The organism is Brevibacillus centrosporus, assembly GCF_003710815.1.
Classification (GTDB): Bacteria; Bacillota; Bacilli; order Brevibacillales; family Brevibacillaceae; genus Brevibacillus; species Brevibacillus centrosporus.
The window spans coordinates 1-42,193 of the sequence record NZ_RHHP01000059.1 but is presented as its reverse complement, the minus strand read 5'-3'; the positions used below and the strand labels follow the sequence as shown (position 1 = coordinate 42,193).

The window sequence follows — 42,193 nt, the reverse complement described above, 5'->3', positions numbered from 1 at the left end:
TGCAGATCCAGTTTTGAAGGTACGAGCGTACATAAAGAAGAACCGTGCAGAAATGACTGCACGGTTTTTTTGTTTGTTTTTTTTGTCCCTAATTCTCCGTATAAGCTAGCTTTAATGAAAACGAGAGGAGGGCATTTAGCACCATGTCTATACATCCGTTGCGGCTATTGGCCTTGCTATTACTGGCATCGTGCATAGGATTAGGTGCCTATATGGTTGTGAAGCCACAAGCGGTGACGTATATACAGTTGCGGTCAACAGTAGAGAAAGAAAGCGGTCAGCTGCTAGAAGCAGCGGATATCGAGCCTTTGGTAGTAAACATGGGTGGCCTATTTCAGGACCAAAACAAGTCGATCCCAGGGTTGCTTCACTGGACCGAGTCTCCAAATTTTTTAGGGAAGGCATTGACCAGAAAGGTGCAAGGCGGACGGCCATTGCTTGCAAGTGATTTAGAGCAGCCTACTCTGATGAAGGGAGGAACTACGACGAAGCTAAACCCATCCATGACTGGAATGAGCATTCCCGTCGATAACGTCGCAGGCATTTCGCCTCATTTGACCGCCGGTGAGCGAGTTCATGTCTTTGCCTCCTTTGAGGACGATGATGGCGCGCATTCAGGATTGCTTTTGCAATATATGCCGGTCATTGCCGTTCAACGAGAAATGGAAGGGGAAGAGCCCAATCTAGTAGCTGTAAGCCTCTCTCTGTCACAGAATGAAGCCGTTTTGTTAACACATGCACTGCATTATGGAAAAATTCGATTGGGCCTGGCTCCAGGGGTGGACGGTCAGAAAGCAGGGATTGGCAATGCCGCCTTTGCAGCGGATTTAATGAAAACACAGAAGCGTTGGGGACAACAGGAGGAGGAAAAAGAGTGAAGAAGTGCTTACTGATCGTAGATGATGATATTGAATCCGTAATGGTGTTACAGCAACGGTTGGCTGCGAGTCAGCGACTGGTGGTTGGCGGCCATGCGACATCCGTGGAGGAGGCCTGGCAAATGCTCCAGACAGCGCGCCCTGATGTCGTGCTGTTAGGAGGAATTCGAGACACGGAGAGGGGAGTGCTAAGTCAGCAATTTCGATTGGCATATCCACATTTATCCTTTATCGCAGCGTGTTCCACTCAAGAGCTCGTGTGGGAGCCGTTTTTCCGAAACTTAGGCATCTGGGTAATAGCAAAGCCCGTGCTTGCTGATCAACTAGAAGCTCTCGCCATGATGACACCAGGAGGTGCAGGAGGAGAGTCAGTCATTGTTCAAACTCAGAAACCGGTGCAGCCTGCAATCACAGAACTTCCGTTGCAGCCTGCAACAGCCCTGCCATTACGAGCAACGCCAAAGCATTTAATTACGGTGTACGGGCCAAAAGGTGGAGTGGGAAAAACTTTTATTTCGCGTGAGCTCGCCATTTTTTTCTCCATGCAGAAACAAGAAGGTCAGTCGCTGCGAGTACTGGCAGTTGATTTTAATTTAGACCTGGGAACGTTTGCAACAGCGCTAAACCTGCCGCGGACTCCGAATATATTTACATGGGTACAGGATATGGACGTGCAGCTGCAGGAAGTAGTGAAACGCCATGGACGTGACCCGAATACGGTCCGGCTGGAAGAGTGGCAGGATTATGTATCAGCACTTCCGTTATCCCCCCAAGACATATCCAAGTACATCGTACGTCACAACGAGTCAGGGCTGGATGTACTGACTTCTCCTCGAGATATACGCCATAGCTTTGAAATCAAGGACTACCACCTCTATCTTATTTTGGAGACGCTCAAGCACAGCGACTATGACGTGATCCTCATTGATACAGCGCCAGATACGACAGACGCCACGATACAAGCTTTATTCTTTGCAGAACAAGTCGTTATGGTAGGAAATCCGGTTGTAGACTCTATCGAAAATATTCAACGCCTCTTGAAATTGTTAAGAGAAGCGGAATACCCGGAAGAACGCATCCAAATGTGCATGAATCGATTGCAACGGAAAGAGATGTTTACCCTAGATGAAATCAGAGCTTACTTTCAACTACATCCCAGTAGAAGGATTTACTCCATACCGGACGATGCCGAAGTAAAAAAATCGATTAACAGCGGGATCCCTGTCATGCTCCACCCGGGGCGTTCTGCTGCAAAGGAAGCCATCGAAACATTGGGGAGGGCACTGCTTCCGATTGATGCAGGCATGGAAAAGCAGCCTAAACAGGCAAAAGCAAAAGAGCGGTCATCCCTTTTTCGATGGTTATGGAGCTAAGGAGGAGATTGGATGTTCGACAAAAAACAATTGCTTGGAATTCCCAATCAGGGGCGTGGGATGCAGGATTTGCGAACAGCCGGGAAAGAAGCCGCACGATATCCACATACATTGAACGAAAAAATACAAGCCAATCACGCTGTAGAGAATCATAGCCGAATCGCTCCTGAAGCAGAGGTAGCGATTCGGACTCAGCTGGTGGAGAAGTATGGGAAACGTTTGTGGGAAGAGAAGGGCTCCCAGAGCTTCCATAGAGAGCTGACGGCTGACATTCAGATGCTTCTGGAGGCACAAACCCCAATTTCTACGCAACAGATTGAAGCTGAAGTAAGGCGGTTGCTGCATTCTCTGACGGGATGGGGACCCTTGGATCAGTTGCTTGAAGATGCAGATATTACCGAGATCCTGTTTCATAAATACAACTATCTCGTGGTGGAAAGAAAAAGCACGGGGCGATTGGAAGTGCCTGAGATCCCCGTCTTTCGGGACGAAGAGGAAATGCTGCGGCTATTGGAGCAGATCGCGGCGACAATGGGCAGAGAGTTTAATGAGACGAAAGCCGAATTGCACACCCAGCTGCCAGATGGCTCACGTGTGACAGCTACCCATCGCTCGATCTCCCCAGACGGTCACATGCTCACGATCCGCAAACATAGAGAGTTGCTTAGTGAAGCTGATTATTTACGCTATGGATCGATTTGTGAGCCCATGCTTTTGTTTCTGAAACGCGCTGTTGGGCTATCGCGTGCATCAGGAATGGTAAGTGGGGGTACCGGCTCCGGAAAGACCCACCTGCTCAATTTGATCTCGCAATTTGTCCCTGCTTCTCTCAGCATCATCACGATTGAGGACGTACTGGAAATGAAGCTGCAGCATCCTTATGTCCGCCGCTTTTTAGCCAAGCCAGCCAATTACGAAGGCAAAGGGGGATTCACGATAAAGGATTGTGTTCGTTTATCCTTGCGCATGCGCCCGGATGTCATCATGGTCGGAGAAGCCCGTGGGGGAGAAATTGTCGATATGCTTTGGGCGATGAATACGGATCACCCTGGGAGCTGGAGTACAGCGCATGCCAACTCGCCTCGAGCCTTGGTCGATTCCACACTGCCCATTTTATTCGGAAAAGCGGACGAGCTATACAGTACGGAAGAGCGAAATCTGATGATCGGCTCAGCTCTGGACCTGATCGTGCAAGTGAAGAGATTTGAGGAAGACGGGAGCAGAAAAGTTGTGGCGATTACAGAGGTTGTAGGTACTGGTCAATCTCATGAAGAGTGGATTAAACGCGCGTGTAATATTAAACAGGTATTACCAGACCGAGTCTATTTACAGGATATTTTTGTGTTTGAGTCAACGGGAGTTCGTAATGGAAAAGTAACGGGCCACTTTCGCTGGACCGGTTATCGTCCGGAAAAGCTGATTAAGCATTGGATTGAACGAGGGATGACAAGAGAAGAAATCGATCGGGTCTTTTTTACAGAACCGATTTCAATCTAGGAGGACGTGTATGGGAGATGTAAGCTGGCCTATTGCATCAGGAATCGGCATGGGACTATTCCTCATACTTGCTCCACACAATTGGTTTGTGCGGGAGCCTGCCGGAAAGCACGCGATCATCGATCAGATGCAACGGGATCGGCAAACGGTTTGGAACCGGTTGGAGGAAAGACTACTCCACTCAAGGTCTGGCTGGGGGGTTAATCTGTATATTACCTCTTCTTTTCTTTTCGGTCTGCTGTCGTTTGTACTTACGATGCAAATTTTACAATCATGGCTGTTTGCCTTACCCGCTTGGTTGGCAGGAGTCCTTTTTACCGAGCGGATTGTTGCCATTTTGGGAGCGCGGAGAAAGGATCAGTTTGAAGCAGGAAACGTTAAGGCCATACGACTTATGGCAAGTTCATTGCGGACTTCGCCTTCGTACTTGCACGCCTTTGAACAAGTTGCGAACAGCTCTTTTCTTGAGGCAAGCGTGACAGCGGAATATCACCGCATTGTGGAATTACTGCGTGCGCAAATTCCTTTAGAGCGTGTCATGAGCTCCTTTTATGAAAGAACGGGCTCAGCCGATGTGAAGTACTTGGCTACCATTGTGCAGATTCAGAGGGAGATGGGGGGAGATATGGCCAAGACGCTGGATCTGGCTGCCTCGACTATATTGCGTCGGAGACAATCGCTACGCAGGCAAAAAGCTGCGATGGCGCAAATAATTTCGCAGGTGAATTTGCTCAGTGTCATGCCGTTTGTATTCATAACCGCGCTCTTTGCGAATAATCCTCACCACTTTGATTCTTTGACAGCTACGCTAGGAGGTCGTTTCATGATCCTAGCGTCTTTCGCATGCATTCTCCTAGGTGGCGAGGCCATACGTTATGTAGCGTCAAAAAGTGTGCACAGAGGAGGCTAAAATGGAAATCATTTGTGCGCTTATCAGTTTAGCGCTTTTTTTGTATGGCCTGCCTGCATGTTTGGGGAGGGAAGGAGGGATGATTCTCTCCCTGTTTGGCAGGATTGAACAAGAACAGCAAGCTCAGCTGAATCATGCCTTTCAACGCGGGCAAGACAAATGGAGGCTCCTAAGGTACTTGGAGAGGCATGACGGCATGTTGTCTAAGCTATGTGGTTGGATGGGAATTGACAGGAAAAAGACAGAAGAGATGCTTCTGAGGCTTCGTACAAGAGTGAGTTTAGCGGAAATTGTGCTGGTTCGTGCTATTTGCCTGGTATTGATAGTTTTTGCCTTTCTGTACCTGATGGTAAGGCTTTTTCAAGGACACGGATTTGGAATGGTGAGCAGCTTGCCACTGGTGCTTTGCTTGACCTTGTACCTGCTGCCTACCTGGCTGTTGGACTGGGCAGACAAACGCGCCAAAGGAGAAATTCGCGAGCAGGTACCAGTCTTTTTTAGTATTGTACTTGCCTTGGTTGAAGCGGGAATGCCCATTCAAATGGCTGTAAAAGAAACTGCCCAAAGATTTGATGCAAGACTGGGGTATGAACTGACACGCTTGGAGAAGGAAGAAAAACGTCTGGGGACGTGGAGAAAGGGACTAGAGGAGCTGGCCTTTCGTTGGGAGGTAGACGCGCTGACCACGATTGCGCTGGAGATCAATGAAGCGATGAGCAAAGGGGTAAGCATTGGCAGCATGCTAGCCGTACAGGTTGAGGAACAATTGAGGCAGCTCGAGGACGAAGCATCGACGAGCATGAATCGCTTGAATATTAGGCTGCTGCCGTTAGTGATCATTCTGATGGGGGTGCCGCTGTTGTTCCTGGTGATGGGGCCAGTTCTGATCGGAATTGAGGATCGACTGTAAATATTTTTGCGAAGGACTGCTGTCTTTTGACAGAGTGTAGGAAGAGCGATATCCAAAAGGAGTGAGCACAAATGTCCTTCATGAAAAAGTATGCACAGCGTTTTTGGCACGAAGAGGATGGCGTCACGATAGTAGAGATGGTCATCATCGTTGCCGTCATTCTCATTTTGATTATTCCTACCCTGGCTTCTCTCGGTGAAGCAGAGGACGCAAAGCTGGCAGAGCTTCAAGAGAAAATCAGCAAATGAGTGACATTGTTCTGTTAGGACTGCTGGTGGTAGCCGCTTGCTGTGACTGGCGACAGCGCAAGGTTCCCAACGAGCTTACCCTTCCGCTTTTGGCGCTTGGTTTGTGCTACCAGTGGCAGGCCGGAACGATCTGGCAAGCATGGAGCGGGGTAGCAGGGGCGTTTATCCTTACCGTAGGGCCCGTCGCTTTTAGGGGAATGGGGATGGGGGATCAAAAGCTGCTGATGGCTGTGGGGGCTTGGAGCAACTGGACGGAAGTATATCCTTTGTTTGTACACTCCCTCCTTCTTTGTTTGCTGGCGGTATTGCTTTTGCCTAGAACCTGGTCACGTTTGCGGGAAAATCTGCAAAAGCTCTCCGTCGGTTGGCTAGCACATCGGCAGCTTTGGTTACCGGAAGCTGGACGAGCCTCCATCACCTTTCCGTACGCTGTATTTCTACTCGGTGCTTTTTGTATCCAACCTTTTGTATGTAGTACCGGACTGGCTCCATGAGGAAGAATTTGCATCAGAGGCTGCACACCTTGATTCATGATGAACGCGGCAGTCAATTGCTGGAGTTTATTTTAGTTTTCCCTTTGGTCTGGCTGCTGATTGTTTTCAGCTTCGATCAATTCAGTATTTTGTACAACAAGCAGAAAGCCTTAGCGGCTGCTTACGAGGCAGGGCGGATTGCAGCTGTTCAGCCCAATTACGGACTAGCTGCTTATTATGCTAAAGAGCGGGGGGAAGCAGAGCTCAAAGAGGGTGTGGGCGTAGCCGATCACGATATTCAGCTAAAGATCAGAGGGGGAGGCTGGAAAAAAGGAAACCACATCTCCGCAATAGCTTCGATGACTTTCTATTTGCTGGCGACCGGAAAAAAGTATGAATTGACGGAGAGCTACTCCATGATGATTGAAAATGCGGAGGACAAGAAATGAGGCGTCTGAGTCAAGTCCGTTCCAAGCTGGCTGATGAACGTGGCGCTACCTTGCTGACGATGATCTTCTTTCTCTTTTGCCTGGGAGGCTTGCTTTCTCTGGTATTGTTTCAGGAGCAGACGCATTTTCTGAAAATGAACGTCCAGCAAACAGCTGACCTCATCTCCAAAGGTGCACGTGCTGCAGGAAAGTGGGAGTACGTCGATGCGGAGGGGAACAGACAAACACGATTGTTTGCTACAAAGGAAGAGGCCATCCGATCGGAAGCGGAAATTATCAGGGGAGCCAGAGAAGAGGCTGAAATTCTTTGGAATGATAACCGCGCTTCACTAGAGCGGGGAAAATTGGATGACGCGCACGTGTTCATCAGAAAGGCGAAAAGCAGCATTTGTACAAGCAGGGTATATACTACATTTGGATTGGGGTGGAGACTCGTCTGCCGTCTTTCACGGAAGATCATCAGGTAAAGCTGGAACGTGTCTCGCAATCTGGAACGTACGACTAATGACATGAAACAATTGATGAGTGCTGTTATTTTTGTCCTAAACCCACATGGTAATTTTGAAGTATCTACCAAAAAATGGGGGATAGGAGTGAATGTGCAATGCCATCAAAAGTAGTAGAACGGTACAAAAGGATCCTCAGTGGAGAACAAAAACGTTTTTCTCCATACGAATTTGAAGATATACAGTACCGGAAGCAAAAGGTTCAGCTGATTGTTCGATACGCGATCGAAAATGTAAAGCAATGGACACCAGAGCAGGCCCGACAGCAATTGAGTATTCAGGATGTGAAAGAGCTCAAGCTGCATCTAGTGCGAGAGTATATCGAACCTCCGATTGAGGCCAAGTCTGAGGACGTCTATTACATGGTCGACTTCGCCTATCCTTACTTGCCGCGTCCATCTGAGGAACAGCGAGTGCTGTGGGTGTATCAAGAGGTGCTGTCAGGAATTCGCCGTCATTTCCCACCGCTCTATTTTCAAAGCATCAAAGGCGAGGAGCGTGCAAAGATCTGCGTTGATTACATGTGCAGCCATCTCATGAAGCTGCCCGATGTTAGCCATTTGCCTCGAATATTTGGAAAAACAGAGAGGGCCTACAGCCTTTTGAAAAAATATAAGCTGAAAATACTCGTAGATACGTTGTACTTCTCGCCGTTTGATATGGTGACAGAGATGTACCCACATTTGAATGTTCCAGCACTTTGGGAAGAGTTTTAAGAAGATCTTTACCGATCTACTTCCCGTAGTAGCGACCGTCTTTACTTAGAGGTGCTAAAAAAGTTTGCGTGACCCCTCTGTCTTTTTTTACGGTAGTAATAGTTTCATTGGCTTATAAGCACATGAAACGGCCGTACTCTAAAGGTGAGAGAAGGAGGCGTTGCGCATGGCAACAGTAGAGGCTCACCAACCTCGTTCCGCTGCAACAGTGGAGCAGCTTCTTGGGCGGACGGTCCGCTACCAGAAGCACAAGCCAGGCAGACATCTTTCAGTGGAAAGGCTGCCAAAGGAAAGCTTTCAGATCGAGACGATTCATCGATTTGGGAGCAGAGTAGTACTCAATGACGGGCTGATTGTTATGGAGGATGCTCCTACCGTCATGGAGCGCAGGGGAAGGATCGGCCTTCTCCTGAAAACGGGTGAGGAGCTTTACTTCACGGTAGAGTAGTCTCCCGCAATCGCCTTGCACGGTTGCGTGTGAGGCGATTATCTCTATAAGAAAACAGGAAAATATATACAAAAAAGATTTGACGAGTGACGAAAGATGTAGCAAAATGTCTAGTAAAAAAACAAAAATGTAAAAATTTGGGGGTATTTTGTCGTGTTGGCAAATAGTGCAATCGAATTAGTCAACCGCTGCTACGAGGAAACTTTCAGCTTGGTATCTTTGGAAGAGTTAAAGGAATCTTTTATCGTTTACGTCTTTGGAGACTATCAGGATGAGTTCTTGAAGGAGTACGATTTAGAGGATTTTTACGAGCATTTGGATTACCTTCAATTGACGAACTGCCGGAGAGATTTTGACAAGGCAGTAGAGGAATGGTTTGTAGTCCAATATGGCCCCGTGGCAGAGGATGTGAACTACCACGATATTTTATTTACCCTTGTAAAAGAAGCGGTGGTGCAATATCAGTCACAAAACCGGATCGCACTCATTCGCGACGTAACGAAGCTGCTAACGATTCCAAATGGCTTTATCGCTCGCTGGCAAAATGGCCTGCTGCGGGATCGATCGTTGCCGACCTACTTTAAATATTTGATGAAGCTAGGCATTCGCTCTCATGAAGATATTGAAACGTTGGTAGATATGTGGTTGGTTGAATACCCGAATGCCTTTGATAAAAAGCAGCAGCAGTTATTTGCAAATCCACCAAGACGGGGAAGACCCAATAACGTCGAGCTAGCCTTGCTTATAGAAATGGCTTACGAGTTTAAGCCTGAAATGACCCCGCAGGAGCGGGAGAGATTGCGAAAAATCTACTACTATCATCGTAAATCACTGACTATTCGAGAAATGGTCGTGAAGTTTAAAAATTATATAAGCAGTAAAACAAAGTCCGACGACGATACGCAGGTAGGATAACATGTTTCACCAAATGAATCGTTTTGTCACACGGTTTCGTGACCTGGAGCAACAGGCGCTCTCACATACTCCAGAGGAAGAGAGACAGTGGAGAACATTAAAGGACAAGCTTTCCTCCCCCCAAACAGGCGAAGATCATCAGAGCGTATTGAGTCGCCGATGCATCGCAGTTACCAGTTTATATGCTCAGGCAGGGGCGAGCTTCCTCTCCTCCAATGTCGCATATATCTGGGCGGGAAATAGAATTCCGGTCACATTCAGTGAGTTGCCCAGCACCATCTCTTACTTCTATTTTGCACTCGATTATGAACGCAGGTTAAACCGAAAGGCAAACCCATATACATCCGCACCCATGCTCCTCATACAGAACGATTTTCTACGCATCCAGATCGAACCTCCTTTCCAGAAAAAAATGACTCCCCCAATAGACGCAGCTCATTGGTTGCTACGGACGTGCAAGGACAGTCCCGTTGTTATGATTGATGTTTCCTCCCATTGGAAAGAAAAAGCGGCCCAACAAATATTTGAACTGGTCGATGAGATCTGGGTCGTGTTTGATACTGATCTTGCCCGCCTTACCCGATTGTTTCTGGTTGAGCCGGCACCTTCATGGTGGATGACCGAAAAAAGAAAAATCAAGCTGATCGCAAACAAATGGAACCAGCAGCTTTCTCGGACCAGTGTCATGAAAAGAATTAGTGGAACCTTGTCCCTTTGGGATCAGGAAAGTGGTCCAGTAGAGGTAGAGTATGTACTTCCACTCATGAATGGCGAAAAAGTGGGAGATGCACATGTGAAGGCATCTTTGCTGCTAGAACAATTTCCAGAAGAAGAGCATGCGTTTTCTCCCTTGATCCACACGTACAAAGGAAGGGTCCTATGAAAAAGCAAACCCTGTTTCTGATATGTCTGATTTCCTTTCTATTGGCAGGCTCCTCTTTTTACGCAGCTACGAAATACATTGATGCGATGGCTGCCGAGCGATTATTTGCCCCAGTCGTCAAGGTGGCACAAGGGAAGGAAATTTCTCCGTTTGAACCTATTACTCGGGAAGATGTCGTGCTTGTTTCAGAAGAAATAGATGAGATCCTGCCAGATTCTGCTCGAGATATTGAGAGTGTACTCGGAAAAAGAAGTGTCCAGAGCATCTTTGAGGGAGAGCAGCTGCTTATGAGCAAGCTGACGGAAACTCAGCTGCTCCCGGACAAAGGTCAGGCGAGATACGAATTTCCTTTGACGGCTATCGAACCGTTAACTGAGCTGCGCAAGGGTGATCATGTGAAGATTTGGGTCAAGTACAAGCCCCTTACTGAATTGCAGGGGATGCCTGAACCAGCTCAGTTTCGTCAAACGAACGATACAGCAGAGTTGTTGTTTGAAAGTCAACTTGCTAGCGTGAGGGACAGCAACGGGATCGAAATCTACACGCTGAAACCAAGTGGGCTTCCCTCGCCAGATCATATGGATGCGGTGTTTAACGGCTCACGGGAAAAGCCGCTGCAAAACGGAGAAAAGCGGTATCGGGACTACCGCGTGCAGCCTACTGCATTACCGGCCTTTGTTGGATTCAATCTAACGGATCAACAGTACATCATACTCTCGGAAGCCATGTCATATGGAATGCTTCAAGTAGGACATATCATGGTGACAAAGGAGCAAGCTTCATGAAAATTATCGTTTGTTACCCCATGAAGTCGTTGGCTAAAACTTATATGCCTGAGACTAGTGAAGTGCTCGTTGCGGAGACTCCTGTAGAGTTTTTTCGTTACGTGCAGCTATATCAGCCGGATGCAGCTGTCCTGTTTTCGGAGATGTTTTCTTCGCCCGTTTGGGAATGGCTCCCACGTGCGAAGGAAGCTCTTCCAGAAGGAACACCTTTGATTGTTGTCCCACTTTATCGTGATGAGGCCCTGATTGGAAGGGTAACAGAAGAAATAGGCTTAACAGGTGTGTATGCCCTATCCGCTAAATTATCGCAGGAAGAGATACGGGATCAAATCAGCCACATCCTCGGTTTCGTGAAGGGGATCCAGCCGACTCGAGCAGGGGAGGGCAAGGGAGTCGTCTATTCCCTGATGAGCTACGGATCTTCAGGAATCACCACCTTCTGCATTAACTATCCGCTGGTATTGGCTAGACAGAATCCTGAGAAACGAATTGCTGTTCTGGATATGAACGAAGCTAAACCAGATCTGACGCGCTTCTTTAAGCTGCAAAAGCATCAATTGGCACTCTTTCGACCTGATTTTTTGGATATGAGCACCGCTAAAAAACGGAATTGGAGAAAAGTATGCAAGCAAAGTGTTCATGTGCCAAACCTGTATTATGCACACGCAGCAAACAAGTGGAGAAGCTCTGAAATCGCCAATATGATGGCTGCATTCCGCGATCAATTTGACTTTGTTTATGTCGATTGGGGATACTGCTTCCCGGAATCTGAGGCATTGCAGCACATGCTGTATTCAGCTGACCGCAACCTGCTGTTTGTTCGGGCAGACCCATTCAGCATCGAGAATGCGAGAGAGTGGATTCGAGTATGGAGCCAGAGAGGAGTCACTTGCGAAGTGCTGCTCAGTCATATGGATAAAGGGGAGCCGTTTCGAATCGGGGAAGACATTTCCGTCTATGGCGTTGTTCCGCGCATTTCAGAAGGCCGTTTGATGCAATCCCATCGCAGTAGCAGTGTGCTTGTTGAAGAGTTCTTTCCGCCGAAGCCGTATATGCTTAGTCTCAAGCAGATAGCAGAAGCGGAATATTACGAGAAAAGTGCGGTGTTGAGCTGATGCGAGCAACTGAGCAAACCTGGACAGCCAGCCGCTTACGAGATGTGGAAGACCTGAAACAGGCCTCCAGGGACTACCTGAATCATTTTGGAAACACCCGAGAAGAAAAGCTGGAAATGCAAAAAATATTATCTTCCGCAGAGCAAGGAAATCGGGATAGCCACAATCATATTATTTTGCGACTGCAGCATTTCTTTGAGGAAGTGATGAAGCGACCCGTTACAGAAGAAATCCTGCCTCACGTCAATGGATATGAGGGACTTGCTTTCGCCACTTATGGATGGGGAATTCTCGATGCTGTCCTTCATTTATCTCCGTGGGTAGAGGAGGTTCGTATTTCTGCGAACCGAAAAGTAGCGTACATCGAGCACGGAGTGAAAAAATCTATTGCCTACATTCCTTCTTGGAGAGAGGTAGAGACACTTCAGCAAAAGCTAACCAACACAGCTGGTCTGTCCTTTAATGAGAAAAAGCCTCGGCTGAGCGGGTACCTGGATTCTATCAAGGCTAGGCTCACGATGTTTACTTTTCCCTATTCTCGCGTGCCCACGATTCTGGTTAGGAGGTTTACAACACCGACCTTTTCACTAGGCAGTCTACGGGCGCAGCCACAGCCTACCTTCGATGAGAAAGTGCAGATGTTGATTGAACAACAGGTGTACGGACGGGGGAATGTGCTGGTGATCGGTCCGATGGCTGCTGGAAAGACAACCTTGATGCTGTGTATGTTGAAGCTAAAGGATCCAAATACGGAATACGTGACGATATTCGAGAGTGAGCATGAGATGAGATTCGGGGATGTCTGGCCTGGTGAAGTCATTGAACTGCAAAACGTAGAGGAAATTGGGATCGAGCTGTCACACTGCTTCAAAGACATGTACCGGTCGACAGCTAATACAATCCTTATTGGTGAGATCAGGGAGCCTATCGAAGCCTATCACTTCATAAATGCAGGAGTGAGAGGAACGGATGCTACGATCGGGGCTATGCATGAAAGATTCCCTCATAAAGCATTGCAGGATTTGACCGATCTGGTTTATCAGTACGGAGGTCGAAGCATCGAGCTTACTCAGGAGCGGATAAGCAGGGCAGTTAATTTTGTCAATTCTCTTACCTACCGGAATAGTGGGCATCGGTTCATTGACGCCGTCCACGTCACTGAGTGGGATGAAACGTTTAATCGATTGGAATCCATCCCGCTTGTCTGGCGAAATATGCAGACGGGAGAGTACGAATGGACAGGGAAACAAATAGCACCACACTTGGTCGAATACATGTGTCACGTTGGGAAAGCAGACATGAATGTATTAAAGGATCTGCGGTTAACTGACATAGGTAGGCAGCTATGAAATACGTATTACTGGTCCCCATGCTCCTATGCATTTTTAGCGGCTTTTTGTTCATGGGTCTCTACCTGTACAAAGGATGGTCTGCTCCGAAGGTGTTTTTTCCCCGAACCATTGAGGTGTGGCGAGAAAGGTTTCTGAAAGATGCATTACGGCGAAGGCTATACACCCGTTACGACAGATGGTGCCAAATGGCTGGCGGAAATCCTGAAGCTCATTTACTGGTTTCACTGATAGGAGCAGTATCAGGCTTCGTATCGGGGGTCCTGATTGGAAATGTAATCGTATCTCTTTCCTTGTTTTTACTCCTGCTTATGCTGCCAACCTTATTGCTGTACGCTCGCTATACGGTGCGCATCAACAAAAAGATCAGCTCATTCTGTCGTTTCGTAGAGTTGTTCTCCCGTTACTATAACAGTCGCAAAAATATCGTTTTAACCTTCCGCGAGATTATTGATGAATGTCCAAAGGAGCTGCTGCCGGACTTGCTGCTGGTCAACAACAGCCTGGCAGATGGGGGTGACCCGGTGGCCGCAGTGGAACAATTTGCAGAGAGATTGGATCACCCTTGGGCGTTTGATTTTGCCATGTATGTCACAAGCGGCCTGGAAGGAGAGACAGAAGATATTCAAGCTCCTCTCAATCGACTTACCAACGAGATGTTTGTACAGCAGGACGAGAAGGAAGAACGAGACAGTGAAATCCATTCAATATGGATCAGCCTGCTGATTGTCATTGCCATCTGCATTTGTCTGATTCCATACAACCAGAGCTTGTTGAAGGACTCTTATCGTCTCTATTTTTACACACCTGACGGGCAAGCAATATTGGCACTTGGCGTTACGGTATGGGCATTTTCAATCGTGCTGGCTTTCATCTGGGGAAGGAGGTATCGCTGATGCCGATCGTAGTGATGTACACCTATTTGGGTCTGGGCTCGCTGTTCGTCTTTACGGCCTTTCTATTAATAGGGAAGTATCTATTCAGCATGCAACGCCCCAAGCTCTTTGTTTCGAATATTTGGTGGAGGAAATGGGAGCAGACACTGCAATCAGAAGAGGATGAGGGGTGGCAACAGCTATTGGATCGTGCGGGGAGACCGTTTGGCTGGGGAAAAGCAGAATGGGTCTTTTTCCAGCTGGTCAGTGGAAGCTCTGTCTGTTTTCTAGTTGTGTTGTGGGCGGTCGTGAGCGGGTTTGAATCATTCCCCGTGTTGTCAATGTGTTTGGCTTCTGCCGGGAGTTTCATGCTGCCGTACATAGGCTTAAAAATGTGGGCCGGGCATAGAGAGGATATGCTTAGCACGGATATCGCACGATTTATTAATCGCTATGTCACTTTGTTGGAAAATCAGGTCCCCATTTATAGTGCAATGGTCAAAGCTGCACGACCAACCAGAAAATTAAAAGAGTACCTCCCAACGCTCTCCGAGTGGAATAAGGATCCGGACGAAGCACTGGAAAGCTTCAAAAGAAAAATGGGCGTGGACGACGGCATCATTCTCGTATCTAGTATGCGGACAGTAGAAAAATTGACGGAAGGGCAAATCAGCGTGACCATGCAGCGCATGGAATGGGCAGTCGATCACCGCCGAATGTTTCGCCATCGGAAAAAAATCAAGTCATTGGGAATCGGCTACAGCATCATCGTCTATCCAGCGTTTTACATGGGGCTGTTGGTTGCTATGTTTCCTTGGTACAAGCTGCTTACAGAAATATTGGACAAATATTTAACCTGAGTGGGGGAGCCTCATGACAAAGCTGCTGTCCATCATGATGTGTATTGTATTCACCCTGGGTATCATCGTTTCGAGTCTCTCCGAAATAAATGAGTCGATCGTCAAAGATGGTGGATTGCGAGATCGCGCAGTCAGCTGGATTGATCAGGCAATTCCTTGATGTCTCCCAGTTTGATCCACATAAATAGAAGGGTCAGCGCATCAATTCCTCAACTAAAAAATCAAAGGAGAGTGTCCTACATGTCAAAAATGTTCTTCATCTTTTTAGCCTGCGTAATGGTACTTGGGATTGGCGTAAGCTCATACGGCAATGAACTGAGCCCAGCGGCAAATGAATCCGCTGAGAGCATCAATAACTCAATCGGTTCCCTCAATTACGATACGAAAAATGAAAATATCCATTTCCGGACGCAAAACGGAACGTCCTACACATCCAACTAATGCTCGCCCAGCACGTTTTTCTCATCATTTTAATCATGGTAGGCAGTCTTTGCTCCGTCTTATGGAGCTTGCAGCCAGAGGAGCAGTTGCGTCAAACGCAAGAAGTGCGCATACACAGAGCGGCTACGGTTATCTTTCATTGAAGAAAGGCGGAGCAAGCGAGGACAATGGTCAAATTGAAAGTATTTATAATCAGCCTGGCAGTCATGCTTGCCATTCTGTCAGCTCTGGGGGCCTACCACATGTATGCGATGGAGAGGGCGATTGCCCGCAGCATCTATGCCGATATGCTGGATGACATGCAGGATATTGGGTATCTGGACCCTGCGTTGGCCGAGTATTACTCGCAAGAGATGGCGGAGCTGGGGTGGGATGTGTCAGGTGACGTCTTCGCGGGCAGTGGCCCTCGTGCGGAGAACCAGCGGGCGCGAAAGGAACGACAGGAGGCTGTCACACTTGCCATCACCGTTACTCCTTCCAAGGTCGCACAATGGCTGAACCGATTTGTAGAGGGAGAGGTGACGTTTACCTTCATAGGCACCCGTCCTTCTGAATATTTTGACCCGGGGTGGTAGATCTTGAACAAGCTGATTGCCACATTGGTTTTACTCGTACTGGTATTACCTTTAACAGTCAATCTCCTGCTTACGGGACCAGACAATTTGATGGATGCTTGCACCGCGTTTTTCGGTGAACTGCTTGGAAGTGTGAGCCGGTTTGGTACAAGCTGATGGGACAATTGTTTGCAGTTCTTTTAAATGTGATGGTGCTGCTGCTTGTCCCATTGGGGATTATGCAGGTTCATACGGTTGTTCAGGCGAAGAATGAGCTTCTGGAGGTAAGTGCAGCGGCCGCTAAATATGTGAGCAATCATGGCGGAACGGATGATGCGACTATCCACCAAGCGGTTCAGGCATTCATTTCGAGAGAGTTATCCGAAAAGAAGCTGTCACGCTCGGGAAGTGACCTTGCCGTAACTATTACTCGGACATATTCGGCTGACCCTACTGTTTGGAGTCATGAAGACGAATTTGAGCTGCGGCTGGAAGCTCCATATCCGCGATTAACCGAGCTGTTTCCATTGCCGGCTGAGCGCATGCAGGTAACACGGCAAGGCACAGTAAACGTCATGGATTACGATTTATAAACCAATCAATCAAAACCGAATAAGGAGGTTCTTTGTACGGGTATCAACGTCTTGTCCATTTCGTCTATTCTCTTCTTTCTGCTAGTAGGGCTGTTTGTTGTAGATGCTGACTTGGCGATGCAGAAAAAAACAGAAGTAAAGATGCTGCTGGAGCTGGCCAACCATCATGCGACGTTTGCCGTGGATCCGGTCTTGAAGACAGAGGGAGTGATCGACCTTTTGGAGGATGAGGCGATGGATCGGTTTGAGGAAAGAATGAACCAAAATGGTGGATACCATCGTGAGCTGCAGACATTTGTGCCTGCGAACAACAGTGTAACGACAGATTCCCTCGTCTTTACACGCTATAACATCGATTTTCGGGCATGGCGGCAGGATCTGGATATTTACTTGCGCTATAACGGAAAATCTCTCTCGCAGGACCGTCTCGTACCTGGAGCGAGTCGGCCAGAAGGGGGGAGACTGCATATCACTGTGGTGACGGAAGAGGGAGAGGAATTGCGTCTTGCGCCAAAAACGATGGTGGGTCCATCCCATGTCGTAATTGCCTTTGTAGACGAAAGCCCCTTTCTTCCCCTACTCCCAGGTCACTCGTTTCCCGTAGTTTCCGTGGAAGAATTGAAACATTAGTCTGAGTTATTTACAAATTATGAATTTCTTTGGTACTATGTAGGAAAGTGCTTAGCCAGCTTGCGAGTGTGAGGAAGTAGCTCTCCGAACGTCCCGTTTGCCGGATCGATAAGCACAAAAGGCGAGGTTTTCAAATTGTTTGACAAAGATACCATTTATATCGTTGGCGATGCGCAGTCTTCTTCTAACAATCCGATTACCCAACAGTTCAGTGCCTTTTTTATTGGGCTGGTCGTAGATACGTCGAACGACAAGATTGTAGAGGCTGCTTGCTCTTCTACTGTACAGCTGACGTCAGACTTTGCTAGGTCTATTTTTATTGGACATTCGATTTTTGACTCAGATGCAATAGGAGAGGAGATTCGCTATCGGTATTTTGGATCTTCTCAAAAAACGTTGATGGCAGCGTTTAAAGACGCACAGAAGAAATACAAACAAGCTATTGCCGTGAGAACAAAACCGGAGGAGCGGTAAATAGTACATAGCTGCTTTATTTATTCGTATGCGAGGCATACACGTAAGTAAAACCCAGCAAATGCCAGAGCTTTGTGCATTTGCTGGGTTTTTTTCATTCTTACCTCTGTAGATCTGAAAATAAAAAATATTCAATTCTACCAGGGGAGCGCCAAAAACTTTGCCAACTCCGTGCAGTGTTCCATGCCTCATCAGAACCGATTGATCAAGAAGGAGGAGATTCCTTGCTATCATTTGTTATTCGCAGATTTATCTCCATGATCGTTACCTTGTGGCTCATCATTACACTGACCTTTTTCCTCATGCATGCGGTACCCGGCTCTCCTTTTGAGAAGGATGGCAAGGGATTGAATGAAGCGGTAGCGGCCAACCTGAACGCTTACTACAACTTGGATAAGCCATTGATTGTTCAATATGGGCTGTACCTCAAACAGCTTGTCCAATTCGATCTGGGGCCATCGATTGCCAACAGCTCGGATACCGTAAACAAAATGATTGCTCGCGGCTTTCCTGTATCGTTCCAGCTTGGGATTGTCTCGGTGCTGTTTGCGATTGTGACAGGGATTGCTTTGGGCGTAGTAGCAGCCTTGAGGCATAACCGTCTCATCGACTACATCGCGATGATCATCGCAGTGGTGGGTATATCCATACCGAGCTTTGTTGTTGCTTCGCTTCTAATTAAATATTTGGCTGTTGAATGGAAGCTGCTTCCGACTGCAACCTGGGGGACCTGGCAGCACGTCATCATGCCGGCACTGGCTTTGGCGTTTGGCCCGATTGCCATCATCGCCCGCCTCACTCGTACCAACATGCTGGAAGTGCTGACGCAGGAGTACATTGAAACGGCCCGCGCGAAAGGTCTATCACCAGCGACGATCGTGATCAAGCATGCGCTGCGCAATGCTGTATTGCCAGTCGTCACGCTGCTCGGAGCATTGATCGCCAATGTACTGACAGGAAGCTTCGTTATCGAAAAGATTTTCGCGATTCCAGGAATGGGCAAGTACTTCGTTGCCGGGATCAATAACCGCGATTATTCGGTTATTATGGGGACCACCGTATTCTACAGTGCCCTTCTCATCTTCATGATGTTTGTTGTAGACGTGTTGTACGGAATCATTGATCCGCGGATCAAGTTCCATGGAAAGGAGAGCAAAGGATGATTGTTTCTGATGACTTGTTTATCCCGATGCGAAAAGACAGCTCTAATGCGGAAGCAATTGTACGACCTCAACTGACCTATTGGCAGGGAGCTTGGATTCGTCTGCGGGGCAACAAACTGGCTCTGATGGGGCTAGTAATTATTATTCTGCTCGTTGGGATGGCGATTGTCGGTCCCATGATTTCGGGTCACGACTACGCCAAGCAGTCAATCATTTCGAAAAATAAAGCACCATCTGATGCGAACTGGTTCGGCACAGATGAATTTGGCCGAGATGTGTTTACACGTGTATGGTATGGGGCCAGAATCTCCTTGTTTGTTGGTCTGATGGCTGCCCTGATCGATTTCTTTATCGGGGTTCTGTACGGTGGAATCGCCGGTTACCTCGGTGGGCGCGTCGACAATATGATGATGCGTTTCGTGGATATTTTGTACGGTCTTCCTTACTTGCTTGTTGTCATCCTGCTGATGGTCGTAATGGGTCCGGGGTTGATGACGATTATCGTCGCTTTGAGTGCAACCGGATGGATCGGTATGGCACGTACGATTCGCGGCCAGGTGCTGCAAATGAAAAATTCGGAGTATGTTCTGGCTGCGAAAACCATGGGCGCAAAGCCGTTCTACATCATTCGCAAGCACTTGCTGCCAAATACAATCGGGATCATCATCGTTTACGTGACGCTCTCTGTCCCTAGTGCTATTTTCTCGGAGGCCTTCCTGAGCTTCCTCGGTCTGGGCGTCCAGGCTCCTCAAGCGAGCTGGGGGGTAATGGCCAACGATGGATTGTCGACGTTGTTATCCGGGCATTGGTGGAGACTCTTTTTCCCAGCTTTCTTCATTTCCTTGACGATGCTAGCTTTCAACGTGCTCGGTGATGGTTTGCGGGATGCGTTTGATCCGAAGTCGAGGAGGTAGTCAGCATGGAACAAAGGGAGACTTTACTGGAAGTAAGCGGGCTAAAAGTAACCTTTCGAGCGCATGGTGGTGAAATCAGTGCGGTGAGGGATGTCAACTTTTCCTTGAAAAAGGGAGAGACGCTGGCGATCGTAGGGGAGTCCGGCTGTGGAAAGAGCGTAACCGCAAAAAGCATTATGAGACTGGTGCCTGAACATATCGGCAAAATCGCAGGGGGAAGTATCCTTTTCAAAGGAAAAGACTTGGCGAAGCTGCCTGAGAAAGAAATGCAGGGCATTCGCGGATCGGAAATCTCGATGATTTTCCAGGATGCGATGACTTCGCTGAACCCGACGATTACCATCGGGGAGCAGATCATGGAGGGGATCATTCGCCATCAAAAGGTCCCGCGCTCCGAAGCGAAAAGACAAGCGATTGAAATTCTCCAGCTCGTGGGCATTGCCAATCCAGAGAGCCGCTTAAAGCAATACCTGCACCAATTCAGCGGAGGGATGAGACAGCGGATCATGATTGCGATTGCTCTCGTGTGCAATCCCTCTATCCTGATTGCTGATGAGCCGACTACCGCATTGGACGTGACGATCCAAGCGCAGATCATCGACTTGTTCAAAAGCATTCAGCAGAAAACAGGCGTATCGATCATCATCATCACGCACGACTTGGGAGTAGTAGCCAAAATCGCCGACCGAGTAAACGTCATGTACGCAGGGAAGGTAGTGGAATCAGGCCCTGTGAGTGACATTTTCTATAATCCTCAACACCCTTATACAAAAGGCTTGCTGGCATCCATGCCCCGTCTGGATGCGGATCGCAACATTCCGCTCAGTCCAATACCGGGTACACCGCCTGATTTGTTCTCGCCGCCACTCGGCTGTGCGTTTGCAGAACGCTGCAATCACGCACTGGAGGTTTGTCGGAATTACCAGCCGGAGGAAACAAAGGTACACAACGCCCACGCTGTCTCCTGTTGGCTGCAGGATCCGCGGGCGAAAAAGCTGCTGGCATCCACGCAGGCGCCTACTGGTACCTGATCGTTTCTCTGTTTTCGCCTGAGGCTCGTTAGGCTGATCATTCTTCGGTGTAAAAGAGGGTGTCGCCCGTCGACGCATCCTTTTACGACATATAAAAAAAGTATAAGGGGGAAGAAGAACAGTGAAAAAAATATCGACCATTGTGCTGTCTGCATCGTTGGCCGCTTCCATGCTGATTGCAGGATGTTCCAGCCAGCCTGCGAACACAGCAACACCAGCACCTGCAGCGAATTCCAACGAGCAAGCTCCTACACCACAGGATCAAGCGGCGAAGCTCCTGCTCTTGAACAACATCAAGGAGCCTACTTCCTTGGATCCGCCAATCGGTTTTGACGAACCATCCTACAACATTTTGAACAACCTGATGGAAGGCTTGACCCGTCTAGATGCAGATGGAAAAGTTCAGCCAGCAGCAGCTTCTGAGTGGAAAATCTCTCCGGACGGAAAAGTGTACACGTTTACGCTGCGTGACAACAAATGGACAAACGGAGATCCGGTAAAAGCACAAGACTTTGAATATGCTTGGAAACGACTGCTCGATCCAAAGATTGCTTCCTCAGCAGCTCCTCTCGCTTACATGATTGAAGGAGCAGAGGCATTCAACAGCGGAAAAGGCCCAGCAGATGGCGTAAAAGTAAAAGCGCTGGATGACAAAACATTGGAAGTAACTTTGGCACAGCCAGCTTCCTGGACGCTTCTGCTCGTATCCAACCCGGCCTTCTTCCCTGTAAACCAAGCAGTTGATCAAAAGGATCCAAAATGGGCTGCAGAAGCGTCTACCTTCGTTGGTAACGGACCATTCAAGCTGAAAGAATGGGCACATGACAGCGAATTGAAAATTGAGAAAAACGAGAACTACTGGGATGCGGCAAACGTAACCTTGGCTGGTGCCGTTTGGAAAATGATCGATGATGAAAATACCGAGTACCAAATGTTCACCAATGAGGAGCTGCACAGAACGACAACTGTTCCCTCCGATATGGCAGACCAATTATTCAAAGAGGGCAAAGTATTGGTGCAAGATGGAGCGGGAACCGAGTTCTACCGCTTTAACGTGACCAAAGAGCCATTTGACAACAAAAATATTCGCAAAGCGTTCAGCATGGCGATCGACCGTCAAACACTCGTCGACCTCGTCCTGATGCGTCAGCAAAAACCAGGAAATGCGTTCGTTTCCTTCGGCTTGCCAGATGCAAACGGAACAGGCTCTTTCCGCGAAGTTGGCGGAGATTTGATCAAGTACGATCCGGCAGAAGCGAAAAAACTGCTGGAGCAAGGCATGAAAGAAAAAGGGTATACCACTCTGCCAGAAGTAACCCTGACTTACCGCAGCGGAACCAACTATGAGAAAACCGCTCAAGCTCTGCAAGAAATGTTCAAGCAAAACCTGGGTGTCGATGTGAAGCTGCAAAAGGTAGAAGGAAAAGTTCTGACCGATATGCAAAAGCAGCTGCAATTCCAGCTTGCTCGTTCTTCCTGGTTGCCTGACTTCGGTGATGCCATCAACTTCCTGGACATTTTCCAATCGAAGAGCCCAAGCAACCGTACCGGCTGGAACAACCCTCAATACGACAAGTTGATCCAAGACGCGTACAAAGAAGCCGACGATGCAAAACGTCTGCAAATGCTGCATGACGCAGAAAAAATCCTGATGGATGAAGCGCCGATTGCACCATTGTACTTCTATAACACATCTCTCCTCCAAAGCGACAAAGTGAGCGGTATCGTGAGCACATCGCTGAGCTATACCGACTTGAGAAAGGTTGTTGTGAAGTAATAAGCAATTGCTGGGAGAAGTCATTTCAGAGCAGATTGGAATGACTCTCCCCCTTTTTTGCCGATTGTTTTAATGGTGCTATAATAATTTATGATTTAATCAAACAAACATAAGAAAACAACAAGTCATAGCACAAGAGAAGATGGAGGAAAACATGATCATTCAAGCCATCGAAGTAAAAAGAATTTCTGTTCCGTTGAAAAAGCCATTTAAAACAGCATTGCGTACGGTTGAGAGCCTGGAGTCCGTTCTCGTCAAAATTACTTGCGACAATGGCATGGTAGGATGGGGAGAGGCTTCCGCGACAGTGGTGATTACCGGCGACAGCATTGAGAGCATCGAATCGGCGATCTTGAACACCATGAGGCCGCAGCTGATCGGACTGAATCTGCTCTCCTACGAGCAAGTCTTCCATACGCTTCACCAATCCATGGTGGGAAACAGCAGTGCAAAAGCAGCAGTCGATATTGCTTTGTACGATTTGATTTCGCAGCGTGCCGGTATGCCACTGTACCAGTTCCTCGGTGGGTACCGCAATGAATTGGAGACGGACTACACCGTAAGTGTAAACTCGCCAAAGGAAATGGGCGAAGATGCGGCCGCTTATTTGAAGGATGGCTTTAATGTCCTGAAAATCAAGGTAGGAAAGGACGACATCGAGGAAGACATCTTGCGCATCCAGGAAATTCGTAAATCTGTAGGCAAAGAAGTGAAGATTCGTCTTGATGCCAACCAGGGATGGAATGTAAAAGAGGCTGTACGTTCAATCCGCAAAATGGAAGACATGGGCCTGGATATCGAATTGATCGAACAGCCAGTAAAAGCTCATGATCTGGAAGGCCTGAAAGTAGTGACCGACTCGGTAGACACGCCTATTATGGCTGACGAAAGCGTGTTCTCTCCTGCACAAGCATTGCAGGTTCTGCGCAGCCATGCAGCAGATCTGATCAATATCAAGCTGATGAAAGCAGGCGGCATTTTCAAAGCACAGTTGATCAACCAAATGGCAGAAGAACACGGTATTCCATGCATGGTTGGCAGCATGATCGAATCTCGTCTGTCCGTATCGGCAGCCGCGCACTTTGCTGCTAGTAAGAAAAACATTACACGCTATGACTTTGATGCTCCACTGATGCTCCTTCATGACGCAATCGTCGGTGGGGTTGAATACGAAGGAAGACGCATGATCATGCCAGAGGCACCTGGACTGGGAATTCAAGCGGTCAAATTGTGGGAAGGGGAGAAGTAAGATGAAGTCCGCCCTTGTAGCTGTTTCGGTAGCGACTGTTTGGACCAAGCCAGAATCTCCACGAGACATCGATCGTGCGGCGCTCGCTGCACCCGTAGATCCTCGTGGCTGGCTTACCTCTCTTACCATCGAAGACAAACTGGGCTTTTACGACGATAACATGATTCAAACCCAGGCTCTTTACGGTACACGTGTGGAAGTAGAAGAAGAACTAGGGGATTGGTCCAAGGTCCTCATTCCCGACCAGTTTTCCAAAAAAAGCACGATTGGTTACCCTGGGTGGATTCCCACAAACCAATTGGCGCCGTGGTCTGAAGCGTTTGAGGGGAAGGATGGCCAAAAGCTGGCACTGGTGACTTCCTCCATGGCTCAACTGTACACGAAAGACAGACAGGAAGATGTGGAGCTTGCCTATTTGACCAGATTGCCGCTTTTGTCCGAGACAGAAGACGGCGTCATCGTGGCGACACCTACTGGAGAAGGCTTTCTGCGTGCCGAGGACGTAAAAATTGTTCGGGCTAACGAAAATATCGAGGTAGCGGGCAACCGAGGAGAAGCGATTGTGGAAAACGGCAAACGTTTCCTGGGCCTGCCATACCTATGGGGCGGCATGTCTTCGTACGGATATGACTGCTCCGGCTTTGCCTACAACATGCACCGCTCTATCGGGATTCAGATTCCTCGCGATGCCTCTGACCAAGCTACACAGGGCAAACTGGTGGAAAAAGAAGACCTGCTTCCTGGTGATTTGCTCTTCTTTGCTTTCGAGGAAGGGAAAGGCAGAGTCCATCACGTCGGGATTTACATGGGCAATCAGGAAATGATTCATTCTCCTGACACACGGGGTGCGATCGAGATCGTCAAGCTCGATGACACTTACCGGTTGATAAAAGAGCACTGCGTGTCGAGAAGATACTGGTAAACGGATGACAGGGGGAGGAGTGGCCAGATGCAAAAAAAGAAGCTGGTCCAGGTAAAAAACCTAACGAAAACCTTCGAAGTGGGTAAAGGGGCGTCTCTCAAGGCAGCTGATGGTGTGTCCTTTGATATTTACGAGGGTGAAACCTTTGGTCTTGTAGGCGAGTCGGGCTGCGGTAAGTCTACGACAGGTCGCACGATTATCAGCCTGTACAACCCGACGTCAGGAGAAGTAATCTTTGACGGCCAAAACGTGCATAAAGCATCCTCCAGTGCACGCAGCAAGCTTACACGTGATATGCAGATGATTTTCCAGGATCCCTACGCCTCCTTAAATCCGCGGATGAACATCTCGGAGATTATTGGAGAAGGTCTGCAGCTAAATGGGCTGTACAAAGGAAAAGAACGTGCAAAACGGGTCATCGAGCTCTTAGAGATGGTCGGTCTGCAAAAAGAGCACGCCAATCGTTTCCCGCATGAGTTCAGCGGCGGTCAGCGTCAACGGATTGGGATTGCTCGTGCGCTTGCTGTAAATCCGCGGTTTGTCATTGCAGATGAACCGATATCGGCACTCGATGTGTCCGTGCAAGCACAGGTCGTCAATTTGATGAAGAACCTGCAGCGGGAGCAAAACCTCACGTACCTGTTTATTGCGCACGATCTCGCGATGGTAAAGCACATTAGCGATCGGATCGGCGTGATGTACCTGGGGAATCTGGTGGAAATGACAGAGAGCGAAAAGCTGTATGAATCACCGAAGCATCCCTATACCCAAGCATTGTTATCGGCCATTCCCGTCCCTGATCCTGACTTGGAAAAAAGTCGCGAACGTACCATTATCGAGGGCGACGTACCAAGTCCGATCAATCCACCGAGCGGGTGTGTATTCCGGACGCGTTGCCCGGTTGCCAAAGAAGTTTGCGCGCAACATAAACCGACCTGGCAAGAGGTAGACCACGGCCATTATGTAGCCTGTCACTTGTACCAATAATCGACTGACTTTTCTCCATCATTCGACACAATTTACAAAAAACCATCCCTGACTGCGGGGGTGGTTTTTTGTTAGAGAACGCAAGGGAATGTCCTCCTTTTTGTGGAAGCGCTACCATCAGGTATTTGTGTAAAGTGCTGTTAATATTCTGTAAACACGCAGGAATTGGACGACTTTTGTCGAAATACCGATACTATAAACATCTGGTAACAACTAGGCCTAACTTCGTCGATTTTCCATTCCAGAGAAGTGAGGGTTGCATATGGCTCTGAGTACATCCTCGTTCCAGTCAACGCCACGTCGTTGGCGGGAAGTAGAGACACAGCTGGGAATTACCGTGCCCCGATCCCTACGATCAGACACGTCCGCCCTGTTGTTTTTGGAAAGTGTCGCTGCAACACCCATGTTGGACAAAGAAGAAGAGTTGGAATGCTTGGTTCGCTATCAACAACATGGCGATCTCGAAGCCAGGGAAACCCTGGTCCGAGCGTACTTGCGCTACGTCGTAAATACAGCTTTGCGTCATTTAAAACGCGGCATGCCATTTCTGGATCTGATCCAGGAGGGTACGATTGGTTTGTTTACCGCCATTGACAAGTTTGATGTAGGGCGTGGTGTGCGTCTCTACCATTACTCGCATTGGTGGATTTCGCAGGCCATCACTCGTGCCATTAATGACAAGGGGACATTGATCCGTATCCCTGTTCACATGCATGAGCAAATACGGCAGTATCAAAAGCAGGTGCTTCACCTGGTACATGCGTTGAACCGCACGCCTGACCGCCAAGAAATCGCGGGCTTGCTGGACCTGCCACTGGAAAAGGTGGACGCGATTGAGCTGGCTTTGATGATGAAAATGGAGTCTCTCGATGCTGAGCTGCAAAACGAAAAGTGGCTAGCAGGACAGGAAGACGAATTATTGAGCTATGCGGAAGTCATGGATGATAAAGAATCGTCCCTCGATGACTGGATTGAAAAAGTAGATCTGCGCTCCCAGATGCGCGCTGCTCTCGAAAGACTCAGTCCTCGCGCCCAAGAGATCATTTCCATGCGGTACGGTCTGTACGATGATCAGGTTTACACCCTAGAGGAAGTTGGCAAAATGTTCGGTTTGACCCGTGAGCGCATACGCCAGATCGAAGCGACAACGATCGATCGGTTGCGCACGCAAAAGGCATCCCGTGTTCTGAAAGATTATTTGTAAGCAAATAGATTGGAAAAACCCCCTCGAGTTCGGAGGGGGTTTTTCTTGTTTGGCAGTAAAGTGTCGGGCGAGCGCAGGGGGCGGGCGTAGTCTTTCTTTCTTGTGGTAAACTGTATAGATACGGTCTTTTAGATTTTGTTCATTGTGAAAAGGAGGATCGCCATTATGAGCGATTATTTAATAAGAGCAACTGGATATAACGGACATGTTCGTGCCTTTGCAGCACGTACGACTACGATTGTAGAAGAAATTCGCAGCCGTCACGACATGTGGAATACGGCGACAGCAGCAGCGGGTCGTACACTCACCGTTACTTTGATGATGGGCGCGATGTTAAAAGGAGACGAGACCCTGTATGTCAAAGTAAAAGGGGGAGGTCCGATTGGTCAGATCATCGCGGAAGCCAATGCGGATGGGGAAGGTGTAGCCTACGTAACCAATCCGCACGTTCATTTCGACCTCAATGAAAAAGGCAAGCTCGACGTAAGGCGGGCAGTAGGAACGGACGGTTTTGTTTACGTGATAAAGGATTTGGGGCTGAAAGAGCCGTACCAGGGCAGCTCCCCGATTGTTTCCGGTGAGATCGGAGAGGACTTTACGTACTATTTCGTGACCTCGGAGCAGACGCCATCCGCAGTAGCAGTAGGCGTATTGGTGAACCCGGAAGACCGCTCTGTGCTGGCAGCGGGAGGTTTTATCCTTCAGCTCTTGCCAAATACGCCTGAGGAAGTTGTCGCCAAGATGGAAGAGCGGCTGAGTGGTCTCCCACAAGTGTCGCGCATGATCGGCGAAGGCTTATCCCCAGAAGAGATTTTGGAAAAAGTGCTGGAAGAACCGAAGTTCCTCAGCCGTACGGAAATTAATTTCCACTGTAAATGCTCGGCTGATAAAGTGAGCCAGGCCCTGATCAGCTTGGGCCGCGTGGAAATCGAAAGCATGATCGAGGAACAAGGAGAGGCAGAAGTACACTGCCATTTTTGCAACGAGCGATACCATTTTGACAAGTCCGCGTTGGAGGACCTCATGAAAGACATGTAAGCGCGGCGAACGAATTGGGGAGAGGATGGAATGACCAACACAAAAGGGTTGTGGGCATTCATCGGAGCGCTTGTCGTGCTGCTCTTGGTCGTCACCTGGTCGTGGTACCAGACGTCTACCAAGCTGCAGCCGGCAGCGGTGGTGGGCGGATCTACCATTAGCGAGGCAGACTACATCTCAGCGCTCAAGCAAAAATTCGGGGATCAGGTCCTGCAAGACATGGTCAATCGCGAAGTGGTGTTTCAGGCAGCCAAGCAGCAGGGAGTAACAGTGGATCAGGCCGAGCTGGATCAAGAGATGGCACAGATTCGCGAAAGCTATGAGAGCTCGAGCGATAGCGAATTCGAGCAGGCATTGATCAAACAGGCGGGTACGACAGTAGAGGCACTTCGGCGTGAAATTACGTACCAGCTCCTCTTGCAGGCTTTGGCTACCAAGGATATTGTCATCAGTGACGAAGAGCTACTTACCTTCTACAACAACCACCCAGAGCGTTACGCCAGACCTATGCAGATGCGGCTGTGGCAGATCGTCGTTGCAACGCAGCAGGAAGCCGAACAAGTCGCTGCGGAGTTAAAGCAGGGCGCCAATTTTCAAGCGCTTGCCAAAGAACGCTCCATCGATTCCTTGACGTCGGGCAACGGTGGCGATATGGGCTGGCTGTCCCTTGGCGATTCCCGATTGCCGGATGAGGCACAGGATGTAGTAGCGGATTTGGAAACCAAGAAAATCAGTGCACCGATGAAGGTCAAAGAGAACTATGTGATCTATCAAATGGCGGATCGCAGAAAAGCCGAGCAGCAATCCTTCGAACAAGTCAAAGAGGCGATACGCAAAGAGCTGGCTTTCGCACAGGTAGAATCGCTGGATGAGGTTTTGGATCGGCTGCGACAGTCGGTAGGCGTTGAAATTTCTGAGCAAATGCAGCATTGACCAATTGGGCAGTGGTTGATATAATTTAACCAACAAATCCAAGTTATTTACTCGGCTATAATAAATAAGGGGGCAGGACTTATGCGCGTGGCGAATTCCATTACAGATTTGATTGGATTTACACCATTGGTAAAACTCAATCGAGTTGTCAGCGAAGATATTGCAGACATTTATTTGAAGTTGGAATTTTTCAACCCAGGCAGCAGCGTAAAAGACCGGATTGCATTGGCGATGATCGAAGCAGCTGAAGCAGATGGCACTCTGAAACCGGGCGATACCATCATCGAACCAACGAGCGGAAATACAGGGATCGGTTTGGCGATGGTTGCTGCCGCAAAAGGCTACCGCGCGATTCTGGTCATGCCAGAGACGATGAGTATCGAGCGTCGCAACCTGTTGCGTGCATACGGTGCTGAGCTGGTTCTGACACCTGGCAGCGAAGGTATGGGCGGGGCCATTCGCAAAGCAGAAGAGCTCGCAAAGGAAAATCCCTCGTACTTCATCCCGCAGCAATTTAAAAACGCTGCTAACCCAGCTATCCACCGTGAAACGACAGCTGTCGAGCTGCTGGAGCAAGCGAAAGAAATCGGTGGCGTAGATGCGTTCATTTCCGGTGTCGGTACAGGCGGAACCATTACAGGTGTAGGGCAAGTGCTACGCGAAAGCTACCCGGACGTGAAAATTGTAGCGGTTGAGCCAGCAGCTTCTCCGGTTCTCTCCGGTGGCAAACCAGGCCCTCACAAAATCCAAGGGATCGGAGCGGGCTTTGTTCCGGAAATTTTGGATACGCAAATCTATGATGAGATCATTAAAGTCGAAAACGATGATGCTTTTGAAACCTCCCGCCGTGTAGCTCGCGAGGAAGGAATCCTGGGTGGAATTTCTTCTGGAGCAGCGATTTTTGCAGCGATCAAAGTAGCTGCTGAGCTGGGTAAAGGCAAAAAAGTCATCGTAATTATTCCTTCAAACGGTGAACGCTACCTGTCGACTCCTTTGTACTCTTTCGAAGACTAAGGGCAACGGTAGCAGCTTCCAGGACCACGCAGGGTCAGTTTTGGCCGTCGTGGTCTTTTCTTTTTGTATCAGACCCCCTTATAATGAACGGATGATATATATCACGAAAAGACCGGAGCGTGAAAGGATTGCTGTTCCCTACGTTTACTGACTGCCAGACACATGCAAATGCTTACCCATACGTGCCTATTGCCCTTCGCAAAAAATGGCCGACTCATCTCGACCCGTGGCAAGTGCTGACAAGCCTTCATCCGTCCCTGCAGGATAGCGTGCTGCTGGAAAGTGGAAGAGTCGGGCGGTTCACCTTTTTGGGTTATCAGCCAGTCGCTGCTCTTCGCAGCAAGCGGGGAGAGTCGATCATTTCTTACCGAGATGGACGCGTCGACAGTGTAAACGGGGCGCCCTTCGATGCCTTGCGCTCTCTTTTGGAGCAGTACCGTACACCTGTGCTTCCAGACATGCCAGACTTTTCCGGCGGTGCTGTAGGCTATATGAGCTACGACATGAATCACTTTTTTGAGCCAAGCCTGCCTCAGATCGCGACAGACGACTTACAGTTGCCGGACCTGTATGTTATGATAATGCAAGACCTTCTCGTCTTTGATCATACGACCCGTGAAATGACTTTTTTGACCCATGTGAAGTCGGAGCAATTGAGTGAAGAGTTGTATCAAAAGACAGCAGATTCGCTGGAAAATCGAGCGAAGGCGCTGGATCATTTGGTCATGACTTCGGATGATATCGACTGGGATGCGCTGCGGAAGAAACCGCTTACGCAACAAACGCCAGCATCTGTTTCCTTCGCCAAAGACCAATTCGAGGATGCCGTTCGCCGGGTTCAGGAGTATATTGCCCAGGGAGACGTGTTTCAGGTCAACCTGTCCGTTCGCCAGAGCAAGCCAATGAACGTGACAGCAACGGAAGTCTACAGCGTCCTGCGCAAGCTGAATCCGTCGCCGTACATGGGCTATCTGAGCTTTCCTGAGTTTCAGCTGGTTAGCGCGTCACCTGAGCTCTTGGTAAAGGTAAAGGGTGGCGAGGTAAGTACCCGTCCGATCGCAGGGACGCGTCCACGGGGACAAACCGATGAGCAGGATGAAGCATTGGCTCGCGAGCTGATCGACAACGAAAAGGAGCGCGCCGAGCACGTCATGCTGGTCGATTTGGAACGGAACGATTTGGGGCGCGTGTGCCGCTTTGGCAGTGTGGAAGTGAGCGAGTTCATGGTCGTGGAGAAGTACTCCCACGTCATGCATATCGTCTCCCATGTCAAAGGAGAGCTGGCCGCAGACAAGGATGCCTTTGATGCCGTTGCCGCTGCTTTTCCGGGAGGTACGATCACAGGAGCACCCAAGGTCCGCACGATGGAGATCATCGAGGAGCTGGAGCCAGTCAAGCGTGGCGTGTACACAGGCTCTATCGGTTGGTTCGGATTCAATGGAGAAGTCGAGGTCAATATCGCCATCCGTACGATGGTGGTAAAAGACGGCATGGCTCACGTGCAGGCGGGAGCGGGGATCGTGATCGATTCCGTGCCAGAGTCAGAGTATGCGGAGTCCTTGAAAAAGGCAGAAGCGTTGTGGAAAGCGTTAGAGCTTGCCGAGCAGAGAACGATGAGTTGAGAGGAGATGAGTGTTAGATGATTTTGATGATTGATAACTATGATTCTTTTACCTACAATTTGGTGCAGTACGTGGGGGAACTGGGCGAAGAGCTGCAGGTGTATCGAAATGACAAGATTACGCTTACGGAGATCGAACGATTGTCCCCGGACTATCTGATGATCTCACCTGGACCGTGCACGCCGAATGAAGCGGGCATTAGCATGGATGCCATTCTTCATTTCGCCGGGAAGATTCCAATCATGGGGGTCTGCCTCGGTCACCAGTCCATTGGTCAGGTTTTCGGAGGAAAAGTCATTCGTGCAGAGTGTTTGATGCACGGGAAGACCTCCGAAGTATTTCATGATGGGAAAACGATTTTTCAGGACATCCCGTCGCCGTTTACAGCTGCGCGCTATCACTCTTTGATCGTGGAGGAGTCCTCGATCCCAGAAGAGCTGGAAGTAACGGCACGTACGGCTGAGGGCGAGATCATGGCGATTCGCCACCGGGAGTACCCGATCGAAGGGGTACAGTTCCATCCAGAGTCGATCATCACCCAGCATGGAAAGCAGCTTCTGAAAAACTTTCTGACCGCCTATGCGCGCCATACGATTGGGTAAAATCATAGATCGAGTAAATAGAACAACCGCCTTGCCTAGCAGGGCGGTTTTTTTTTGTTAACAGAACCCTGGCAATTCTTAACATCCTCTTTATACGGCGTTAACGGTATATCGACACTAGGCCTGTACAATGTGAAAAAGATGACGAAAAGGAGCGATTGACATGGATGTAAATCGTCGACAATTTTTGACTTATCTTGGAGCAGGTACAGCGGCTTTGGCTTCGATGGCAACGGGGATTCCTGCACTTGCAGCAGGTGGCAATCTCTCGGGCAAAACGGCAGATCACTTGTTTGGCCTCGAGAATCAAAAACATCATTTCAATCCGAAATTCAAAGCAATCCACCCAACGACCCAAGACGATGTCGTTTTGCCAGAAGGCTTCAAATATGACGTAGTCGCTTCTTATGGAGATAAAATCAACGCTGCTGGCGATACCTTTGGCTTCAACAATGACTTCACCTGTTTCCTGCCGATTGATGGCAAGGCAGACCACGGACTTCTGTGGGTGAACCACGAGTACCTGGGAGAGCTGGAGCATTACGTGACGGGCTATGACTTCTTGAACGCAGATCCAGAGAACAACACGCGTACTTCGGATCAAATCAAAAAATATTTGTATGCACTGGGCGGTTCCGTCATTGAAATCAAGAAAGAAAACGGAAAATGGAAGCTCATCTCCGACTCCAAATACGGCCGTCGCGTCAGCGGGCTGACCAAGCATGCTTTGACGGGTCCAGCTGCATCCATTGCCAAAGAAGTAACAGGGACCTTTGCGAACTGCTCCGGTGGGGTAACGCTTTGGCACACTGTACTGTCCTGTGAGGAAAACTTCATCGATGTGGTCGGCGATTGCAAGCTTCCAGACGAAACACACTACGGCTGGGTGATTGAGGTCGATCCGTTCGATCCGAAATCTACGCCAAAGAAGCATACCGCACTGGGCCGCTTCTCTCATGAGAATACAGCAATGGTACTGGCTCCAACTGGACAATTGGTTGTTTACATGGGCGACGACGCCAAAGACCAATACGTGTACAAATACGTATCCAAAGGAAAATTCGATCCGAAAGCGGGCAAATCCAATAGCAAGCTGCTGGAAGAAGGTACGCTGTACGTAGCGAACTTTGGAAAAGGAAAATGGATCGCGTTGGACTATGCCACAAATGAAGCATTGCAAAAAGCGACAAACAGCGATGGCGAGCCTTTGTTCACTTCCCAGGCAGATGTGCTGGTCAACTGCCGTGAAGCCTCCAAAGCCGTTGCAGCTACACCAATGGATCGCCCGGAAGACCTTGAGGTGCATCCGATCGACGGTTCCGTCTTCATCGCGCTGACAAACAACGACAAGCATGGCAACTTCTATGGCCAAATCGTTCGACTGTTTGAAAAAGACAACAATCATGCGGGTGGAGAGTTCACGTTTGAAATCTTCGCAGCGGGCGGTCCACAAAGCGGCTTTGCAGCGCCGGACAACATGGCGTTTGACAGTGCGGGCAACCTGTGGGTCGTAACCGATATTTCTTCTTCCTCTATGAATAGCGGCATTTACAAAAGTTTTGGCAACAATGGCGTATTCTTTATTCCAACGACAGGAAATAGTAAAGGAATGGCAGCGCAATTTGCTTCTGCTCCGGTTGGTGCAGAAATGACAGGTCCTTGGTTTACACCGGACGAGAAAACACTGTTCCTCTCCGTGCAGCATCCAGGTGAAAACCTGAAAGGCTATGACCAACCAACCAGCCACTGGCCAAAAGGCGGAAGCTCCGTTGCGTTGCCGAGCGTGATCGCAATCACCGGTTTCTAGGAAAAGGAGTGTAGCCACCTATGTTATCGTCTATCGGAATTCCTGGGCTGATCTTGATTTTAATCATTGCTCTCGTGATTTTTGGACCTAGCAAGCTGCCGGAAATCGGGCGCGCATTTGGTCGGACGTTGACTGAATTCAAATCAGCTACAAAAGATTTGACGAAAGATGACGATGAGAGCAAAGAAAAGGCTGTGAAGGGTTCGACAGTCGAGCTTTCCGCATCGGCACTTCCGGAAGATACGTTGAAGCGAGTCAACTAATCCAGCTCGAGGAAAAGGTGGTGCGTGAGAGAGCGCATTGCCTTTTTCCTTTTACACACACCTATTCTATTGGCCAGGGGAGGACTTTGCATGGGTCAAGAAATGCCGTTTTTGGAGCATTTGACTGATTTGCGTCGCCGGTTATTGATTGTGGCAGTTGCGCTTGTGCTGAGTGTGCTGATCTGCTTTTTATTTGTCGATCACATTTATCAGCTGCTAGCGAGTCGTTCAGGGGAAAAATTGGCCATTCTTGGGCCAGGCGATATTTTGTCGATCTATGTGAAGCTGTCTGCTGTTGGAGGGATTGCCTTTACCATTCCGATCGCCGCTTACCAGGCATGGAAGTTTGTCGTTCCGGCCCTGCAAGAAAGGGAGCGCAAAATCGCGTTGATGTACATCCCGGCACTGTTTCTGCTCTTTTTGCTCGGTCTATCCTTTGCCTATTTGATCCTGTTTCCCATGATGTATCACTTCGTCTTGGGACTGTCTAACGGCAATTTCGATCTGGTGATCACGGCGAACGATTATTTCACGTTCATGCTTAACCTTTGTCTGCCGTTCGGGCTTTTGTTTGAGCTGCCTGTTGTCGTGCTTTTTCTGAGCCATCTGGGAATTTTGAATCCCCATCGCCTGGCAAAAATGAGAAAGCCCGCTTATCTGGTGCTGTCAGTGATTTCCATTACGATTACGCCGCCAGATTTTCTCTCGGACATCATGGTGATCGTGCCGTTGATTGTGTTGTACGAAATATCGATATCGATTTCTCGCGTGATACACCGTAAACGCACTCGGGAAACTGCGCTATCTGCGTAAGTATGGTATGATGCTCTCGATCATGTTAGCGGGAGAGAGTGTGCATGCGCGTTTATGTAAATGGAACGGTCTTACCGGCTGAACAAGCTTCTGTTTCAGTGTTGGACCATGGCTTTTTATACGGAATAGGGTTGTTTGAGACACTGCGTGTTTACGATCGTCGCCTGTTTTTATGGGAAGCTCACTATGCCCGGCTCTGTTCCGGGCTTTTGGCATTGCGCATCGCGCCAGTGTGGACGTCGGAGGAGCTGGCGGAGGCCGTGATGCAGACGGTTGATGCGAATGGATTGCGGGATGCTTATGTTCGGCTTAGCGTAACGGCGGGGCCGGAAGGGGTAGGGCTCGTAGCGGACGGGTATTCACGGCCTTCGCTATTTATTTTTGCCAAGCCGGTAGCCCCTCTCGCGGATCCGCCCTTGCCGAAACGTTTACAGACGCTGTCGTTGGCTCGCCAAACAGCAGAAGGTCACCAGCGCTTCAAGTCCCACAACTACCTCAACAACGCGCTGGCGAAGCAAGAGGTAGGGGCGCGCATGGATGTAGAGGGCTTGTTTTTAACGCACGACGGCTATCTGGCGGAGGGCATCGTCAGCAATCTTTTCTGGATGAAAGATGGTTGCTTGTTTACCCCATCACTGGAAACGGGAATATTGGATGGAGTGACACGTCAACATGTTCTTTTACTGGCGAAACGAATGGGCATGTCGGTAGAAGAAGGCAAATATCGACCAGAAGTGCTTCGGGAAGCAGAGGAAGTGTTTGTGACCAACTCCGTTCAGGAGATTGTCCCGGTGCAGGAAATTGACGATCATGTAGTCATTTCGACCTATGGGGTTCACACACTACAACTGCACCTTGCGTATCGCGAGTCTGTAGCGATCAACGAGTAAATTATGGTATGCTACTAATCAACATGTTACGTCGGAAAAGGGAGTCACGCTCATGAAGTACAATCCATTTTTGATCCATGCAGCGTCTCGCGAGGAGCTGGAAACCGAGCTGTCCAAGCGGGGGATAGGTCCCGTGGAGAGAGCGCGTTTGGCGGAAGCTGATGGAGGCTTGCGCATGCACTTGGAAAACTTGAGTGAGGAAGAAGCGAGCCAGCTGCGGGCGGACATGCTGACGGTTGGAGGGGAAGCCCTTCTATCAGATCAGCCTGGGAAAACCGATCGTTTCACGGCTTTTCTCATGTCCACACGTTCCCAGCTGGAGGCGTTGATTGAGCTTGCGGCAAAAAGAAGCGACGGCTTGCGTACGGCTTCTGCAGAGCTACGGGAGGTTTTGGCTGGTCCGAAGCGGCTACGCGAGCAACGAGAATTGGTATGCAGGGGCCGAGTGCTTCCGCTCGGTCAACGTACCTTGATCATGGGGATTCTGAATGTGACCCCGGATTCATTCTCGGACGGAGGGAAGTTTGTCGATCTGGATCAGGCTTTGGCGCAGGCTCGTGCCATGGTTGAGGCAGGGGCGGACATCATCGATATTGGCGGAGAATCCACGCGGCCTGGCTCTGTACCCGTGGGTGAGGCGGAGGAGCTGGATCGGGTGCTGCCAGTCATTCGTATTTTGTCGCAGGAATTGTCCGTTCCGCTGTCGATTGACACGTACAAGCCAGAAGTGGCTGAGCGAGCGGTTCAGACTGGAGCTCATATTGTGAACGATATCTGGGGAGCTAGACGGGACAAGCGAATGGCAGAAGTAGCTGCACGCCATCAGGTTCCGATCATATTGATGCACAACCGGGAAGATACGAATTACGGCGATTTCTTTGCGGATTACATTCGCGATTTGCGGGAGTCGGTAAAGATTGCACTCGCGGCAGGTGTGAAACCTGATCAGATTGTCCTTGATCCGGGCATCGGATTCGCGAAATCACAGGAACAAAACCTGGAGACCATGCGCAGGCTGGATGATTTGGTCGCATTGGGATATCCAGTCTTGCTTGCGACATCGCGAAAAAGAATGATTGGCAATGTCCTGGATCTCCCTGTGGATGAGCGGGTAGAGGGGACAGCAGCGACGGTTGCTCTCGGAGTGACCAAAGGCTGCCATATGGTTCGGGTCCATGATGTAAAAGAAATGAAGCGCGTTGCCAAAATGATGGATGCGATGCTTCGAGGAGGCATTACTGTTGGATAAAATCTACTTCAAGGGTATGTCGTTTTACGGCTACCATGGGGTGTTTGGAGCAGAGGCGGAGCTGGGACAGCGGTTTTACGTCGATCTCGATCTGTCCTTGGATCTGTCTCGTGCAGGGGCTAGCGATGATCTAAACGACACTGTGAACTACGCAGAGATTTTTACCTGTGTGCAGCAGATCGTTGAGGGCGAGCGCTACAATCTGGTGGAAAGGCTGACGGCGCGGATCGCAGAGAAGCTACTTTGCGAGTTTCCATTTGCGGAGGTCAAAGTAAAAGTGACGAAGCCGAATCCGCCGATCAATGGACATTATGAGTCCGTCGCGATCGAGATGGTTCGCCGCAGAGAGGACTTTGGTTCATGACGGTATGTGCTTACCTAGCGCTCGGGTCCAACATGGGCAAGCGGGAGGAAACGCTGCAAAAAGCAATACATAAACTGCAGGAGAAGCCCGGTATCCGCGTTCTTCGGGTATCCAATATATACGAAACCGATCCGGTCGGCTATGTCGACCAGGATGCATTCCTCAATATGGTGATAGCCGTCGAGACAGAGCTGTCTGCTGATCAGCTGCTTAAGACAGCGCTGACTATAGAAAGAGAGCTGGGACGAGTCCGACTCATACGCTGGGGACCTCGCACGATTGATATTGATCTGTTGCTGTTTGGCGATCGTACCATCGAGACAGAACATCTCAAGATTCCACATCCATCGATGGCAGAGCGAGCTTTTGTGTTGGTCCCTCTTCGTGACGTTTGGGAGGGAGGCGCTTTGCCTGTGTACAACCAGACGATTGATCATTTTCTATCGCGTTTGGCAGAGGATCACAAGGGGGTACGTAAGTGGGGAACAGTTCACTTGGAAATCGAATCCGGTCCTTCCGAAAGCTAAAAGGGTATACACAGCAATCCCTTTCGGAAAAGCTGGGAGTGTCACTATCGTTCGTCGGGTCGCTGGAGCGTGGGACTCGCGTGCCGACAGAGCCGGTCCTGCGAAAGATCGCCAGCACTTTACAGGTCGACTACGACGAATTATGTGCTATAAATAAATGATGACTTTTGGATAGGTCACACCTCTCCAAGCACCCGCCAGCGACGATAGATCGCTTGCGTTACGGGATTTAGGAGGTAAACATAAATGAAAATCGGAAATATTGAACTGAAAAATAATGTCGTACTTGCACCGATGGCTGGGGTTTGTAACCCTGCTTTTCGTTTGATTGCAAAGGAATTTGGGACCGGGTTGGTCTGTGCCGAGATGGTCAGCGATAAAGGGATCGTGCACGGCAACAAAAAAACCATTGAAATGCTCTATGTCGATGAGCGCGAAAAGCCGTTGAGCTTGCAGATTTTTGGCGGAGACAAGGAAACGCTGGTAGAAGCGGCGAAACATGTCGATAAGCATACCAATGCCGACATCATCGATATCAACATGGGCTGTCCGGTGCCGAAAATCACGAGCTGTGATGCAGGTGCCCGCCTGCTTCTCGATCCAAACAAGATTTACGAGGTCGTTTCCGCTGTAGTCGATGCTGTTGAAAAGCCCGTGACTGTCAAAATGCGTCTGGGCTGGGACGAGGAACATCTGTATGTAATTGAAAATGCCAAGGCCGTCGAGCGCGCAGGTGGAAAAGCGATAGCTGTCCACGGTCGTACGCGTGTGCAGATGTACAAAGGACATGCAGACTGGAGCTGGATCGGTCGTGTGAAGGAAGCGGTCTCGATCCCGGTAATTGGGAACGGCGATGTCGCGACTCCGGAGGATGCACGACGCATGCTGGATACGACAGGCTGCGACGGCGTAATGATCGGCCGTGCAGCATTGGGTAATCCGTGGATGCTATATCGGACGATTCAGTACCTGACCACAGGTGAACTGGCGGCAGAACCATCTGTACGTGAAAAAATGGATATCTGCCTGTTGCATGCAGAACGATTGATTGCGCTGAAAGGACCGCGCGTCGGTGTCCTGGAAATGAGAAAGCATGCTGCTTGGTATTTGAAGGGATTGAAGGGCTCTACGCACACCAAGAATCTGATCAATGGTGTAGAGACAGAAGATGAGCTTCGTCGTATTTTGATGGAGTATGTCGATTGGGTAGAAAACTACGCAGATGATGTGACGGAACCGTTGGAAACAGCGCAGAACGAAGCAGTTAGCTATTAATTTTCTACGCCATTCCAAACATTGACAAGGGTTCCTTCATATCCTATAATACTCCGTAATATTGGGAGCCAAGCTGCCAGTTCATCCTGGCAGCTTTACCTATTAATCCTCACTTGCCGTTAAGATCTGCTGTATATTGTATAGAACAACTACATATAATCCTTTGTACTTTACCCAGTGCGAATGGAATCATTTTTTTAAACGGGGGAATTGAACCATGTCTGAAAAAGAAGTCATCCTTACGCCAGAAGGTTTATCAAAACTGGAGCAAGAGCTTGAAGATTTGAAAACGGTTAAACGGAAGGAAGTAGCTGCTCGGATTAAAGAAGCGATCAGCTTTGGTGATATTAGCGAGAACTCTGAGTACGAAGAAGCGAAAAATGAACAGGCGTTCATTGAGGGTCGCATCCTGACCCTGGAAAAAATGCTTCGCAATGCGCGTATCATCACAAACGAGGACGTCGATACCGGTGTAGTAAGTGTCGGCTCCCGCGTAAAACTGAAAGACCTGGAGTTCGGTGATGTGGTAGACTATACGATTGTAGGGTCTGCTGAATCCGATCCGATGAACAACAAGATTTCCAACGAGTCTCCGGTAGGTCAAGCGCTATTGGGTAAAGCGAAAGGCGCTGTCGTTGACGTAAACGTACCAGCGGGTGTTATCCAATACGAAATTCTCGACATTAACCTGTAAGCTGCAAACACATGGCGTACCTTTTCGTAGGTACGCCGTATCACTATTTATCCGACCTGCGCAAATCTGTAAATGCAGGTATTTTTTAGAGGAGTGAGTAGAATGTCTAACGAGCAAGACTTGCAACAGGAACAAGAACAAGAAGAACAATTGCACGAGCTGCTTCAAGTGCGTCATGACAAAATGGATCAACTGCGCGAGTGGGGCTTCGATCCGTTTGGCAAAAAATTCGAGATGACTCATCATGCAGATGAAATCATAAAAGCATTTGCGGACAAGTCCAAAGAAGAGCTGGAAGCGGAAGAGCACATCGTAACGATCGCAGGACGTCTGATGGCAAAGCGTGCGATGGGGAAGGCAAGCTTCGCTCAATTGCTGGATCGTTCCGGTCAAATTCAAATTTACGTTCGTCAGGATACCATTGGTGAAGAGCTTCACAAAGTGTTTGATCTGAGTGACATCGGTGACTTGATCGGTGTAAAAGGTGTTGTTTTCAAAACAAAGACCGGCGAGCTCAGCGTAAAAGCAAAAGAGCTGACGTATTTGACAAAATCTCTGCGTCCATTGCCAGAGAAGTATCATGGCTTGAAAGATATCGAGACACGCTATCGCAAGCGTTATGTGGATTTGATCGTAAATCCAGAGGTGCGCGATACGTTTATTACGCGCAGCCGCATTTTGACTTCGATGCGCCGTTATTTAGACAACCTTGGATACCTTGAAGTAGAAACGCCTACACTCCATGCAATCGCTGGGGGTGCGTCTGCTCGTCCGTTCATTACGCACCACAACGCACTGGACATGCAGTTGTATATGCGTATCGCGATTGAGCTGCACTTAAAGCGCCTGATTGTAGGTGGCCTAGAGAAAGTGTACGAAATCGGCCGCGTCTATCGCAACGAAGGTATCTCCACCCGTCACAACCCAGAGTTCACGATGATCGAGCTGTACGAAGCGTATGCAGACTACAAAGACATTATGAAGCTGACGGAAGAATTGATTGCGCACATTGCGCAAGAAGTTTTGGGTACCATGAAAATTCAATACCAAGGCAACGAGATCGATCTGACACCACAGTGGCGTCGTGTGCACATGGTTGATCTGATCAAGGATGAGCTGGGTGTTGATTTCTGGAAAGAGATGACGGACGATGAAGCTCGCGCCTTGGCGAAAGAGCACGGCGTACAAGTAGAGCCGCACCACACGTTTGGTCACGTGGTAAATGAGTTCTTTGAACAAAAGCTGGAGGACACATTGATCCAGCCGACTTTTGTGTACGGTCACCCAGTAGCGATTTCTCCGCTGGCGAAGAAGAACGAGCAGGATCCACGCTTCACGGATCGTTTTGAGCTGTTCATCGTTGCGCGAGAACACGCAAATGCGTTTACAGAGCTGAACGATCCAATCGATCAGCGCGAACGCTTTGAAGCGCAGCTGCTGGAGAAAGAAGCAGGAAACGACGAAGCACACGAGATGGATGATGACTTTATCGAGGCACTGGAGTACGGTATGCCGCCAACGGGTGGTCTCGGAATCGGGATTGACCGCCTAGTGATGCTGCTTACCAATTCTCCTTCGATTCGTGACGTGCTGCTGTTCCCACATATGCGTTCCCGCGACTAGGAAGCAAAAATCCACCTGATGAAAAAACAGGTGGATTTTTTTAGTTGCATTATACTTTTTGAGGTGATATAGTAATTACTGTTCTTCTCGTTACATAATCGATCGCAACTGAATGGGAAAATTAATACTTGCTTTTCTAACTAAGTGTGTGATAGATTAACTAAGTCGCCATTAAACATGTTTATAAAAACTTGTTGACAAGCGATGGACAACCCGATAAAATATAGAGGTTGTTGTGAGAATGCTCTTTGAAAACTGAACAGCGAAAGCGTTGATGAGTCTATCATTAAATGATTTGCCAGCTTTGAACCAGATACAAACTTTATTGGAGAGTTTGATCCTAGTTCAGT

At 49.0% G+C, this 42,193-nt stretch carries 49 protein-coding genes; 48 read left to right on the top strand and 1 reads right to left on the bottom strand.

Going from position 1 to position 42,193, the window contains the following annotated elements; all coding sequences use genetic code 11:
• The first annotated feature begins 143 nt into the window (after positions 1-143).
• The 48 genes from cpaB to lysS all read left to right on the top strand — a co-directional run bounded on the left by cpaB (position 144) and on the right by lysS (position 41,843).
• Positions 144-878 carry a Flp pilus assembly protein CpaB gene (gene cpaB, locus EDM55_RS29790; protein WP_122962120.1) on the top strand — a complete coding sequence of 245 codons (735 nt, stop codon included), beginning with the start codon at positions 144-146 and terminating at the stop codon, positions 876-878.
• Positions 875-2,251: a CpaE/TadZ family protein gene (locus tag EDM55_RS29785; RefSeq protein WP_122962119.1), complete on the top strand. Its 1,377-nt coding sequence runs from the start codon at positions 875-877 to the stop codon at positions 2,249-2,251. The genes cpaB and EDM55_RS29785 overlap by 4 nt, the downstream gene beginning before the upstream one ends.
• Positions 2,252-2,263: 12 nt before the next feature.
• Positions 2,264-3,748, top strand: coding sequence for a TadA family conjugal transfer-associated ATPase (locus tag EDM55_RS29780; RefSeq protein WP_092277457.1), 1,485 nt, complete (start codon positions 2,264-2,266; stop codon positions 3,746-3,748).
• Between the two features lie 10 nt (positions 3,749-3,758).
• Positions 3,759-4,658 (top strand): type II secretion system F family protein, encoded by a 900-nt coding sequence (locus tag EDM55_RS29775; protein WP_122962118.1) that lies wholly within the window; start codon positions 3,759-3,761, stop codon positions 4,656-4,658.
• A gap of 79 nt (positions 4,659-4,737) precedes the next feature.
• Positions 4,738-5,568 carry a type II secretion system F family protein gene (locus tag EDM55_RS29770; RefSeq protein WP_246071093.1) on the top strand — a complete coding sequence of 277 codons (831 nt, stop codon included), beginning with the start codon at positions 4,738-4,740 and terminating at the stop codon, positions 5,566-5,568.
• A gap of 71 nt (positions 5,569-5,639) precedes the next feature.
• Positions 5,640-5,816, top strand: a complete 177-nt coding sequence (locus EDM55_RS29765; protein ID WP_092277448.1) for a pilus assembly protein — start codon at positions 5,640-5,642, stop codon at positions 5,814-5,816.
• Positions 5,813-6,310, top strand: a complete 498-nt coding sequence (locus EDM55_RS29760; RefSeq protein ID WP_092277445.1) for a prepilin peptidase — start codon at positions 5,813-5,815, stop codon at positions 6,308-6,310. The genes EDM55_RS29765 and EDM55_RS29760 overlap by 4 nt, the downstream gene beginning before the upstream one ends.
• A gap of 8 nt (positions 6,311-6,318) precedes the next feature.
• Entirely contained in the window at positions 6,319-6,738 is a 420-nt protein-coding gene (locus EDM55_RS29755) for a TadE/TadG family type IV pilus assembly protein (RefSeq protein ID WP_246071094.1), read from the top strand.
• Positions 6,735-7,205: a hypothetical protein gene (locus EDM55_RS29750; RefSeq protein ID WP_246071095.1), complete on the top strand. Its 471-nt coding sequence runs from the start codon at positions 6,735-6,737 to the stop codon at positions 7,203-7,205. Before EDM55_RS29755 ends, EDM55_RS29750 begins: the two co-directional genes overlap by 4 nt.
• A 137-nt stretch (positions 7,206-7,342) precedes the next feature.
• Entirely contained in the window at positions 7,343-7,960 is a 618-nt protein-coding gene (locus EDM55_RS29745) for a DUF4046 domain-containing protein (protein WP_092277436.1), read from the top strand.
• A gap of 166 nt (positions 7,961-8,126) precedes the next feature.
• Positions 8,127-8,408: a hypothetical protein gene (locus tag EDM55_RS29740; protein WP_092277433.1), complete on the top strand. Its 282-nt coding sequence runs from the start codon at positions 8,127-8,129 to the stop codon at positions 8,406-8,408.
• Between the two features lie 153 nt (positions 8,409-8,561).
• Positions 8,562-9,323: a hypothetical protein gene (locus EDM55_RS29735; protein WP_092277429.1), complete on the top strand. Its 762-nt coding sequence runs from the start codon at positions 8,562-8,564 to the stop codon at positions 9,321-9,323.
• A 475-nt stretch (positions 9,324-9,798) separates the two neighbouring features.
• Positions 9,799-10,206, top strand: coding sequence for a hypothetical protein (locus tag EDM55_RS31240; protein ID WP_258957975.1), 408 nt, complete (start codon positions 9,799-9,801; stop codon positions 10,204-10,206).
• On the top strand, positions 10,203-10,991 hold the full coding sequence (locus EDM55_RS29725; protein WP_092277422.1) for a CpaB family protein: 789 nt from the start codon (positions 10,203-10,205) through the stop codon (positions 10,989-10,991). Before EDM55_RS31240 ends, EDM55_RS29725 begins: the two co-directional genes overlap by 4 nt.
• The gene (locus EDM55_RS29720; RefSeq protein ID WP_092277419.1) at positions 10,988-12,106 is read left to right on the top strand and encodes a hypothetical protein; all 1,119 of its coding nucleotides are present in this window, start codon (positions 10,988-10,990) and stop codon (positions 12,104-12,106) included. The genes EDM55_RS29725 and EDM55_RS29720 overlap by 4 nt, the downstream gene beginning before the upstream one ends.
• The gene (locus tag EDM55_RS29715; protein ID WP_092277416.1) at positions 12,106-13,455 is read left to right on the top strand and encodes an ATPase, T2SS/T4P/T4SS family; all 1,350 of its coding nucleotides are present in this window, start codon (positions 12,106-12,108) and stop codon (positions 13,453-13,455) included. Before EDM55_RS29720 ends, EDM55_RS29715 begins: the two co-directional genes overlap by 1 nt.
• Positions 13,456-13,643: 188 nt before the next feature.
• Positions 13,644-14,351, top strand: coding sequence for a type II secretion system F family protein (locus tag EDM55_RS29710; RefSeq protein ID WP_246071096.1), 708 nt, complete (start codon positions 13,644-13,646; stop codon positions 14,349-14,351).
• On the top strand, positions 14,351-15,190 hold the full coding sequence (locus EDM55_RS29705; protein ID WP_092277410.1) for a type II secretion system F family protein: 840 nt from the start codon (positions 14,351-14,353) through the stop codon (positions 15,188-15,190). The genes EDM55_RS29710 and EDM55_RS29705 overlap by 1 nt, the downstream gene beginning before the upstream one ends.
• 13 nt (positions 15,191-15,203) lie before the next feature.
• Positions 15,204-15,350 carry a hypothetical protein gene (locus EDM55_RS30580; RefSeq protein WP_170184483.1) on the top strand — a complete coding sequence of 49 codons (147 nt, stop codon included), beginning with the start codon at positions 15,204-15,206 and terminating at the stop codon, positions 15,348-15,350.
• Positions 15,351-15,430: 80 nt separating this feature from the next.
• Positions 15,431-15,631 (top strand): hypothetical protein, encoded by a 201-nt coding sequence (locus EDM55_RS29700; RefSeq protein ID WP_092277407.1) that lies wholly within the window; start codon positions 15,431-15,433, stop codon positions 15,629-15,631.
• A gap of 167 nt (positions 15,632-15,798) precedes the next feature.
• Positions 15,799-16,206 (top strand): hypothetical protein, encoded by a 408-nt coding sequence (locus tag EDM55_RS29695; RefSeq protein WP_092277404.1) that lies wholly within the window; start codon positions 15,799-15,801, stop codon positions 16,204-16,206.
• Positions 16,207-16,361: 155 nt separating this feature from the next.
• Positions 16,362-16,778 (top strand): hypothetical protein, encoded by a 417-nt coding sequence (locus tag EDM55_RS29690; RefSeq protein WP_092277401.1) that lies wholly within the window; start codon positions 16,362-16,364, stop codon positions 16,776-16,778.
• A gap of 66 nt (positions 16,779-16,844) precedes the next feature.
• Positions 16,845-17,408 (top strand): hypothetical protein, encoded by a 564-nt coding sequence (locus EDM55_RS29685; protein ID WP_122962122.1) that lies wholly within the window; start codon positions 16,845-16,847, stop codon positions 17,406-17,408.
• A 135-nt stretch (positions 17,409-17,543) separates the two neighbouring features.
• Positions 17,544-17,882: a DUF3870 domain-containing protein gene (locus tag EDM55_RS29680; protein WP_122962115.1), complete on the top strand. Its 339-nt coding sequence runs from the start codon at positions 17,544-17,546 to the stop codon at positions 17,880-17,882.
• Positions 17,883-18,106: 224 nt separating this feature from the next.
• Entirely contained in the window at positions 18,107-19,045 is a 939-nt protein-coding gene (locus EDM55_RS29675; RefSeq protein ID WP_122927034.1) for an ABC transporter permease, read from the top strand.
• Complete coding sequence (locus EDM55_RS29670) at positions 19,042-19,959, top strand: ABC transporter permease (RefSeq protein WP_092277393.1); 918 nt, start codon at positions 19,042-19,044, stop codon at positions 19,957-19,959. The genes EDM55_RS29675 and EDM55_RS29670 overlap by 4 nt, the downstream gene beginning before the upstream one ends.
• A gap of 5 nt (positions 19,960-19,964) precedes the next feature.
• Complete coding sequence (locus EDM55_RS29665) at positions 19,965-20,990, top strand: ABC transporter ATP-binding protein (RefSeq protein ID WP_092277390.1); 1,026 nt, start codon at positions 19,965-19,967, stop codon at positions 20,988-20,990.
• Positions 20,991-21,111: 121 nt separating this feature from the next.
• Positions 21,112-22,767 carry a peptide ABC transporter substrate-binding protein gene (locus EDM55_RS29660; protein ID WP_092277387.1) on the top strand — a complete coding sequence of 552 codons (1,656 nt, stop codon included), beginning with the start codon at positions 21,112-21,114 and terminating at the stop codon, positions 22,765-22,767.
• Positions 22,768-22,921: 154 nt separating this feature from the next.
• Complete coding sequence (locus EDM55_RS29655) at positions 22,922-24,016, top strand: dipeptide epimerase (protein WP_122962114.1); 1,095 nt, start codon at positions 22,922-22,924, stop codon at positions 24,014-24,016.
• Between the two features lies 1 nt (position 24,017).
• The gene (locus tag EDM55_RS29650; RefSeq protein ID WP_092277381.1) at positions 24,018-24,938 is read left to right on the top strand and encodes a C40 family peptidase; all 921 of its coding nucleotides are present in this window, start codon (positions 24,018-24,020) and stop codon (positions 24,936-24,938) included.
• Positions 24,939-24,965: 27 nt separating this feature from the next.
• Entirely contained in the window at positions 24,966-25,925 is a 960-nt protein-coding gene (locus EDM55_RS29645) for an ABC transporter ATP-binding protein (RefSeq protein ID WP_122962113.1), read from the top strand.
• Between the two features lie 262 nt (positions 25,926-26,187).
• Complete coding sequence (locus tag EDM55_RS29640; protein WP_092277375.1) at positions 26,188-27,129, top strand: sigma-70 family RNA polymerase sigma factor; 942 nt, start codon at positions 26,188-26,190, stop codon at positions 27,127-27,129.
• A gap of 165 nt (positions 27,130-27,294) precedes the next feature.
• A complete protein-coding gene (gene hslO / locus EDM55_RS29635; RefSeq protein WP_092277372.1) occupies positions 27,295-28,167 on the top strand; it encodes an Hsp33 family molecular chaperone HslO in 873 nt (290 codons plus the stop codon).
• A 30-nt stretch (positions 28,168-28,197) separates the two neighbouring features.
• Positions 28,198-29,100, top strand: coding sequence for a peptidyl-prolyl cis-trans isomerase (locus EDM55_RS29630; protein ID WP_122962112.1), 903 nt, complete (start codon positions 28,198-28,200; stop codon positions 29,098-29,100).
• Positions 29,101-29,181: 81 nt separating this feature from the next.
• A complete protein-coding gene (gene cysK / locus EDM55_RS29625; protein ID WP_122962111.1) occupies positions 29,182-30,114 on the top strand; it encodes a cysteine synthase A in 933 nt (310 codons plus the stop codon).
• Positions 30,115-30,245: 131 nt separating this feature from the next.
• Positions 30,246-31,736, top strand: coding sequence for an anthranilate synthase component I family protein (locus tag EDM55_RS29620; RefSeq protein WP_122962121.1), 1,491 nt, complete (start codon positions 30,246-30,248; stop codon positions 31,734-31,736).
• Between the two features lie 17 nt (positions 31,737-31,753).
• Positions 31,754-32,338 (top strand): aminodeoxychorismate/anthranilate synthase component II, encoded by a 585-nt coding sequence (gene pabA, locus EDM55_RS29615; protein WP_122962110.1) that lies wholly within the window; start codon positions 31,754-31,756, stop codon positions 32,336-32,338.
• A gap of 163 nt (positions 32,339-32,501) precedes the next feature.
• On the top strand, positions 32,502-34,145 hold the full coding sequence (locus EDM55_RS29610) for a PhoX family protein (RefSeq protein ID WP_122962109.1): 1,644 nt from the start codon (positions 32,502-32,504) through the stop codon (positions 34,143-34,145).
• 20 nt (positions 34,146-34,165) lie between these two features.
• Positions 34,166-34,408 carry a twin-arginine translocase TatA/TatE family subunit gene (locus tag EDM55_RS29605; RefSeq protein ID WP_122962108.1) on the top strand — a complete coding sequence of 81 codons (243 nt, stop codon included), beginning with the start codon at positions 34,166-34,168 and terminating at the stop codon, positions 34,406-34,408.
• A gap of 90 nt (positions 34,409-34,498) precedes the next feature.
• Complete coding sequence (tatC, locus tag EDM55_RS29600) at positions 34,499-35,221, top strand: twin-arginine translocase subunit TatC (RefSeq protein ID WP_122927046.1); 723 nt, start codon at positions 34,499-34,501, stop codon at positions 35,219-35,221.
• Between the two features lie 44 nt (positions 35,222-35,265).
• Positions 35,266-36,111, top strand: coding sequence for an aminodeoxychorismate lyase (gene pabC, locus EDM55_RS29595; protein ID WP_122962107.1), 846 nt, complete (start codon positions 35,266-35,268; stop codon positions 36,109-36,111).
• Between the two features lie 52 nt (positions 36,112-36,163).
• The gene (gene folP / locus EDM55_RS29590; RefSeq protein WP_122962106.1) at positions 36,164-37,360 is read left to right on the top strand and encodes a dihydropteroate synthase; all 1,197 of its coding nucleotides are present in this window, start codon (positions 36,164-36,166) and stop codon (positions 37,358-37,360) included.
• Entirely contained in the window at positions 37,353-37,724 is a 372-nt protein-coding gene (gene folB, locus EDM55_RS29585) for a dihydroneopterin aldolase (RefSeq protein WP_122962105.1), read from the top strand. Before folP ends, folB begins: the two co-directional genes overlap by 8 nt.
• Complete coding sequence (gene folK, locus EDM55_RS29580; protein ID WP_122962104.1) at positions 37,721-38,251, top strand: 2-amino-4-hydroxy-6-hydroxymethyldihydropteridine diphosphokinase; 531 nt, start codon at positions 37,721-37,723, stop codon at positions 38,249-38,251. Before folB ends, folK begins: the two co-directional genes overlap by 4 nt.
• Entirely contained in the window at positions 38,203-38,412 is a 210-nt protein-coding gene (locus tag EDM55_RS29575; protein WP_092277339.1) for a helix-turn-helix domain-containing protein, read from the top strand. The genes folK and EDM55_RS29575 overlap by 49 nt, the downstream gene beginning before the upstream one ends.
• Before the next feature lie 85 nt (positions 38,413-38,497).
• A complete protein-coding gene (gene dusB / locus EDM55_RS29570) occupies positions 38,498-39,526 on the top strand; it encodes a tRNA dihydrouridine synthase DusB (protein WP_122962103.1) in 1,029 nt (342 codons plus the stop codon).
• A 217-nt stretch (positions 39,527-39,743) separates the two neighbouring features.
• Positions 39,744-40,220, top strand: coding sequence for a transcription elongation factor GreA (gene greA / locus EDM55_RS29565; protein ID WP_092277333.1), 477 nt, complete (start codon positions 39,744-39,746; stop codon positions 40,218-40,220).
• A gap of 102 nt (positions 40,221-40,322) precedes the next feature.
• The gene (lysS, locus tag EDM55_RS29560) at positions 40,323-41,843 is read left to right on the top strand and encodes a lysine--tRNA ligase (RefSeq protein ID WP_122962102.1); all 1,521 of its coding nucleotides are present in this window, start codon (positions 40,323-40,325) and stop codon (positions 41,841-41,843) included.
• Between the two features lie 140 nt (positions 41,844-41,983).
• Here lysS and EDM55_RS30685 read toward each other — a convergent pair.
• Positions 41,984-42,193, bottom strand: a 210-nt coding sequence (locus tag EDM55_RS30685) for a hypothetical protein (protein ID WP_221175506.1), incomplete at its 5' end; no start/stop codon positions are given.

What these genes read in the sequence shown, in the direction of transcription:
- cpaB (WP_122962120.1), top strand. Translation starts at nt 144, where the DNA reads ATGTCTATACATCCGTTGCGGCTATTGGCCTTGCTATTACTGGCATCG.
- EDM55_RS29780 (WP_092277457.1), top strand. Translation starts at nt 2,264, where the DNA reads ATGTTCGACAAAAAACAATTGCTTGGAATTCCCAATCAGGGGCGTGGG.
- EDM55_RS29775 (WP_122962118.1), top strand. Translation starts at nt 3,759, where the DNA reads ATGGGAGATGTAAGCTGGCCTATTGCATCAGGAATCGGCATGGGACTA.
- EDM55_RS29770 (WP_246071093.1), top strand. Translation starts at nt 4,738, where the DNA reads ATGATTCTCTCCCTGTTTGGCAGGATTGAACAAGAACAGCAAGCTCAG.
- EDM55_RS29765 (WP_092277448.1), top strand. Translation starts at nt 5,640, where the DNA reads ATGTCCTTCATGAAAAAGTATGCACAGCGTTTTTGGCACGAAGAGGAT.
- EDM55_RS29760 (WP_092277445.1), top strand. Translation starts at nt 5,813, where the DNA reads ATGAGTGACATTGTTCTGTTAGGACTGCTGGTGGTAGCCGCTTGCTGT.
- EDM55_RS29750 (WP_246071095.1), top strand. Translation starts at nt 6,735, where the DNA reads ATGAGGCGTCTGAGTCAAGTCCGTTCCAAGCTGGCTGATGAACGTGGC.
- EDM55_RS29745 (WP_092277436.1), top strand. Translation starts at nt 7,343, where the DNA reads ATGCCATCAAAAGTAGTAGAACGGTACAAAAGGATCCTCAGTGGAGAA.
- EDM55_RS29740 (WP_092277433.1), top strand. Translation starts at nt 8,127, where the DNA reads ATGGCAACAGTAGAGGCTCACCAACCTCGTTCCGCTGCAACAGTGGAG.
- EDM55_RS31240 (WP_258957975.1), top strand. Translation starts at nt 9,799, where the DNA reads ATGATTGATGTTTCCTCCCATTGGAAAGAAAAAGCGGCCCAACAAATA.
- EDM55_RS29725 (WP_092277422.1), top strand. Translation starts at nt 10,203, where the DNA reads ATGAAAAAGCAAACCCTGTTTCTGATATGTCTGATTTCCTTTCTATTG.
- EDM55_RS29720 (WP_092277419.1), top strand. Translation starts at nt 10,988, where the DNA reads ATGAAAATTATCGTTTGTTACCCCATGAAGTCGTTGGCTAAAACTTAT.
- EDM55_RS29715 (WP_092277416.1), top strand. Translation starts at nt 12,106, where the DNA reads ATGCGAGCAACTGAGCAAACCTGGACAGCCAGCCGCTTACGAGATGTG.
- EDM55_RS29710 (WP_246071096.1), top strand. Translation starts at nt 13,644, where the DNA reads ATGGCTGGCGGAAATCCTGAAGCTCATTTACTGGTTTCACTGATAGGA.
- EDM55_RS29705 (WP_092277410.1), top strand. Translation starts at nt 14,351, where the DNA reads ATGCCGATCGTAGTGATGTACACCTATTTGGGTCTGGGCTCGCTGTTC.
- EDM55_RS30580 (WP_170184483.1), top strand. Translation starts at nt 15,204, where the DNA reads ATGACAAAGCTGCTGTCCATCATGATGTGTATTGTATTCACCCTGGGT.
- EDM55_RS29700 (WP_092277407.1), top strand. Translation starts at nt 15,431, where the DNA reads ATGTCAAAAATGTTCTTCATCTTTTTAGCCTGCGTAATGGTACTTGGG.
- EDM55_RS29695 (WP_092277404.1), top strand. Translation starts at nt 15,799, where the DNA reads ATGGTCAAATTGAAAGTATTTATAATCAGCCTGGCAGTCATGCTTGCC.
- EDM55_RS29690 (WP_092277401.1), top strand. Translation starts at nt 16,362, where the DNA reads ATGGGACAATTGTTTGCAGTTCTTTTAAATGTGATGGTGCTGCTGCTT.
- EDM55_RS29670 (WP_092277393.1), top strand. Translation starts at nt 19,042, where the DNA reads ATGATTGTTTCTGATGACTTGTTTATCCCGATGCGAAAAGACAGCTCT.
- EDM55_RS29665 (WP_092277390.1), top strand. Translation starts at nt 19,965, where the DNA reads ATGGAACAAAGGGAGACTTTACTGGAAGTAAGCGGGCTAAAAGTAACC.
- EDM55_RS29655 (WP_122962114.1), top strand. Translation starts at nt 22,922, where the DNA reads ATGATCATTCAAGCCATCGAAGTAAAAAGAATTTCTGTTCCGTTGAAA.
- EDM55_RS29650 (WP_092277381.1), top strand. Translation starts at nt 24,018, where the DNA reads ATGAAGTCCGCCCTTGTAGCTGTTTCGGTAGCGACTGTTTGGACCAAG.
- EDM55_RS29645 (WP_122962113.1), top strand. Translation starts at nt 24,966, where the DNA reads ATGCAAAAAAAGAAGCTGGTCCAGGTAAAAAACCTAACGAAAACCTTC.
- EDM55_RS29640 (WP_092277375.1), top strand. Translation starts at nt 26,188, where the DNA reads ATGGCTCTGAGTACATCCTCGTTCCAGTCAACGCCACGTCGTTGGCGG.
- hslO (WP_092277372.1), top strand. Translation starts at nt 27,295, where the DNA reads ATGAGCGATTATTTAATAAGAGCAACTGGATATAACGGACATGTTCGT.
- EDM55_RS29630 (WP_122962112.1), top strand. Translation starts at nt 28,198, where the DNA reads ATGACCAACACAAAAGGGTTGTGGGCATTCATCGGAGCGCTTGTCGTG.
- cysK (WP_122962111.1), top strand. Translation starts at nt 29,182, where the DNA reads ATGCGCGTGGCGAATTCCATTACAGATTTGATTGGATTTACACCATTG.
- pabA (WP_122962110.1), top strand. Translation starts at nt 31,754, where the DNA reads ATGATTTTGATGATTGATAACTATGATTCTTTTACCTACAATTTGGTG.
- EDM55_RS29610 (WP_122962109.1), top strand. Translation starts at nt 32,502, where the DNA reads ATGGATGTAAATCGTCGACAATTTTTGACTTATCTTGGAGCAGGTACA.
- EDM55_RS29605 (WP_122962108.1), top strand. Translation starts at nt 34,166, where the DNA reads ATGTTATCGTCTATCGGAATTCCTGGGCTGATCTTGATTTTAATCATT.
- tatC (WP_122927046.1), top strand. Translation starts at nt 34,499, where the DNA reads ATGGGTCAAGAAATGCCGTTTTTGGAGCATTTGACTGATTTGCGTCGC.
- pabC (WP_122962107.1), top strand. Translation starts at nt 35,266, where the DNA reads ATGCGCGTTTATGTAAATGGAACGGTCTTACCGGCTGAACAAGCTTCT.
- folP (WP_122962106.1), top strand. Translation starts at nt 36,164, where the DNA reads ATGAAGTACAATCCATTTTTGATCCATGCAGCGTCTCGCGAGGAGCTG.
- folK (WP_122962104.1), top strand. Translation starts at nt 37,721, where the DNA reads ATGACGGTATGTGCTTACCTAGCGCTCGGGTCCAACATGGGCAAGCGG.
- dusB (WP_122962103.1), top strand. Translation starts at nt 38,498, where the DNA reads ATGAAAATCGGAAATATTGAACTGAAAAATAATGTCGTACTTGCACCG.
- greA (WP_092277333.1), top strand. Translation starts at nt 39,744, where the DNA reads ATGTCTGAAAAAGAAGTCATCCTTACGCCAGAAGGTTTATCAAAACTG.
- lysS (WP_122962102.1), top strand. Translation starts at nt 40,323, where the DNA reads ATGTCTAACGAGCAAGACTTGCAACAGGAACAAGAACAAGAAGAACAA.